The 56,878-nt window shown below is 49.7% G+C and carries 61 protein-coding genes, 1 pseudogene and 1 CRISPR repeat array (1 of these 63 only partly in view); of the genes and pseudogenes, 55 read left to right on the top strand and 7 right to left on the bottom strand.

Translation table 11 applies throughout. The annotated features are described in order from the left end of the window. The 7 genes from traC to traN form a co-directional block, all read left to right on the top strand. Positions 1-835: the end of a type IV secretion system protein TraC gene (gene traC / locus L2744_RS03920; protein ID WP_248990712.1), read on the top strand. The gene continues 1,613 nt to the left of window position 1, outside the view; 835 of the gene's 2,448 nt are visible here — the last part of the coding sequence; its start codon lies off the left edge, out of view; its stop codon occupies positions 833-835. 14 nt (positions 836-849) lie between these two features. Continuing rightward, entirely contained in the window at positions 850-1,167 is a 318-nt protein-coding gene (locus L2744_RS03915) for a hypothetical protein (RefSeq protein ID WP_011872858.1), read from the top strand. Continuing rightward, on the top strand, positions 1,164-1,694 hold the full coding sequence (locus L2744_RS03910) for a S26 family signal peptidase (protein ID WP_021293639.1): 531 nt from the start codon (positions 1,164-1,166) through the stop codon (positions 1,692-1,694). Before L2744_RS03915 ends, L2744_RS03910 begins: the two co-directional genes overlap by 4 nt. A 19-nt stretch (positions 1,695-1,713) precedes the next feature. Next, a complete protein-coding gene (locus L2744_RS03905) occupies positions 1,714-2,922 on the top strand; it encodes a TrbC family F-type conjugative pilus assembly protein (RefSeq protein WP_243843171.1) in 1,209 nt (402 codons plus the stop codon). After that, entirely contained in the window at positions 2,919-3,590 is a 672-nt protein-coding gene (locus L2744_RS03900; protein WP_121926691.1) for an EAL domain-containing protein, read from the top strand. The genes L2744_RS03905 and L2744_RS03900 overlap by 4 nt, the downstream gene beginning before the upstream one ends. Next, positions 3,515-4,594 carry a TraU family protein gene (locus tag L2744_RS03895; protein ID WP_435890693.1) on the top strand — a complete coding sequence of 360 codons (1,080 nt, stop codon included), beginning with the start codon at positions 3,515-3,517 and terminating at the stop codon, positions 4,592-4,594. Before L2744_RS03900 ends, L2744_RS03895 begins: the two co-directional genes overlap by 76 nt. Positions 4,595-4,707: 113 nt before the next feature. Then, a complete protein-coding gene (traN, locus tag L2744_RS03890) occupies positions 4,708-7,449 on the top strand; it encodes a conjugal transfer mating pair stabilization protein TraN (protein WP_248990711.1) in 2,742 nt (913 codons plus the stop codon). 40 nt (positions 7,450-7,489) lie between these two features. Here traN and L2744_RS03885 read toward each other — a convergent pair whose 3' ends face one another. Continuing rightward, on the bottom strand, positions 7,490-8,350 hold the full coding sequence (locus tag L2744_RS03885) for a hypothetical protein (protein WP_248990710.1): 861 nt from the start codon (positions 8,348-8,350) through the stop codon (positions 7,490-7,492). 122 nt (positions 8,351-8,472) lie between these two features. Further along, positions 8,473-9,123, bottom strand: a complete 651-nt coding sequence (locus tag L2744_RS03880; RefSeq protein WP_025887084.1) for a hypothetical protein — start codon at positions 9,121-9,123, stop codon at positions 8,473-8,475. 291 nt (positions 9,124-9,414) lie between these two features. Between L2744_RS03880 and L2744_RS03875 the strand changes: the two genes are divergently transcribed. The 16 genes and pseudogenes from L2744_RS03875 to L2744_RS03800 all read left to right on the top strand — a co-directional run bounded on the left by L2744_RS03875 (position 9,415) and on the right by L2744_RS03800 (position 22,349). Then, on the top strand, positions 9,415-9,735 hold the full coding sequence (locus L2744_RS03875) for a hypothetical protein (protein ID WP_121926688.1): 321 nt from the start codon (positions 9,415-9,417) through the stop codon (positions 9,733-9,735). A gap of 303 nt (positions 9,736-10,038) precedes the next feature. Continuing rightward, on the top strand, positions 10,039-10,224 hold the full coding sequence (locus L2744_RS03870; protein WP_001186916.1) for a hypothetical protein: 186 nt from the start codon (positions 10,039-10,041) through the stop codon (positions 10,222-10,224). A 218-nt stretch (positions 10,225-10,442) separates the two neighbouring features. Next, on the top strand, positions 10,443-11,411 hold the full coding sequence (locus tag L2744_RS03865) for an AAA family ATPase (protein ID WP_000085162.1): 969 nt from the start codon (positions 10,443-10,445) through the stop codon (positions 11,409-11,411). A 10-nt stretch (positions 11,412-11,421) separates the two neighbouring features. Then, positions 11,422-12,327, top strand: a complete 906-nt coding sequence (locus tag L2744_RS03860) for a hypothetical protein (RefSeq protein ID WP_021293644.1) — start codon at positions 11,422-11,424, stop codon at positions 12,325-12,327. Positions 12,328-12,456: 129 nt separating this feature from the next. Further along, positions 12,457-12,936, top strand: coding sequence for a single-stranded DNA-binding protein (ssb, locus tag L2744_RS03855; RefSeq protein WP_446539693.1), 480 nt, complete (start codon positions 12,457-12,459; stop codon positions 12,934-12,936). A gap of 74 nt (positions 12,937-13,010) precedes the next feature. Further along, a pseudogene (gene bet / locus L2744_RS21765) lies at positions 13,011-13,599 on the top strand (phage recombination protein Bet); the annotation flags it as partial. A 464-nt stretch (positions 13,600-14,063) separates the two neighbouring features. After that, entirely contained in the window at positions 14,064-15,074 is a 1,011-nt protein-coding gene (locus L2744_RS03845; RefSeq protein WP_248990707.1) for a YqaJ viral recombinase family nuclease, read from the top strand. A gap of 199 nt (positions 15,075-15,273) precedes the next feature. After that, positions 15,274-16,551: a DUF3150 domain-containing protein gene (locus tag L2744_RS03840; protein WP_121926686.1), complete on the top strand. Its 1,278-nt coding sequence runs from the start codon at positions 15,274-15,276 to the stop codon at positions 16,549-16,551. Between the two features lie 84 nt (positions 16,552-16,635). Then, positions 16,636-18,432 (top strand): VWA domain-containing protein, encoded by a 1,797-nt coding sequence (locus L2744_RS03835; protein WP_121926685.1) that lies wholly within the window; start codon positions 16,636-16,638, stop codon positions 18,430-18,432. Between the two features lie 61 nt (positions 18,433-18,493). Beyond that, positions 18,494-18,829 (top strand): hypothetical protein, encoded by a 336-nt coding sequence (locus L2744_RS03830; protein WP_001071288.1) that lies wholly within the window; start codon positions 18,494-18,496, stop codon positions 18,827-18,829. 264 nt (positions 18,830-19,093) lie between these two features. Next, on the top strand, positions 19,094-19,633 hold the full coding sequence (locus L2744_RS03825) for a hypothetical protein (protein WP_248990706.1): 540 nt from the start codon (positions 19,094-19,096) through the stop codon (positions 19,631-19,633). A gap of 80 nt (positions 19,634-19,713) precedes the next feature. Continuing rightward, positions 19,714-20,214: a hypothetical protein gene (locus L2744_RS03820; protein WP_000793769.1), complete on the top strand. Its 501-nt coding sequence runs from the start codon at positions 19,714-19,716 to the stop codon at positions 20,212-20,214. Positions 20,215-20,287: 73 nt separating this feature from the next. After that, a complete protein-coding gene (locus tag L2744_RS03815) occupies positions 20,288-21,172 on the top strand; it encodes a hypothetical protein (protein WP_000477209.1) in 885 nt (294 codons plus the stop codon). 65 nt (positions 21,173-21,237) lie between these two features. Continuing rightward, on the top strand, positions 21,238-21,462 hold the full coding sequence (gene yfaE, locus L2744_RS03810) for a class I ribonucleotide reductase maintenance protein YfaE (protein WP_021293651.1): 225 nt from the start codon (positions 21,238-21,240) through the stop codon (positions 21,460-21,462). A 61-nt stretch (positions 21,463-21,523) separates the two neighbouring features. Next, positions 21,524-21,913, top strand: a complete 390-nt coding sequence (locus L2744_RS03805; RefSeq protein WP_021293652.1) for a hypothetical protein — start codon at positions 21,524-21,526, stop codon at positions 21,911-21,913. Continuing rightward, entirely contained in the window at positions 21,903-22,349 is a 447-nt protein-coding gene (locus tag L2744_RS03800) for a hypothetical protein (protein WP_021293653.1), read from the top strand. The genes L2744_RS03805 and L2744_RS03800 overlap by 11 nt, the downstream gene beginning before the upstream one ends. A 77-nt stretch (positions 22,350-22,426) precedes the next feature. Here L2744_RS03800 and L2744_RS03795 read toward each other — a convergent pair whose 3' ends face one another. After that, positions 22,427-22,669 carry a hypothetical protein gene (locus L2744_RS03795; protein WP_002210529.1) on the bottom strand — a complete coding sequence of 81 codons (243 nt, stop codon included), beginning with the start codon at positions 22,667-22,669 and terminating at the stop codon, positions 22,427-22,429. 17 nt (positions 22,670-22,686) lie between these two features. Between L2744_RS03795 and L2744_RS03790 the strand changes: the two genes are divergently transcribed. From L2744_RS03790 to L2744_RS03660, 26 genes are all read left to right on the top strand, one after another. Next, the gene (locus L2744_RS03790) at positions 22,687-22,878 is read left to right on the top strand and encodes a hypothetical protein (protein WP_000651508.1); all 192 of its coding nucleotides are present in this window, start codon (positions 22,687-22,689) and stop codon (positions 22,876-22,878) included. Positions 22,879-22,946: 68 nt separating this feature from the next. Beyond that, positions 22,947-23,300 (top strand): topoisomerase II, encoded by a 354-nt coding sequence (locus L2744_RS03785; protein ID WP_248990705.1) that lies wholly within the window; start codon positions 22,947-22,949, stop codon positions 23,298-23,300. A 192-nt stretch (positions 23,301-23,492) separates the two neighbouring features. Then, positions 23,493-23,837, top strand: a complete 345-nt coding sequence (locus L2744_RS03780; RefSeq protein WP_021293655.1) for a hypothetical protein — start codon at positions 23,493-23,495, stop codon at positions 23,835-23,837. 77 nt (positions 23,838-23,914) lie between these two features. Next, a complete protein-coding gene (locus tag L2744_RS03775) occupies positions 23,915-24,217 on the top strand; it encodes a hypothetical protein (protein WP_000410925.1) in 303 nt (100 codons plus the stop codon). A gap of 77 nt (positions 24,218-24,294) precedes the next feature. Further along, the gene (locus tag L2744_RS03770; RefSeq protein WP_000201432.1) at positions 24,295-25,920 is read left to right on the top strand and encodes a DNA cytosine methyltransferase; all 1,626 of its coding nucleotides are present in this window, start codon (positions 24,295-24,297) and stop codon (positions 25,918-25,920) included. A 60-nt stretch (positions 25,921-25,980) separates the two neighbouring features. Next, positions 25,981-26,412, top strand: coding sequence for a hypothetical protein (locus L2744_RS03765; RefSeq protein WP_000687894.1), 432 nt, complete (start codon positions 25,981-25,983; stop codon positions 26,410-26,412). Positions 26,413-26,485: 73 nt separating this feature from the next. Next, a complete protein-coding gene (locus L2744_RS03760; RefSeq protein ID WP_021293657.1) occupies positions 26,486-27,040 on the top strand; it encodes a hypothetical protein in 555 nt (184 codons plus the stop codon). A 234-nt stretch (positions 27,041-27,274) separates the two neighbouring features. Beyond that, complete coding sequence (locus L2744_RS03755; RefSeq protein ID WP_021293658.1) at positions 27,275-27,568, top strand: hypothetical protein; 294 nt, start codon at positions 27,275-27,277, stop codon at positions 27,566-27,568. A gap of 103 nt (positions 27,569-27,671) precedes the next feature. After that, positions 27,672-28,058, top strand: a complete 387-nt coding sequence (locus tag L2744_RS03750) for a hypothetical protein (protein ID WP_024126935.1) — start codon at positions 27,672-27,674, stop codon at positions 28,056-28,058. 87 nt (positions 28,059-28,145) lie between these two features. Continuing rightward, on the top strand, positions 28,146-30,596 hold the full coding sequence (locus L2744_RS03745) for an adenine nucleotide alpha hydrolase family protein (protein WP_248990704.1): 2,451 nt from the start codon (positions 28,146-28,148) through the stop codon (positions 30,594-30,596). A 197-nt stretch (positions 30,597-30,793) separates the two neighbouring features. Continuing rightward, positions 30,794-30,997, top strand: a complete 204-nt coding sequence (locus L2744_RS03740) for a hypothetical protein (protein ID WP_000050848.1) — start codon at positions 30,794-30,796, stop codon at positions 30,995-30,997. A gap of 71 nt (positions 30,998-31,068) precedes the next feature. After that, entirely contained in the window at positions 31,069-31,674 is a 606-nt protein-coding gene (yfbR, locus tag L2744_RS03735; RefSeq protein ID WP_000071869.1) for a 5'-deoxynucleotidase, read from the top strand. Then, positions 31,667-31,936 (top strand): hypothetical protein, encoded by a 270-nt coding sequence (locus L2744_RS03730; protein WP_000184110.1) that lies wholly within the window; start codon positions 31,667-31,669, stop codon positions 31,934-31,936. Before yfbR ends, L2744_RS03730 begins: the two co-directional genes overlap by 8 nt. A gap of 13 nt (positions 31,937-31,949) precedes the next feature. Further along, the gene (locus L2744_RS03725; protein WP_000260293.1) at positions 31,950-32,168 is read left to right on the top strand and encodes a hypothetical protein; all 219 of its coding nucleotides are present in this window, start codon (positions 31,950-31,952) and stop codon (positions 32,166-32,168) included. Between the two features lie 73 nt (positions 32,169-32,241). Next, positions 32,242-32,799, top strand: coding sequence for a pyruvate dehydrogenase (locus L2744_RS03720; protein WP_248990703.1), 558 nt, complete (start codon positions 32,242-32,244; stop codon positions 32,797-32,799). Between the two features lie 74 nt (positions 32,800-32,873). Further along, entirely contained in the window at positions 32,874-33,725 is an 852-nt protein-coding gene (locus L2744_RS03715; RefSeq protein WP_164457069.1) for an NgrC, read from the top strand. A gap of 204 nt (positions 33,726-33,929) precedes the next feature. Next, the gene (locus L2744_RS03710) at positions 33,930-34,076 is read left to right on the top strand and encodes a hypothetical protein (RefSeq protein ID WP_001032043.1); all 147 of its coding nucleotides are present in this window, start codon (positions 33,930-33,932) and stop codon (positions 34,074-34,076) included. 106 nt (positions 34,077-34,182) lie between these two features. Then, positions 34,183-34,569: a hypothetical protein gene (locus L2744_RS03705; RefSeq protein WP_001077337.1), complete on the top strand. Its 387-nt coding sequence runs from the start codon at positions 34,183-34,185 to the stop codon at positions 34,567-34,569. A gap of 177 nt (positions 34,570-34,746) precedes the next feature. Further along, positions 34,747-36,474, top strand: a complete 1,728-nt coding sequence (locus tag L2744_RS03700; protein ID WP_161647193.1) for a DUF7146 domain-containing protein — start codon at positions 34,747-34,749, stop codon at positions 36,472-36,474. Continuing rightward, positions 36,461-36,739 (top strand): hypothetical protein, encoded by a 279-nt coding sequence (locus L2744_RS03695; RefSeq protein WP_000268338.1) that lies wholly within the window; start codon positions 36,461-36,463, stop codon positions 36,737-36,739. The genes L2744_RS03700 and L2744_RS03695 overlap by 14 nt, the downstream gene beginning before the upstream one ends. Positions 36,740-36,811: 72 nt before the next feature. Next, positions 36,812-37,051 carry a permease gene (locus L2744_RS03690; RefSeq protein ID WP_000714162.1) on the top strand — a complete coding sequence of 80 codons (240 nt, stop codon included), beginning with the start codon at positions 36,812-36,814 and terminating at the stop codon, positions 37,049-37,051. A 246-nt stretch (positions 37,052-37,297) separates the two neighbouring features. Next, complete coding sequence (locus L2744_RS03680) at positions 37,298-37,672, top strand: hypothetical protein (protein WP_248990702.1); 375 nt, start codon at positions 37,298-37,300, stop codon at positions 37,670-37,672. Positions 37,673-37,737: 65 nt separating this feature from the next. Beyond that, positions 37,738-38,511: a hypothetical protein gene (locus tag L2744_RS03675; protein ID WP_345876113.1), complete on the top strand. Its 774-nt coding sequence runs from the start codon at positions 37,738-37,740 to the stop codon at positions 38,509-38,511. A 303-nt stretch (positions 38,512-38,814) separates the two neighbouring features. Beyond that, positions 38,815-39,408 (top strand): tyrosine-type recombinase/integrase, encoded by a 594-nt coding sequence (locus L2744_RS03670; protein WP_011637411.1) that lies wholly within the window; start codon positions 38,815-38,817, stop codon positions 39,406-39,408. Between the two features lie 162 nt (positions 39,409-39,570). Next, positions 39,571-40,674 (top strand): helix-turn-helix domain-containing protein, encoded by a 1,104-nt coding sequence (locus L2744_RS03665; protein WP_188925717.1) that lies wholly within the window; start codon positions 39,571-39,573, stop codon positions 40,672-40,674. Then, a complete protein-coding gene (locus L2744_RS03660; RefSeq protein ID WP_011637413.1) occupies positions 40,655-41,149 on the top strand; it encodes a PIN domain-containing protein in 495 nt (164 codons plus the stop codon). Before L2744_RS03665 ends, L2744_RS03660 begins: the two co-directional genes overlap by 20 nt. 58 nt (positions 41,150-41,207) lie before the next feature. Here the strand turns inward: L2744_RS03660 and L2744_RS03655 are convergent, their stop codons facing one another. After that, positions 41,208-42,485 carry an ISL3 family transposase gene (locus L2744_RS03655; RefSeq protein ID WP_248990701.1) on the bottom strand — a complete coding sequence of 426 codons (1,278 nt, stop codon included), beginning with the start codon at positions 42,483-42,485 and terminating at the stop codon, positions 41,208-41,210. Positions 42,486-42,497: 12 nt separating this feature from the next. Further along, a complete protein-coding gene (locus L2744_RS03650; RefSeq protein WP_000098298.1) occupies positions 42,498-43,532 on the bottom strand; it encodes a permease in 1,035 nt (344 codons plus the stop codon). A gap of 111 nt (positions 43,533-43,643) precedes the next feature. Between L2744_RS03650 and L2744_RS03645 the strand changes: the two genes are divergently transcribed. The 5 genes from L2744_RS03645 to L2744_RS03625 all read left to right on the top strand — a co-directional run bounded on the left by L2744_RS03645 (position 43,644) and on the right by L2744_RS03625 (position 50,546). After that, positions 43,644-43,958: an ArsR/SmtB family transcription factor gene (locus L2744_RS03645; RefSeq protein ID WP_000349485.1), complete on the top strand. Its 315-nt coding sequence runs from the start codon at positions 43,644-43,646 to the stop codon at positions 43,956-43,958. Between the two features lie 239 nt (positions 43,959-44,197). Beyond that, complete coding sequence (locus L2744_RS03640; protein ID WP_248990700.1) at positions 44,198-45,757, top strand: type I restriction-modification system subunit M; 1,560 nt, start codon at positions 44,198-44,200, stop codon at positions 45,755-45,757. Continuing rightward, on the top strand, positions 45,754-46,998 hold the full coding sequence (locus tag L2744_RS03635) for a restriction endonuclease subunit S (RefSeq protein ID WP_248990699.1): 1,245 nt from the start codon (positions 45,754-45,756) through the stop codon (positions 46,996-46,998). The genes L2744_RS03640 and L2744_RS03635 overlap by 4 nt, the downstream gene beginning before the upstream one ends. Continuing rightward, the gene (locus L2744_RS03630) at positions 46,998-47,999 is read left to right on the top strand and encodes a Fic family protein (protein WP_248990698.1); all 1,002 of its coding nucleotides are present in this window, start codon (positions 46,998-47,000) and stop codon (positions 47,997-47,999) included. Before L2744_RS03635 ends, L2744_RS03630 begins: the two co-directional genes overlap by 1 nt. Before the next feature lie 63 nt (positions 48,000-48,062). Beyond that, entirely contained in the window at positions 48,063-50,546 is a 2,484-nt protein-coding gene (locus L2744_RS03625) for an HsdR family type I site-specific deoxyribonuclease (RefSeq protein ID WP_248990697.1), read from the top strand. Positions 50,547-50,571: 25 nt separating this feature from the next. Here L2744_RS03625 and L2744_RS03620 read toward each other — a convergent pair whose 3' ends face one another. After that, on the bottom strand, positions 50,572-51,495 hold the full coding sequence (locus L2744_RS03620; RefSeq protein WP_001118619.1) for an IS5-like element IS903B family transposase: 924 nt from the start codon (positions 51,493-51,495) through the stop codon (positions 50,572-50,574). Here L2744_RS03620 and L2744_RS03615 point away from each other — a divergent pair. Continuing rightward, positions 51,484-52,242, top strand: a complete 759-nt coding sequence (locus L2744_RS03615) for a type I restriction endonuclease subunit R, EcoR124 family (protein WP_283103875.1) — start codon at positions 51,484-51,486, stop codon at positions 52,240-52,242. The two genes, L2744_RS03620 and L2744_RS03615, sit on opposite strands and share 12 nt — an antisense overlap. Positions 52,243-54,078: 1,836 nt before the next feature. Here L2744_RS03615 and L2744_RS03610 read toward each other — a convergent pair. Then, on the bottom strand, positions 54,079-55,026 hold the full coding sequence (locus L2744_RS03610) for an IS30 family transposase (RefSeq protein ID WP_021024261.1): 948 nt from the start codon (positions 55,024-55,026) through the stop codon (positions 54,079-54,081). Positions 55,027-56,063: 1,037 nt separating this feature from the next. Further along, a CRISPR array of direct repeats spans positions 56,064-56,763; the repeat unit is 28 nt; unit sequence CTTTAACCCCCGTAGGTACGGGACAGAC. Between the last annotated feature and the right edge of the window lie 115 nt (positions 56,764-56,878).

Raw genomic sequence — 56,878 nt, 5'->3', positions numbered from 1 at the left:
GGCTAAGGGCTTGCTGGATGAATGGCAAATCTCTGCGTTGAAACAGGTCCTTTCTCGCCTGTGGGAAGAGAAAGGTAAAGAGATGAAGGTTGACGACATCGCTGAGCGCTGCCTGGAAGAAGAAAATGACCAGCGCCTCAAGGATATTGGTCAGCAGCTCTACGCCTTTACGTCGCAGGGCAGCTACGGGAAATACTTCTCTCGCAAGAACAACGTCAGCTTCCAGAACCAGTTCACTGTACTGGAGCTCGATGAACTGCAAGGGCGTAAGCACTTGCGTCAGGTTGTACTACTCCAGCTTATTTACCAGATCCAACAAGAAGTATTCCTGGGTGAACGTAACCGCAAGAAAGTCGTCATCGTGGATGAGGCCTGGGACCTGCTCAAAGAAGGCGAGGTCTCGGTCTTCATGGAACATGCCTACCGCAAATTCCGTAAGTACGGTGGCTCCGTTGTCATTGCAACGCAGTCCATCAACGACCTCTATGAGAACGCAGTGGGCCGCGCCATCGCGGAGAACTCGGCCAGCATGTACTTGCTCGGCCAAACCGAAGAAACCGTGGAATCTGTTAAACGTAGCGGTCGTCTGACCCTTTCAGAGGGCGGGTTCCACACCCTCAAGACGGTACACACCATCCAAGGCGTGTACTCAGAAATCTTTATCAAATCGAAGAGCGGTATGGGCGTCGGTCGCTTGATAGTGGGCGACTTCCAGAAGCTACTTTATTCGACCGATCCGGTGGACGTTAACGCCATCGACCAGTTTGTGAAACAAGGCATGAGCATCCCTGAGGCAATCAAGGCCGTGATGCGAAGCCGTCAGCAGGCTGCATAACCAGGGAGACAGTAATGGACATTAAATCAATCGCAATCGCCGCCATTCTCGGTGCCGCTGGTGGCTTCGGCGGTAGCTACTACGTGATGAGCGAACAAACGGCAAGCATCCATCAGCGTTTGAATCAAACCCCGCCAGTGGTCGTGGTTGACTTCGCTAAAGTGGCGTCGGCGTATCCCGCTGGTGCCTCTCAGGCGGAAGTCGAAAGGCTGATGGTCAAGACCAATGACGCAATTTTGAAGTTGAAAGACGCAGGTTATTTGGTCCTTGACGCAAGTGCTGTCGTCGGGGCTCCAAGTGACGTGTACCTCCCTGATGAGGTGCTGAAATGAAATTTCCACTCAAGAAGTATTTCGTCAAAAAGGAATCCTGGAAGCGCTTCGGGGTTAAAGCCGGTGTGACACTACTGGTTCTTTGGGCTGCTGGTGCGGCCTTTGCCAGCCGCTACCGTATTGGCATTGATCCACAACAGGAGAAGTGCCTGCCGGGTTACACCTTCTTCCTCATTGATCTGAACGACCAGACTCTGGAGAGGGGAGCTGTTTACGCCTTTCACGCCAAGAACATGCAGCCTTTCTACAAGGACGGGACTCGCATGGTCAAAATCCTCACCGGTATGCCGGGGGATAAAGTCGAGATCAACGATAAGTGGAAGATCACCGTCAATGGTGATGTCGTCGGAGAGGGGCTCCAGCTCGCAGGGAAACTACATCTGCCAGAGAGCCACTTTTACGGCAAGGCCACGCTGAAAGAGAACAACTACTGGTTTATGGGCAAAAGCCCATTCAGCTTCGACTCACGTTACTGGGGGACTGTGAAAAATGATCAGATCATTGGCCGCGCATATCCCCTGTTCTAAGAGCGTTCTGGTGGCGTTGATGTTCTCTGTGGCTGGCGGGGCATACGCTCAAGAGTCTCCGCTCACAGAGCAGGATAAGGCGCTTATTGAGCAAGGAAAGCAAATTGCCCAAAAGGCCCAGAAGATGGAAATGCCATCTCTGTTGCAAAACCAACACATGGACGAGGCTCAGGCCGAAGCCAAGGCATTTTTCAAGCAGCTCCAGTCAACTAACCCGACGCTAAAGGAAATGCACCGCAAGCAGGCCGAAAAGGGTATTTATACCGACCATCGGATACTGGTTTTCGCCTCGCTGTCTCTTGGCGATCAGGGGTTGGATGATGTCCTCACAGCGGTGTCAGGCCAGCCTGATGCTGTAATTGTGTTCCGTGGAATCCCGGAAGGAATGAACCTGGGGCAGGGGGTTAAAGCTATTCAGGCGCTCGCGGCCAAAAAAGACCCAGTGCCGAACATCATCATCAACCCTACGTTGTTCAAAACGTACAACATCACAGCCGTTCCCACGATTGTGATGCTGGAGGATGAGCCGTTGCCTGGCGAACAACCAAACGTCGTCGCCCAGGTCTCCGGGTTGTCCGACCCGGTATGGTTGGCTCGGGAAGTGGATAACGGAGAAAAAGGCGATCTCGGCGTTAAGGGGCCGGTGGAGAAAATCAGCGAGCCAGACCTTATTGATGTTGCCAAGAAACGCCTTGCCAATATCGACTGGGAAGAGAAGAAGAAACAGGCTGTAGAGCGCTTCTGGACCAAGCAAAACTTCAATGAGCTACCCAGAGCGCCCAAATCTCGAACCCGAGAGATTGACCCCAGCGTCATGATCACCAGTGACATAAGCACTCCGGATGGCACTGTGTTCGCTCACGCTGGTGACGTGATTAACCCGTTGTGCGATCCGAAGGAAGTTTGCAAGCCTGGAACGCGGCCATTTACCCAAGCAGTTGTGGTTTTCGACCCACTGGACAAAAAGCAAATGGAGCTGCTCGCCAAGAAGCTGCCTGAAATCAAGCAGGAACCTGGCGTACAACGGATCACCTATATCGCTACAGAGTTCGATAAAGACAAAGGCTGGGATTCCTACAAGAGTGTCACCGACAACTTTGACGCGCCGGTATATCTGCTGACGCCAGATCTGATTACCCGGTTCGAGCTGGAGCACACTCCGAGCATCATTACAGCCAGAGGCAAGAAGTTTGTCGTCCGCGAACTTGCTGAGGAGGGCGGTGAATGATTTTTGCCCCGGCTTTCCAACCAATTAAAGACGTCGGCACTGGTTCGTTTGTCGCTGCTGAGGTACTGGCTCGTTGGTACGACGAAGGCCGGGTTCTTACGCCATCCTCTCTTTCATCACCTCCTCACTGGGGGCTGGTGGACATGGAGGTGGCGCGGTTCATTCACGACAATCTTCACCTTTGCCAGGATCGGTATCCGACTCTCTTCCTGAACGTCTCCGAACAAACTTTGTACTCAGGCGTCATTTTCAAAGCCTGGGCGCGAGTTATCCAATCCATTGCTGAGAATCACTCATCACGGCTTGTCATCGAGATTACAGAGGGCATTCAGGACGCCTCACTCGCATCGAGATGGGCCGCTCTGACCGAAATAGGGGTTGAGCTGGCGCTGGATGACTATGGAGACAAAAACTCTTCTCTGGAGCGCCTGAGCCGTTATGACTGGCACTATTGCAAGTTTGACGCGAGAAGACTGCGGTCGCTTGAAGACTACCCGGCCATCCTCCACTGCCGCCGAAAAGGCATACAGCTCATTGCTGAGCAGGTGGAGAGCTTCCCATTGGGGGAGAGTGCCAAATTACTTGGACTGTCATGGCAACAAGGTTTCTATCACGGGAAGCCTGCTGTCATGGAGAAACATTTGAATTACGTAAAGGCCTTACCATGATACAAAAAATCCTACGGATCATGGCCGTTAGCGCGGTCTTTTGGGTTAGCTCTGTATCGGCTGACCCTGGGTGCCAGAATGCGGAAGTGATCGGCGGAAAACTGATTACTGACATCTGCTGGAGCTGTATTTTCCCTATCAAAGTCGCAGGGGTTCCGATAAGTGGAGGTGGCGGTTCTTATCCAAGTGATGCAGTCACTTCACCGTTATGTGCCTGCGATGACAACCTTGGGGTGCCTCGACCCGGTGTTACTACTTCCATGTGGGAGCCAGCAAGGTTAGTCGAGTTTCAGAGAGTGCCAGGATGCTCCTCTGTGTTGAATGGGACTCGCTTCCCCTTTGATAGAACGAATCAAGGCCATCATGGAATGGGAGATATGGATGGGGGTGATGGCTCATTCATGCACTATCACTATTACGCATTTCCATTACTTATAATGCTTGACCTTTTTATCAAACAAACGTGCAACGCTGATGGATATATGGATCTCGACATCATGTACATGTCGGAGCTTGATCCCACTTGGAACAATGATGAGCTGGCCTTTTTCACCAACCCAGAAGCGGCGGCAGTGGCAAACCCGATTGCGGCGGCTGCATGTACTGCTGATGCGGTCTCTTCGACAGCAGGAAAGCCACTCAAGCAACTTTTCTGGTGTGCAGGTTCTTGGGGAACTCTATATCCATTTAGCGGCAACCAAAATGGTGGGAAGGGCGTGATTCGTGATAGCAGCCTCTTGAGCGCCAGAGTTCTGGCTGCGCTCCATCGTCGAGGTCTCGCGTGGAAAACAATGGGGTCCGAAGCGATGTGCCGTGGGGTTATCAGCCCGACACTACCGAAAACGCAGTACAAATTCACACTGCTGCATCCTGTTCCGGAAACCAACTCATCCCATGTGATGGGGGAATCCACTTTGACGTGGGGATTGGCTCGCACAATACCCGCTATTGGTCAGGACCCAATCTACACAATTTGGCGTTGGAATGATTGCTGCAACAACTAACCAATTTGCTCGTTTTTAATGGGTGTTTTACGTGATGCCCAAAAAGGGCCACAGGACGTACATGTGGCCTTTCTCTTCTCAGATAGCATGGGGAGATTGAAGTGGAGAACACAATGCGAAGTCATAATCATTTTATGAGAGCCGTGGCCTCGCTGTTGACAGTTACCATGTCTGTGCTGCCGATACATTCCTATGCAAACGGTAGCCAAGACCCGGACATCACAGCGGTGGGCAAAGAGGCCCAGGCATTCGGGCAAAACCTCTCAAACTCATTCAAGTCGAGCTCAGGAACCGTGCAAAATGGCACTATCTCGATGCCAACGTTGAAGGATGGGCAGTTCCAGATGAATGGAGGGAGTCAGATCAATGTCAATGATTTATTCCCTGGTACGAGTGGAAGCAATAATAAGCCTGATAGCTATTATTTCCCTGACGCTAACAAGCCTGATGTTGGAGGCCTACAGGGAATTTATGATTCTGGCGACAACATGGATAGTGTTGGTAATAACGCCAAAGGGTCTCTTTGGAGTGATGCCAATAGTGCAAACCCATCTATTTCTGGCGCAGCATACAAGGTTCTTCTTGATGCCTCCAATCGCTCTCGCCCTGATTTTAGTAATGACCCGGTTCTTAATTTGAGTAAAAAAACCTATGAAGATATGGATCTTATTGCTGAGGGGTTTGGAGATTGCTCCGCTGAGACAACAATTAGTAAGGGGACTATAAATGCTCACGTACCTGAGTATGAACGATGCCAGCGAGTAATTAAGCCGACAGGTGATTGCGATATAATTCACTCTCTTGGGATCAGTAGCACTGTAGAAAATGTTTACGTCGCATCAAAAGGTAGAACATGGTACACAGTGCAATTTGACCTAAAAAATGGGTCATGGAACGCAATATCTCCATCAGACGGAGAACAAAAAGTTGCTCAAATCCCTACTGTTGATTACAACGCAATGTGTAGTGGGGCTGTAAACTTCAAAACGGATCTCATTGGTTCATGGGACTGGCCTGAACACGGCATCCCAGGGAAGATAGATTCCACCGTTATTTATAGGGTAAAGCAATATCCCTCTTGCGAAAACGGGTTAGTAGGTATTGTCCAAATACAAGATACAACGGCCTCTGATGACCTTGATTGGGTTCTTGGGGGAAGGTTTTCATTTAGATTCACAAAGCAAGAAGAAGATAAATGGATACCGCAGTCTTGTATTGATGATGCTCAAAAACTACAAGACGGCTTTTGCACCGGCTCAATGAATGTGGTTGAAGGCGCTCAGAATGACGTTGATTGCATTGTTGTTAATGGCGCAACGATATGTCCTGGCGACTCCTTTTACAACACGTTAAAACCCTCGCCACTTCCTGGTGTACCGAGGTTAGCCCAAAAAGTTCGTCTATCTAAATTGCAGTGCGATTTTAACGTCGGCCAAATGGAATGTTGGACTGATCCTCAAGGTGTTGAGCATTGTCCAAGTAATGACGGCTCTAACTTAAACTCTTGTGCTGCACTGGAAAGCAACCCTCAGTGTGGTTTCATTAGCTCTGAATGTGTTGATGGTGCAGCAGGATCTTCGGGGCAATGTTACGTATTCAAAGATACCTATGATTGCGGTACTGATGTTGATGTTCCTACATTAGAGAAAAACACTGAATTTCAATGTGGCGGCCCTATACGCTGCATGGGGGATGATTGTCTTGACGTAACGAAATCTCAAAGCACAGATTTTGCAAGGGCTACTGCATTATTGAATGCTGCACAGTTCTTAACTCAAGATATGAGTTGTACAGACAGTGCAACCGAGGAAGGCGGTGACGGTAACGTTGACCAAGGATGTACAGTATTTGGTGGAGAACCTGGTGAATGTAAAATTGCTGTAGGCGGGGTATCTGATTGCTGTGAAAAGCCCACCAACATCTCTCTTGCTGATTATCTAAACTTGATTATGGCCGTACCAAAGCTCGATGGCGCAGTTATCGGATTGAGTGATGGAAATGCGCTTAAAGGTGCATATCAGGTTTTGAGAGAGCCAGCCTTAGAAGGATGGACAGAAGTTACAAAACCGTTCACGAGCTACATCGAAAATGTTTCTGGTTCAGTGGATTCATTCTTTCAGCCTGTTGAGCAATTTGTAGACCAGCTTATTGACGAGCTCAAAGAGCAAGTTAAAAAAGTAATGATGGATGTTATGAAAACAGCCGGTGAAGATGCAGCTACTGAACAAGCCGCTGCCGCAGCATCGGAGCAGGCTGCCGAAGCGATGATGGAATCAGCGGCAACATGGCTTAGTACCGCTATGACGATATACACCGTGTATGTCGTCGCAATGGTAATGATCCAGATGATTTATGCGTGTGAGGAAGAAGAGTTTACGATGAATGCCAAGAGGGCGTTAAAGAACTGCACCTATGTTGGTTCGTATTGTAAATCTAAGGTTCTTGGTGCTTGTATTGAAGAGCGAGAATCATATTGTTGTTTCAACTCACCGCTATCTCGCATCATTCAAGAACAGATCCGTCCTCAGTTGGGTGAATCATTCGGAAGCCCCAAAGAGCCTCAATGCGGAGGAATCCCTTTGGAAAAAGTAGCAGAAATTGATTGGAGTAAGATAAATCTTGATGAGTGGTTAGGCATATTGCAACAAAATGGGAAATTCCCAGATCCAAGTTCGATAAACCTTGATTCACTCACAGGCTCTGGCAACGACTTTAATATTGATGGCACACGAAAAAATGCACAAGAGAGAGCGCTTGAGCGGCTACAAGGTATAGATGTTGACGCAAAACGTAGAGAGGCAACAAGTAGTATAGATCCTCACACTGGAGCCCCGACCAATGGTGGTGGTGGGTAAAAAAAGGGGGCCGAAAGGCCCCTTTTTTAATGCCTGCTGGTTAGGCCTGTGGGTAAACAAAGAGCTCAGGCTTGCCTTGCTCCAGAAGGTAAGGGAATGCAACTTTGTCGCCATTCTCCAGTTCCACTGATTTCGGAGCAAGGTAAAGGTATGCCCAACCTGGTAGCTGCTTGCTAATGGCTGCGTAGATCGCTTGCTGAGGAGCGTGACTGGCTGTTCCATTGCCAACATTCACAAAGTTGTATGCGGTCTCATGACCTGATGTAAAGGCATACGCGCCACCTTGAACACCTGTGACAAAATCAGGCGCTGTCCCTATGAGAGGCTCTACGATTTTCACTTTGATAGAGCACATGTCCGCTACTTTGCTTTGTCCATTCACCCACGTTGGGCAATCCCATTCGTTCTTGTAGAACTGGTAGGTGAGGCGACCGTCTTTGTCATACAGAAGCGTGAAACTTGCACCCAAGTCTGTCAGAGCTGACTCGATGGAAACTTTCACATGTGAAAGTAGTTTGCTCTGGGCATCTGCCGGTGAGGTTGCCTCTTTAGCAGGCATCCAAGCGAACAAACTATTGCGAGCTCCGTGCTGTTTGGGGCCTATAGCCCAGTTCGCAAGGTTTACTAAGCCACCTTGCCAGTCGGTCATTCCGAGCCGAGGTGACATGTATCCAGACAGCACATAGGCTGCGCCAAATGTTTTGGTGTCGGTAAGGCGTTCCAGTTTGTCACGCGGAACAGAAGCGTCTTGAATGCCTGTTACTAGGCCACCGGCCTCCGCGATGTTGTAAGCGCGACTGTGATTGGTTTTGTACGCTGTAGGTTCGTAACTGCTGGTGGATGCACAGCCAGACAGAGCTGCTACTGCCATAGACAAGGTGGTGATTAAAACCTTTTTCATGTTGTTCTCCGTTCTTACCTGAGTTGAATCTGATTTACTTCGATAATATCACGGCATCATAAAATGCAACCATAAAAGACAAAAAAAAGCCCCTCGGGCGAGGGGCAAAGGGTTGGGTTGGGTTATGCTGCTTTCTCTTCACCAGTTTTCTCGGCTTCGTCTGCGATTTCCTTGTCGCCGGTTTCAGATTCAGGAGCAGCCTCGGCCACTTCACCCTCTTTGCCTTTGCTGTGGGCGGAAATGCGAGCTCGTTTCTCGATGCCGATGATTCGACCGGCCAGCTTAATGAGGCGTTGCTGCCATTGGTAAGTGGCGTCGGTACGCTGCTTGCTGGTCAGTACGGTGTTCAGCCAGAGGGTGTCAACGATCCCCATAAGTGTATCCAGTTTACGGATCAGATGTGCAAACTGGGCGACCTGAGGAGAGTTGATCTCAATGGTGTATTCGTTCGGGTTGGTGTAGCCGGGCATCATGTCGATGCCGTTGTCTTCCATCAGCTTGTTTAGCTGAGCGGTAGCTTTGTCTAAGTCTTCGGATACTTTGGATATGTGTTCCAAGATGACGGTTTCAACCTGGTCGATTTCGTCCTGTTCACCGATGATACGAAGAATAACGTCAATGGAAAACAGGGAGTTGGACACTCGCTCAAAGCTGCGTTCCATAACGCGCTGAGCTTGGAGGCTGTTTACTTTCAGAACTTGCTTGAAAACAGGGCGAGAGTAGTGGTTGCTGCGGTCGCTGTTTGTGCCCACTGCTGCTTGTGCTTCTGCCATTAGAGATACTCCTAAGTTGAGGTACAGATAAACGCACTGGAAAGGATAAATGCGGTCAATCTGTAACCTGACATCTCTAAGTGCCCAAAATGGACAGTTACAGCGTTTTCTGTTGAGCGAAGGTGAGCTATATTTAATCCATCTTAGTCGCTCTGCGGCTATATGTGCGATAGCTGGTCGCCAAAAACAAACAGCATCTAGTCTTATGCCGTATGGCATTACTTAACCCCAAGCCGGGGGCTTCTCCCGGTATTCGGGTGTTGCCCCTGATTTTTCTATAGGAGCAACATCATGCACATCATCACTTTCATTGTAGTTCTGCTTGCATCTCTGGGCGCACTGTATGTAGGCGCGAAGGCTTTTGCTTTTTCCTTCATCGCTCTCGCTAAAGTGTTCCAGCGTATCGGTTTGTTCCTTTGGAACAAATTCGCAGTTCCTGCAATGCGGTCTGTACAGGCCGTCATCAAAGAACGTACTGCTAAGATTGAACAAGCCAAAGCAGTCGTTGAACCTGAGGTCACTCAAGTTCAAAACGTCGCTAAACAAGAACCTGATTGGGATTATCTCGAAATCCCGACTTACCTTCGTAAGGGCAAGGAGCTTGTTTGGTAATAACTGTCGTTGAGCAATCTTCGACACTTTCAAACCCATCGGGGCAAGCATACCCCGACGGGGATGTTGCCCCTTTTTTGCTTAGGAGCAACATCATGGAAATCGCTATCATCGCTTTGTGTATCCCTACTGGTTGGGCAATCTCTCGTCCTTTCGTGAGAATCGCTGAATCGTTCGGCTACTGCTGATAGTCAACGCAAAGAGAGGGGTTCCCCCTCTCTTTCTGGTCAAGCCTCTGTGGCTTGTCCTCAAAGCCTTCTGGTGTCAGTTGGCTTTGAGGACAAGCTACAGGGGGAATGTCTAATGCAACAGAATCTTCATGTTTACGACGATCACGCAGGCATCATCTATTTGGCTGATGGACGCGAGGTGAAATTTGATCCGAAACTGTATTCCAGCTCCTACCAGGCGCACAGTGAAGCAGTGAAGTGGGCCAAAGAAACCGGGGTCATTGGTCAAGACGACGATGTGGTGATGTTCGTCCATTGAGAGAGTAGTCTCCAGGAGAGGCTACTCTCCTCACTCCTTAAAAGTCTTCTTACTCATGGTAAAGCCATCAGTAAGCAGATTTTGTCCTCCCTGAGGGCGAAAACGTGCGATAGCTGGTCGCCAAAAACAAACAGCAAATTAACGTTAATTTACTAGCCCAACCGGGCGCATCCGCCCGGTTGGGGACGTGGTGCGCCTTTCACAATAGGAGCTCCACTATGTCTCAATACTCTCAATTCTCAGTAAGCAAGGTTTTCGGTATGCCCAGCATTCCGGAGAAGGTAACGGCCATCGGCTACGCTGACGGTTCAAACCCTTTTATCCCTGCCACTGATACCAACTACGTTTTCCGCAAAGAGTTTCTGCGAGAGGTCTTGGCCTATCTCAAAGAGCCTGGCGGTGACGCATTGTTCGTAACCGGCCCTACCGGGTCTGGCAAAACCTCAGGTATCACCGAGATCGCTGGTCGTCTCAACTGGCCTGTTCAGCAAATCACTGCCCACGGGCGGATGGAGCTGACAGATCTGATTGGACATCACGCTCTGGTCGCGGAAAAGCCTGGTCAACCGCCTGTCATGAAGTTCATGTATGGACCTCTGGCAGTCGCTATGCGTGAAGGTCATCTGCTCCTCATCAACGAGGTGGATTTGGCCGACCCTGCCGAGCTGGCTGGTCTCAATGATGTCCTTGAAGGGCGTCCTCTTGTGATCGCTCAGAATGGCGGGGAAATCATCAAGCCGCACCCGATGTTTCGTGTGGTCGTTACTGGTAACTCTACGGGGTCCGGTGATGCTTCTGGTTTGTACCAGGGGGTGATGATGCAGAACCTCGCAGCTATGGATCGCTATCGTTTCACCAAAGTAGGGTATGCGGATGAAGAAGCTGAACTCAGCATTCTTGGCCGTGTTACTCCGAAACTTCCGGAAAATGTGCGGAAGGGAATGGTTCGGATTGCTAATCAAGTCCGCAAACTGTTTCTTGGTGAAAACGGTGAAGATGGTCAGATCAGCGTCACCATGTCCACCCGGACGTTGGTGCGTTGGGCAAAACTGTCTCTGGCGTTCCGTGGTGCCCCAAATGCTCTTGAATACGCCCTGGATCAAGCTCTGCTTATCCGTGCGGCCAAAGAGGAGCGTGAAGCCATCCTGCGTGTTGCGAAGGATGTGTTCGGGGACCAATGGCGCTAAGGGGTGACGCATGAAGAAAAATGACTGTTTGTGCCGTCGTTACACATTCAAGGATGCGTTAACGTCGGAAACATTCGAGGTATTTATTGGCTACAAGTTGCTCCGGGAGCCCAGCTCCTCGGGGCCAGGCCAATTCACGATGGTGAAGTTAAACCGAACCGTCACTGATGGGAAAGCTGAAAATTGGTCTGAGACAAAGCTCGAAGGACCTTTTGAAGCTAACGGCCCGGACACGATCCCAATGTCCTACAAGGACAAAGAAAGCCAGTATGTGTCACAGTTTCTCAGCCAGGGATACACCTTTCTGGATGAGGTGCTGGTAAACGCAGAGACACAGACGGTGCTGGAAGGGGGGAGCGTTTCAGCCGGACAAACAGCCAGCTTGGGATCTCTCAACTGGCTGTTATCTCCGCCCTCTGAGTTACCTCCAGGTGACATAAACCTCTTCAAAGGTTTTGTTGCTGGGGTTTTTGCCAAAGGAGCCGGTTTAATCGGCTTTGAGGTTGCTCGGAGCGAAGGCTCAAATGACTTGCTACCCAGTGTGCTGATGCGTACTGACAGCGGTTATGAGCTTGGGGTTAGCACTGGACTAGGCGAGAACACTATCCATCCAGCTACGCTGGAAGGCGCTGGTGAACTCCGCCCGGAACATGGTCACAAACCCCTGCTGATGTTGGTTTACCTGCAACAGCGTTTCGCGGATGACTTTTCAAACGTAGAGAAGCCGCTGGTGGCATTCTGTGATGAACAGGGTGATACCTTCGACTACGAGCGTTTTGATTCACTAAAACCCCTCATTGAACGGTTTGGTTTCAGCTACGACGAAGTAAGAGCAGATGCAGAAAGGCTTGGCCTTGTATCTGAGCTGATTCGCCTGGCAGAGATCGATGCCGAACAAGAGGATCACTTTTTTTAACCCTTACGGGGGCTTGCTCCCCGAAAGGGGCGTTGGCCCTCTCCAAATAACTTGGAGGTCATGATGTCTAAAGGCGTCAACAAAGTAATTCTGGTCGGTAATCTCGGTTCTGACCCGGAAATTCGCTACATGCCAAGCGGCACTGCCGTTGCCAACTTTAACGTTGCAACAACGGATACGTGGCGCGATAAGCAGTCTGGCGAGCAAAGAGAGCATACTGAGTGGCACCGTGTTGTGCTTAAAGGTCGTTTGGCGGAAGTCGCTGGTGAGTACCTGAAAAAGGGCTCCCAAGTCTATCTCGAAGGGAGCAACCGCACCCGGAAGTGGACTGACAACCAACAAATCGAGCGCTACACCACCGAAGTACACTGCTTTGAAATGCAGATGCTTGGTGGTCGTGGAAATGCACCTCAGGACAACTCTCAACGTGCAGCGCCCCAACAAGGGCAACGTACAGGAGCCGGTACGCAATCAGCTCCTGTGCAGCAATCAGCACCGCAAGGTGGTATGGGTGGAGGCTACGGTCCCGCTCCTGATGGCTGGGATGATGACTGCCGTTCATGCGTCTGCACCACTTGGCTGGCGGGTAACACCGCCAACTCTTACTGAACCCCACGGGGCACCAATGCCCCGTGGGGGTCATGGTGTCCCCAAACCGTTCATTCGTGAATTGGAGAAACACCATGTCTGATAACAAATCTCTTGTAACCCGTATCGCAAGCCGGTTTGGCGTGGACACCCGAAAGTTCTATGAAACTTTGAAGGCGACCGCATTCAAGCAGCGAGATGGAAGTGCCCCGACCGATGAGCAGATGATGACGCTCCTGATCGTGGCCGAACAGTACGGTTTGAACCCTTTCACTCGGGAAATCTATGCGTTTCCTGACAAGCAAAATGGGATCATTCCGGTAGTAGGTGTTGACGGTTGGAGCCGCATCATCAACGAGCATCCCCAGTATGATGGCGTCGAGTTCGTGTATTCGGACAAGATGGTCAGAATGCAGGGGGCGAAAGTTGAATGCCCTGAGTGGATTGAATGCGTGATTTACCGTAAGGACAGATCTCGCCCTATCCGCATCAAGGAGTTCATTGATGAGGTGTACCGTGAACCGTTTCAGGGTCAAGGCCGCAATGGTGCTTACACTGTTGATGGCCCCTGGCAAACGCACACCAAGCGTCAACTCCGGCACAAGTCACTGATCCAGTGTTCTCGTGTCGCATTTGGTTTCTCTGGTATTTACGACCAGGATGAAGCTGAACGCATCCGTGAAATGGAGCAGGCATCGGCCATTAACCCGGCTATTGCCAATCTCCCTTCACCGTCTCAAGTTCATAGCCAAGAGCCTTTGGCTATTGAGCACAAAGAGCTTGACCCGATCCTGACCAAACTCGCAAATCGCGCTATTGCTGAAAAAGCATGGTCTGCGGCTCATGAGTATGTGAAGGGCCGGTATGAGGGTTCGGAACTGCAATATGCGACTCAATTCCTTCGTGAGAAGGAGATGGATCAAATGGAGCCTCCGAAACCTGACTATCAGGAAGCGCACGAGCAAGAGTCCGCCGCTGGTGGTTCTGCAAATGCCGAATCTGGTGCCGAAGAAATGCCGCCTTTGAGTGACGAGGACATGATCCCTGTTACAGAAGAGGAGGGCGCGGAAGGCAGTTACTACTAACCCCAACGGGGGGAAACTCCCCCGCTGGGGGAGATCTCCCTCCTAACCACTGGAGAGAGGTCCATGAAAATAGTCAACCTATCGCAACGAGAGGAAGATTGGCTTGATTGGCGGCGTCAAGGTGTAACAGCCACTGACGCCGCTATCCTGCTCAATCGGTCTCCGTACAAAACACGATGGAGACTGTGGGCCGAGAAGACAGGGTATGCGCGTGAAGTCGATCTGAGTCTTAATCCGCTGGTTCGCCGGGGGATAGAAAACGAAGATGCTGCAAGACGCGCTTTCGAGGAGAAGTATGATGATATGCTGCTCCCTGCCTGTGTCCAATCGGTTCAATACCCGCTCATGAGGGCCTCCCTGGATGGCCTGAGAGATAACGGGGAGCCCGTCGAGCTGAAAAGCCCGAGTGCGACTGTCTGGGAAGATGTTTGTGCTGAGAAAGCAAACAGCAAGGCATACCAGCTTTATTACCCGCAGGTGCAACACCAGCTCCTGGTAACGGGGGCCAAGCAAGGCTGGTTAGTCTTCTACTTTGAAGGCCAGATTCAGGAGTTCCCAATACTTCGAGACGAAGCCATGATTCAAGAAATATTGGCTGAGGCTAAAAAATTCTGGCAACAGGTAGTAGACAAGAAGGAGCCCGACAAAGATCCAGAGAGAGACCTTTACATTCCGCAAGGTGAAGAGGTTAATCGTTGGATTGCTGCCGCTGAGGAATACCGCCTCTATGATACTGAGATTCAGGAGCTGAAACAGCGACTGACTGAGCTTCAAGAAAGGCAAAAACCTCATCTCGACACCATGAAGTCCCTTATGGGGGAATACTTCCATGCCGACTACTGCGGTGTGATGGTAACGAGATACAAAGCGGCTGGCCGGGTAGACTACAAAAAGCTGTTGGCTGATAAGGCGTCAGGCGTGAAGCCTGAGGATGTTGACCAGTACAGAGAGAAGTCATCAGAGCGGTGCCGTGTAACGGTTACTGGCTCTGTGAAGCCACGGTACATTGTTGATGAGGACGTGCTTGCTCCTCTTGATGATTTGCCGGAAGAAGTAGAGACGTTCTACTGGTGAGTGGGGGATTTTCCCCCGCTTTCCCTTGGGGATTCTGGGAGTCTCCAACGGAAAGCAAGATTTTGTTCTCTTCGGAGAGCGAAAAGTGCGATAGCTGGTCGCCAAAAACAAACAGCAAATTAACGTTAATTTACTAGCCCAACCGGGCGCATCCGCCCGGTTCGGGACGTGGTGCGCCCCCAACTTTTTGGAGTGCATCATGACTAAAGTGAACCATCTACAAAGCCTCTGTGTTATCCACGTAGACTTTGACATCTGGAGTGGACAAACCCGTTTGTCTGCATCTGATCTCAAGCTGGGCGAGGGTGGTGAAATTCCACCTGAGAAAGTAGCTCAACTGGGAAGTAAGAAGATCTGTGATCCGGCTAAGCTGAAAGGCTTTCACCGCCTGAAAACAGAAACTCGTCGTCTCCTGCTGAAATTCGGTATGCCGTTCATGAACGGATTTGCCGTCCCCGTCAGCAAGACCGATGAAATCTGTAACAAGCTGAATGACATCAACTTTCAGTTCAACCAACTGAAACAGGATTTCATCAACGGTTACAACAAAGCCGTGGATGAATGGTGTCAGGAAAACCCTGAGTATGAACGAGCTATCCGTGCCGGAGCCCTTCCAAAGGAAACGGTCGAGGAGCGGATTGGCTTTGAGTACCAGGTGTTCATGATCCAGCCTGTGAACGAAGATGAGGCCAACGCCAAACGCCTTAACCGCAAGGTTGAGCGCCTGGGTGACGATCTCATCTCCGAAGTGGTTCAGGAAGCGAATAAGTTCTATATGGAACGTTTGGCCGGTCGAGACCAATGTGCGGTCACTACTCGGCAGACACTCCGTAACATCCGCGACAAGGTGGATGGACTTAGCTTCCTGAACAGCGCTTTTAACCCTCTGGTCAAGCTGCTCGACCAAACCCTCCGGGGATACGAGCAACATGCCGATGGCAGAAACATCGTTGCGCCTTTCTTTTATCAGGTCGTGGCCGCAGTGCTGATCATGAGCGAGAGGGACCGCATCGAGCAGTATGCCAATGGCTCGATTACTGTAGAGGGCATGGCTAATGACATTGGCGGTTCGGAAGCCCAGATGGGGGACCGTTCTAAAGATGAAAAGGCCGAACAGAAAAGCGATAAAGCCGGTGAGCTTCCCCTTGCAACAGAGGGGGGCGAAACCAAGCAGCAACAGGTAGGTGGTACTGACTCTGTTCAATCCGAACAGACTAACAGCGGTGGTAACGCTGTTGACGTGGATGAAGACATCGACAACTTCTTCAAGAATTTTGCAGAACGAGGCGAGGGTGAATCGGAAGATGAATCCAATGCCGGTGATGTGGTTCAAGAAGAGCGCGTTGATGTTGAGGATGAGTCTGTTTTGCCTGAGGAAACTCCGGTAGAGCAAGAGCCTGTCCAAGAGGAGCCCAAAGAGGAGCCTCTCAACCAGGAGCCGCCTAAAACTGACGATGATGATGACTTGTTCTTTTAATAGTCACTTCAACTAAACCGACCCGGAGGGGATAGCCATTCCCTCCAGGGGTGGACTATCTCCTTCCCTACCAGGAGAAAAGATATGTCCAAAAAACGCACCATTTACAGCGCTCTACCAATCGTGGCCGCAGCCTATGGTGAAAAACTCGGTGTCAAAGTCGCCATCGGTAACGATGACGCATACACCGATGGTAAGACCATCGTGGTTCCGAATATCCCCGACGACTATCCTCACATGGATGCTGTCTGGGGGTATTTGGCCCATGAAGCAGCCCATGTCCGGTTTACGGACTTTGGTGTTGAGCGCCGCAGAGGTCTTCATGCTGAGTTGTCCAACGTTTTGGAGGACTGCCGCATAGAACGGGCCATGATGGAACTCTTCCCCGGTACGTCGCAGACCCTGAATGAGGTTGCTCGCTATATGGCTCAAGCTGGTCATTACGAGCACGTCACAGACAAAGAGGCCCCTGCCTCCATTCTGACAGGGTTTTGTTTGTACTGGTTGCAAACCAAGGCTGTAGGGCAATCCGTCCTTCAACCCTATCTCGATTCGGCTACCCCCGTATTCGAGCGCGTGTTCCCTCGGGGTGTTGTTGTTCGGCTGAACGCTTTACTGCGTAAGGCTGTGAACACGAAGTCAACAGCAGAGGTGACATCCTTGGCCGACCAAATCATCAAGATGATCGAGGAGGAAAAGGAGAAAGAAGAGCAAAGGCCCCAGAATGGTCAGGATGGTAACAATCAGCAGAATGCTGGTGGCAACCAGCCTCAGAACAGTCAGGGCGGAAGTGGTAACGATCAAAACCAAGGGCCTGATGCCAATGGTGGTGATCAGCAAGGTAAAGACCAGAAGCAAGACGATGCTAACGGGAAATCTGATCCGAAAGGACAGGGCGACCAAGGCAAGTCGGATACTGATGGTGGCAGCAAGGCAGGACAAAGCCAGGCTGGTGGCAATTCTGACGCGGCGAAACAAGACGCGGCCAAAATGCTCCAGCAGGTTCTGAATGCCGGTGCCGGTGACTTGCGTGGTGACGCGCATGATGCACTTAAAGCCGAGCTCAACCGGGTGGCTCAAGATAAGGGGGACAGTAGCTATATGACTGTTCGCTCTGCTGTGAACACCCAGGACAACCCTGCTGTTGGCAAAAGCCTGGTAGGGGATGTGAAGAGCACCACTTCAAAGATAAGAACGCAGCTCTACGGATTGGTCCAGGCCAGCCAGCGAGTTGCTCACCGTAACCAACGATCAGGGAAGCGTGTGGATGCTCGGAAACTACATCGTGTAGTGACGGGTGATACCCGCGTATTCCTCAAGCCGGAAGCCAAGAAACGCCCTAATACGGCGGTTCACATCCTGGTTGATATGAGCTCCTCGATGGCCTACAAGGCCGCCAATGGAAAGGAGCGTCAAGATATTGCGCGGGAAGCGTCCTTGGCTATTTCGATGGCTCTGGAAGCAATACCCGGCGTAAACCCGGCAGTCACCTTTTTTGGGGGCAACCGGAACCAACCAGTGTTCAGTGTCGTGAAGCATGGAGATACGGTTCAGAATCGGGCCGGTCGGTTTGGGTTCAAAGCAACTGGCGGTACGCCTATGGCGGAAGCTATGTGGTATGCAGCTTTTGAACTCACCAAGACCCGTGAAGAGCGAAAAATGTTGATCGTAGTGACTGACGGGCAGCCTCAAAGCGCCCCGGCATGTCGCTCAGTGATTGACCTCTGTGAACGAAGCGATGTTGAGGTGATCGGCATAGGGGTAGAGACTACCGCAGTGTCAGGACTGTTCCAAAAGAACATTGTCATTGATGATGCGGCAGCTCTGCAACGCACACTGTTTAAGTTGATGGAGCGGTCATTGACTGCTTTTGCAGCTTAACAGGAAGTGAAACGACAAACGGCTATCCCTTCGGGGGTGGCCGTTTTTATTTGGAGAGTCTATGAACCAATTCCATTCATCTTTGGATTTGTATCATCGGAACAAAGGTAGAAGGGCTACAGTGCCGGAGACGCCTTTTTTACTGCTTGCTAAGCGCATTCCTCCGATGTACTGGAGACTGTTCCAGGGTGTTACTTTGGATAGTCGTATGGGATACACAGGCAGGCGGCAGTTCCACAGTCTTGGGCAAGCAATCGACTGGGCAAAGTCATCAGTTGGCGATTCCTGGTCAAATAAGCGCTTTCACAAGCCGGTAGGCCTCGATGTATTGCTGGCCTGTACGGCGAGTAAGGTGCCTGAACATCTGGTCGAAGAACTGAAAAGACGGGGCAGTTGATGCGTCTTTGAGCTTTGCACCCGAAAAGGGCAGTTTGAGCGTTCCTGTTCACACAGCTCTCGTGGAACAATCAAAGTGAGGAGGGAATACCCTCCCACTTTCTCAGAGGCCTTCATTGAGGGTTGCTGAGAAAGTGAATTTTGTCCTCTCTGAGGGCGAAAAGTGCGATAGCTGGTCGCCAAAAACAAACAGCATTCAACCTCAGCCTAAGGGCGCACTGCGCCTGACAGGCTCTGTGTGCCCAAGTTACTTTAAGGAGCACACATGTCTCATCTGAACAATCTCAAATCCGTAATGATCTCTCTCGCCGCCGAACATAAGCTGCCTGAAATCTACCAGGATGACATCTCTACCGATGTGGAGTCTCTGGATCGATTCGATGGTTTACGTCTGGTCTGGCTGTTGCGGTCTTGCGGCAGCGTATTGGTGCCAGCGGAAGTTGGCGTTAATCCGATCTATATCACCCATTGGTTGTGGTCTAACCACGGTCAACAGGTGGTTCCATTCTCTGTGGATACCCGAACGGGGTTGATTGAAAAAATCGACTTCGAGCAAGCTGAAAAGCTGATCATGCAGATGCCTTGCAACCTCTCTTCATTGCAGAACAAGGAATACTTGGTTGACCAGGTAAACCGAGTTTTGCAACGAGGTTGTGAAATGCGTATCTGGGGTATCTTCGAGTCTCCAAGCTCGGTGGAATCTGTTGGTGGTTGGAAAGAGTGGCAGAGCTATTTCAGCTCTACTGGGAATCGACTGATGGCCGATTTCGTTGGTAAAGCCATTCGATTCACCAACCCTCGATAAATCGCCGTTTAACCATTAACCCTATGGGGCTCCGATAGCCCTGAGGGGCCGGGGCTCCGCAATCGCAATAAGGAGTCCCTATGAAAAACCTATCAGCTTTGGAAGCAGTTCTTGACTACGACAAACCTTCTCGACGTTTTCTTGATGAGCTCAACGAAAACCAGATGAAGGATTTGTCCGGGGAAATCTTCGCCAAGCTCTACTGGAGCAAGCGTAATCCCCAGTGGTACGAGAAAGACACCAATCGGCTGTTTGCACGACTTCGTTGGGTTCAGCGCATCATCAAGAAGCGCTTGAAAACCGGCAAGGTTAAACCTGAACTGACAGAAAATGGTTCAGTGATGGAGCGCTTCAACTTCCCTTATGGTGACACTCTCGATTTCTTCCATCGGTACTTGCGACATCCCAAATGGGAGGTTGTGTATCAAGAATCGGGGTGCAGTGCCTTTTGGAAAAATGAAGCAACGCTTGAGCTATGCACCTACTGCGAAGGTGATGTGGTCATGATGAAGGCTCCTGATGAAGCAACCTTCTTTCGTGATTGCAATCGCCTTAGCTGGTGGTATGCAGATAACGCTTGATCTTAATCCCTAACCAGGGGCGAACCGGCCCCTGATGGGAGCATGGTGCGCCCCATCTATGATGGAGGACGCCATGTTCAAATCATCAGTATGCTCCTACGAAAACAGGGGGCCTTACGGAAACAACAAGTACCGAGGCAACTGCTCGGGCTTTATCGTTAAAGACTTCATTGAGTCTTACATGAGAAAGCCGAACGGGCTGGTGGCAGACCCAAGTGTTGGGGGTGGCTCTAGCATCGACGTTGCCAATGAACTTGGTGTCCGTTTCAAAGGGACAGACTTGCATCAGGGGTTCAACCTGTTGCGGGATGACTTCCTTTCGTTCCTCGGAGAACCTGCACACCTGATCTGGTGGCACCCTCCTTACTGGGACATGATCCAGTATTCAGGTAAGCAGTGGGGCGAGCCCAACAAATGGGATATGAGCCGCATGAATTTGCCTGAGTTCGTTGAAGCCCTTGAGCTGGCCGTTATGAATATTCATGACGCCTGTGAGCGAGGAGGGCATTACGGAATCCTCATGGGAAACCTGAGGCGCGATGGGGATTATTTCAACCTGTCCAGCCTTGTGGAACGTATCGCACCTGGGAAGCTGGTGGATGAGATCATCAAAACACAGCACAACTGTGTGAGTGACCGAACTCAGTATTCCGGGAAGCTGGTGCGTATCGCCCATGAAAAGCTGTTGGTGTTTCGTCGTAACGACGTTGCCTCATCGCTCTGTCTTCTTGCTGCCGTACACCGTCGAGCAACCAATATGGTTTCGACTACGTGGAAAGCTGCAATACGCCGAACCCTACAGGGGAAAACGTTGAAGCTGGAGCAGATTTACAAAGAGATTGAACCCTACGCAAAGCATCGAGAGAACAACCACTGGCAAGCAAAGGTCAGGCAAGTTCTTCAAGATGCCAGGTTCTTTATTCGCATCGAGGTAGGTGTCTATGCACTTGCTGAGTAGCCCAACCGGGGCGTGACATCCCGGAGGGGATTGGTCGCGCTCATCAACAACAAAGGAGCGTGACCATGAACGTACAACTTCAAGCCAGCAACAATGTTCTGCTGGAACAAATCGAAAATAAAGGCCTCACTGTTGAAACGCATTGTCGCAGTGGCTTTTGTGGCATGTGCCGGGTTCGTCTTCTCAAAGGTCAAGTGGCCTATGACGAGATCCCCGTCGCATTTGTCAAAGAAGGGGAAGTGTTGGTTTGCTGCGCTAAAGCAAAAACTGATGTGACCTTGGAAATTTAACCCATCCGGAGGGGCCTTTCCTGCGGGTGGGGCTCCTCTATCCATCACGAGGAGAAACACTATGTCTATCAAAACCAAAGTTGAACAAATCGCATACGGTCATGCTACTGCTCAAGTGCTCAGTGAACTGGGTCAACAAGAGAATTGGTACAAGGCTTATGAGTATTTGTCTGAGTGCGTAGAGCGGGGAGATGAGCCTGATGATCTGATCGTTTGGCAACCGTTTGAGCACTGGGAGTGGAAAGACATTCTGGAACAAATCGAAAGCGAAGCCGAGTCTCTGCTTTCGACAATTAAGTCGGTTTTGGCATTGGCCCACAAAGGCATCATACAGTCAGCGATTGATTGTTCTCTGGATTCGGACATGACCCAGCTAGACCTGATTGGAATGGTCGAACTTGGCAATGACATCGAAGAAAGCGAGAGGGCTGGAGGTGGCTATGCAGCTTAACCGATACACGGCCAGAGAATCTGATAAAGGTCGGATTCTCCGGACTATAGGTTGGTGCAAACGCAACCACCTTACACTTGCCGGTCTTCCATACGACGACAACCTTGCTGGGAGCGAGGGGATCAGCCTGGAGATAATCACTCCACCAGGTATGTCGAGGGAAATGCTGGAGCAAGCTGTCAGAGAAGGGTATTCGGAACGAGATGTTGTCAGACATCGCATTCTGGAGTGCCCCGTCGGCTGGTTCATGGAAGCTGATGGCAAGGCATTTGACCATGAATTATTCCACGATTACGTGGTTGCTCATGGTTATGGCGAGCCTTCCAGTGAAGCCTATGAGCTGGCGGAACGATGGTTCTGGCAAGGTAACGATTATGCGTTGATAGCAGCGGAGATAGTTGCTCGTGATCTTTGTGTTCGTGATGACGAGGATTGAGCCTATGACCGCTGTAGCGCATATAGCAGCAGATAACCTTGTACCGGCATGTGGAGGTGCAGAGAAGCCGTTTACCGTTAGTGGTAGACAGTGGCTTTACTGCTATCACCCAGCCAGTGGGAGGCACTGCTACTTAGACCTCGATAATGACCGTCCAGTCTGGCATCGAGGATTTCATCCTGCTTTTCATCCTGAGCTTGAGTTCGCTGATGAAGCTGAGTTGCTTCGACCAGTTGAGCGAAAGCCTGACCATGAAGAGCTGGAGGATTTTTACTTTTAACCCACGGGGCCGCTCTTCCTGATGGGAGACGGTCCTCCATTCTCAAAGGAGAAGACCATGAAAGATCACAGTCAAACGATTGTGTTCCCTGGGAACAATGTTGAATCACTTGCTGAGGCTAACGCCATGTTGAGCGCTGTGTCGGAAGATGCACGTAAAGCCAGCAATACGGAAGACAAGCGTGACCTTGAATCGCTTCAAGGCTGGCTGGAAGAGAACATCAATTCTCAACTGGCAGGCGTGAAGTAACTATGACTGCAACCCCACTGGGGGCTTCATGCCCCTGTGGGGGCATGGTGCCCGTAAAAGGAGTCACCATGAACGCAGTGAAGATGATCCAGAAGGAAAACCAGCTTGAGCTGCCGCTTTTCTTCTTGGACGAAGAGCCGAAAACCGCAGAAGTTATTCCATTTGAGCCAAGGCTTGAATGGTCTGATGATGAGGTGAAGCAGTTAAGATATGGGCTTCTATGGCACAGCCTTAGGGTCCTGGCAGATGGTCGAGCAGGAACTGAAATCAAGCAGGAAACGATGGCTTGGGTGATGTCCGATGAGGTTCATCCATTCTCATTTGTGGTCTGCTGCGATGAAGCAGGTTACGATCCATCTGGAGTAAGGGAAGGCGTGAAGTCTATCCTAAACCGCTTAGCGCGGGTTAAAGCGGGGGATTAACCCCCTGCTTTCCCAGTGGCATCGACTTTCACATGTGAAAGTTTTGTGCCCCTCGGAAAGCAAGATTTTGCTCTCTGACGAGGGTGAATAGTGAGGTAGCTGGCCTCCCCAAACAAACAGCATTCTACATAACCCTTGGGGGATCACTGCCCCTCGGGCTGGTGGTTCCCTAACAAACATGGAGCCACAACTATGACTACTCTTGCCAGCTTTGCGAATCCGATTTCTGTTATTCAACGCTCACCAACCAGTGGGGTGTTTGGCACAAATCAGTACGTAGGAGACAAAGAGGGATTTGTACAAAAGGTGCTCGGAAAGTGGTACTGCAATCCAGGGAATACTATTCCCGTTGAGAGCATGTCCCACCTTGAGCAGGCGGAGAAACTGTATGACTTCTATGTCAAGTATCTCCAAGTGAAAGAAAAGACCTCTGTGAACCTTGGCCGGGTGCTGCATAAGCTGTACAGCACTGGTTCTATCAAGGAAGCAGAGATCGTGCTTGAAGCAATAAAGGCTCAGGCTGGCGTAACAGCTTGAGCAATCTACTAACCCTAAACCGGGTGCATCCGCCCGGTTCGGGACGTGGTGCGCCCCCAAACTATTTGGAGTGCATCATGGAAAAACATAACCTCAAATCCGGATTCAGCATCTATTTCGCTGACGTCCATTTCGAGAAACAAGTCTACGCATTCGGCTCAGGACTTGGCTTCACCTCTGTGATTTACGCCTACTCGCTGGGCCGAGATCCGGAAGAAGCTGAGAAGCTGGCGCTTGAGAAGTACGACTCTGACGAAACGAAGGTGAAGAAGGTGCATGTCAATCTGGCTCGCAGCCAGGACATCAACCGCTACACCTTCCCTGAACAAATGGCTGGCTTTGCTAATGCCATTCAGTCTCACGGCATCGCTGTGAACTGAGAACCACTTTAAACCCATCGGGGCCATTACTTCCCGATTGGGACGGTAGTGGCCTCTCAACCGAAAGGAGAGAGCTCATGGCTACTATCGTAAACACCAAGTTAGGAGAACATCGAGGCAAGAAGCGCGTCTGGCTGGAAGGCCAAAAGCTACTGCGTGAAGGTTACTATCCTGGCATGAAGTACGATCTGGAGTTGAAAGATTCCCAGGTTGTGCTTCGCGTCAAAGAGGAGGGTAAGTTCACCATCAGTAAGCGTGAGCGCAATGGCCGGGTGTCTCCAATCATCGATCTGACCGTGCAGGAGCTTGCTACCGTTTTTGACGGTGTAGAGATGCTCCGCGTGTTCATCCGTAACGGCGCAATTGTGATCTCCGCTCACCATCAACAAGAGCGAGTGATCGAGCGCGTCAACCGGCTTATCAGTAAGCTGGAGAATGGAGAATCGCTTTCGGTATGCAGCCTCTTTCATGGGGGTGGTGTGCTTGATAAAGCGATTCACGCCGGTTTTCACAAGGCGGGAATTGCCAGTGCCATATCTGTGGCCGTGGAGATGGAAGGGAAATATCTCGATTCGTCTTTGGCAAATAACCCGGAGCTTTGGAACGAAGATTCTATTGTTATCGAATCGCCAATCCAGGCTGTGAATCTCAGCAAACGCCCACCGCAGGTGGATGTTTTGATGGGGGGCATACCGTGTACCGGCGCGTCAAAGTCAGGTCGCAGTAAGAACAAGTTGGAGTTTGCCGAATCGCATGAGGCGGCAGGTGCCATGTTCTTCAACTTCCTGCAATTCGTAGAAGCGCTAAACCCAGCCGTTGTGCTGATTGAGAACGTGCCTGAGTACCAGAACACCGCTTCGATGGAAGTGATTCGTTCGGTGCTCTCTTCGTTGGGTTACTCCCTACAAGAGCGCATTCTCGACGGCAATGAGTTTGGGGTTATTGAGCGCCGCAAGCGTCTTTGTGTTGTTGCGCTTTCCCACGGGATCGACGGGTTTGAACTTGAGAAGGTTCAGCCTGTTCGCACCAAGGAAAGTCGCATACAGGACATCCTGGAGCCAGTTCCGCTCGATTCTGAACGTTGGAAGTCATTTGACTATCTGGCTGAGAAGGAGTTGAGAGACAAAGCTGCTGGCAAGGGGTTCTCTCGCCAGCTTCTGACTGGCGACGATGAGTTTTGCGGCACCATAGGTAAGGACTATGCAAAATGCAGAAGTACCGAACCTTTCATTGTTCATCCAGAACAGCCGGAGTTGTCTCGCATCTTTACACCGACAGAACATTGTCGAGTGAAAGGGATACCAGAGGAACTCATCCAAGGTCTGTCGGACACTATTGCCCACCAGATTCTCGGGCAATCGGTAGTCTTTCCCGCGTTCGAGGCTTTAGCCCTCGCATTAGGGAACAGCCTGTGGAGCTGGGTTGGAATGATGCCAATCATGGTCGAAGTCGTGGATGAATCACAGCCGGTGATCGGTGGTGAAGACTTCCATTGGGCAACGGCATTGGTTGACGCAAAGGGCACTCTCAAGCTGTCACCGGCAGCGAAAAAACAGGGGATGCCCTTCAACATTATGGACGGTCAATTGGCTGTCTATTCACCTAACGGAACTAAAAAGAGCTGCGGCCATGAGCCTTGCGAATATCTCCCGGTAATGATGTCCGGAGACGCAATCATGGTCACTTCATCTTTGGTTCATTAGTAACTCACCGGGGCAATGCCGAAAGGCCTTTGCTCCGGCCTATCCGAAAGGAGAGTAATCATGAAAATCGAAACTGTTGTGCCTTTACCTCCCGAGGATTCAGGCCTTCAACACTGCATTGCCAGGTTCCATAACCGCAACATGGATTCCAAGCGAAAAGACAAGACCCGTTTTTTCAGGAGGGAGCCGGTTATGATCGTAAACCCAGAGACCAAAGCAAAGGTTCTCCGGTATGCGATGGGCAACCCTGGGAATTTATCCATCACAAAGCTGGCGGTCGCGCTGGATTACGATGCGGTAGATGCTCTGGGTGTTCGTTTTAAAGACACTGTAAATCTTGAGGTTCGCAGAGCCAGGCGCTGGGAAGTCTGGCAGTGGTTCTGGAACCATCCGGATCAAAGTGTCCAACTGTCAATCAAATTGGGCGTGGTTGGCGCTGTGTTGGGAGTCATGGGCTTCCTGACTGGCGTAGCTCCGTACCTCTTGGGATAAACCAATAAAGCCGTTAACGGGCAATGTAAGTCCGGAGACGGCTTGCATTGCTCTCTCGAAAGTGGAGAGTCAAATGAACACATTAGAACAACTTGTAAATCAGAGAGTGCTTGAGGAAGGTCTGAAAAAGGCGAAGCCATTGGCCGCGCAAATGGGGCTTGAATCTGTACCTGATGAGATGCTTGAAATGATCTGCCCAAACTTGAACTACTCTGGGCAGTTTACGCCAGCTCTGTACGCGAGATTTCAAAGCGTAAAGCGGTTGCTGAAAGAGTTGTCGGAACAAACCTCACCGAAGCACGGGCATATTGTGAAGTTTACCTACCAATATGGGAGCTACGACGAGTCTGCTTTGCTGTTCAAAGAAGGAGACGTCAGAAACGAGAACCTGATTGCTTGTGTTGGTGGGAAAACGCTAAACCTCGGAGAGTTAGAGCTTCGAGATTATGGGCTCAATATGCACATCGGTTGCGGTGGACCATTTGAGCCGATCTCAGAAGCGCAGATTCAGTCCTTGTCTGAGTTTGACTTCTATGAGACGACCTACAGATTCTGGGGCCAGAATCCATGTGGAAACGGGATGATAGACATCACCGTCCCCATGAAACGTTGGTTCTTGACTGTGTAGCTTCAACCTGAGTGCGCCGAGAAATCGGCGTACCGGCCCCTTAAAAGGGGAATCAGCGCAGGGGGAAACCCCGCGCTTTCCCAAGCATCTCGGTCTCCCAGGATGCTTCGGAAAGTGCCTTAGGCGCTCAAGTGCGGTAGCTGGCTGCCAAAAACAAACAGCAAATTATTAACCCTGCTGGGGGATAGCTCTCCGGTAGGGGGCTATCTCCAACTAATTTATGGAGATATAGATATGTTAAATTTCGATAAAGTAGCAACCGTTCACAAACTTTCGGTTGTTAAAAAAGCTGATGAGCATGACTCAGAATTCGATGTCTACCTATGTGAAGACCAGTTCGGTAACGAATGGGCCTTATCAAAAGAAGGGGAACCTGAGTATGCAGAGTGGGGAGTTTACAATTACATCGTTCGTGACGGTGTTTGTCTGATCACCACCTTGGTATCAACACCTTGTATGACGTGGGAACTTGCAGATCTTCCCAAGGAGTATAAAGGTGAATTACAAGTCGGCATGTCAATCAATTAGAACCTTAGTCGCTCAAGCGCGATGACGGGCTACCAAAATATCAACCCTGACGGGAGCACCTCCTGTTAGGGGGTCTCCGTCATAAACTGAATGGAGATATAGCATGTCTAAAAACGTCAACGATGTTTTTTCAAACCGAACTTCTTTGGAATGTACTGTGAATGCAGCGCTGGACCGTCGTATCGGTCTTCGTGTCGGGTTCCCTCATTACCGAGAAGGAGCAAACGGTGTGGTTTGTGAAATCGAAGCAGAGTACCCATTGCTGAATACTCATTCGAGTGTTGCATGGCCCCTGCTCGATGAACTCAACAGTTACGCCATCCAAAAAAACCAATCGCTCATTGATCACATTGATAATGCGGTCGCTGAACTGTTGAAACACAAGGCTCGTCTACAGCTTGATATTCAAAAGCTGCAAGACGGTGACATTGATCTGGTGAAACAGGCCAAGCAGCAATACGAAGACAACCAGATGTCGAGTAGCAGCTAGTTCAGGTCTGATAGCCAGGATTCAATTTTAACCCTACCGGGGTGCTTTCCCGGAAGGGATGGGCACCCTGCTAATCCAGGAGGCCCTATGCAACAAGCATTAAACTTTGATCTATCAGAACAACCCCTCCCTGTGCTTTTGCGCGGGGATAAGTGGGATTCTGTTTGGTCAGAACTGACTGATAACGAGGATTTGAACTTCGTTGATGCCAGTAGAGGAACCAGTCTGTCATCGTTGATCACGTCATCGGTTGAGGCCATTCACACGGCCTTAATTGATGGATGGACCATGATGATCGGCTATTCCAGTGGTAAAGATTCTGAAACGGTCTTGCATCTGTTCCTGATGGCCCTGATCCGGGCTGTCAGGAGTGGGGCGACCATCAGCCAACACCACTTCATCTTGCACACTGACACACTGATCGAAAGCCCAGAAGTAAGATGGCTGGCGGATCAGAAACTGGCCGAGCTGGAGCGTTTCATTGCGAAGGAAAATCTTCCTCTGACCATCGTTTTGGCAAAGCCGGGGATCACGCAGAGTTGGACGGGCCGAATCCTTACGGGGAGGGGGTTGCCTACGTTTAGCAATAGTGCGAGACAATGCTCGAATGAGCTGAAGATCACTTCTGCTAAGAGAGCGAAGGCCGCTTATATGCGGGACCTTCCCAGGGAGGTTCGGCAGAAAGTCTGCCTTTTGTTGGGTAGTCGTGATGCTGAAAGCACAATTCGTGCAGCCAACATTGCAAAACAGCGAGGAAGCTCAGATCGCGTCATTAAGACGAAGGATGGGGGTGAGCTGTATGTAGTGAAAAAATGGTTGGCGAGTGATGTATGGGAGTTCTTGTTATCCGCTGGCATGGGCTCAAAATATCCTCTGCCAAGTTACTTGGAGAGCAATGTCACTACGGCAGAGCTCTACAAGGCGGCAACAGGAGAGTGCGTGTGGTCGGCAACAGAGAAAAAGGCCAGTGACGCCTGTGGCGCTCGCTTCGGTTGCTGGGCTTGCCAGGCTGTTGGGTTGGATAAGTCAATGGAGACATTGCTTGCCACGGACCCTGAAAGGCATGGCTATATGTCTGGGCTGAACCGCATCCAGCGCTACTTGGCAAAACGCCGGTACGCATGGGAAGACCGCCATCCCGTAGGTCGAACGATTTACGAGGGCGGATACATCAAAATACAGCCGGACGTTTACAGTCCTGTTTTCCTCGAACGATTACTTCATGTCTGTTGCAGCATGGACTACATGGAGCAAAAGAGAGCTGATGAGCTGGCATACAAGCTGGCTACTGGGCAAGCAGAGGATAACGACTGGAACCGTCGAATGGCAGAGCCACAATTCCGGATAATATCGGAAGAGGCTTTAGTCCATATCGACTTCATGTGGGCCTTCCATCATTTCAATGATAAGCCTTTCCATGCCCTGGAGATTTACCACAGGGTTTGGTCGATGGGTGATCTGGACTTGCTGGAAGACGAGCCGCAGTGTGAAACCGTTCCTCAGTCACCAATTCCGAAGCCATTGTGGTTGAAGGTTGGTCGCTGGGGCGATGGTTCGCTTTCTGATGGCTTGGCCGACCCGTTAGCGGAAATGGCTTACTTTGACGGCGGGGATGACCCGTTGGCAGCGAAAGTGATCAATACCGCAGACGGAAAGAGAAGGGTGGTTTGCTTCGCAGAAGATGATGAGGTGAAAGTCGATCCAGACTCCGCTGCGTTCATCATCTGGAACGAATACCCACGACTAAGGGAGTCTGTGCTAAAGGGACATTATACGCCCGGCAGTGCAGCACAGTTCTACCTTCGGTTCGGAGCTATCCAGCTTGCGAAAGGAAAAGGCGCTTTGTATCACCGTATGATGCAAAGAGGTCAAACCTACCACCAGATGGGTCTCACAGGGCTACAGACGATGGAAGGAATCCAACAGCGCAAGGATGTCAAAGTGCTTAGCGATGCTAAGTACAAAGATCTGGTGAAGCGAAAAATCAAGGGAAGACTGGCAACGGTACGCTGGTGGGTCAACTTGCACTTAACGTTCAAGTACCATCTGCACCACCGGACTCCGACGGGGTTGTTCATCGAGAAGCAACTTAACCAGGAAGCAATGGAAGAACAGAAACGGCATCAGGAGCGATGGTTTAACTACGTGACTGACGCGATGCTTTGTTACTCCAGCGCATTCTGTATGAGCGTCATGGAAGGGCGAGAGGGGAGCGGAAACGCCAACATTCGTCGTTACATGGCCGCGACCAGAAGGAAGGCTTATACGGCCCTCTGCGAGCTCTTGGACAATACTGACGCCCAGTGGGTGAATAATGTGGTCCAGGGTGCCGTAGGGCAGTATGAGGCGATACAGGCAGCCCTAACCGAAGGTTCCGCGCTTGCTATCTATCTTGACTGGATCAACCTACTGTCAAAACGTCATCCAGCCTCTTTGGAACGACATGTCAGAACGATGATCAAGGCGGTTCAACGCTTACATTGCCGCGACTACACAAAGTTGCAAAGAGGACAGCAAGGCTTGTCCTTGGCCGCATAAAAGGCCCGAAGGAGGGCTTTTTCTTTTGCACCCCAAAAGGGCAATTACAGCGTTTTACCCTTTTAGGTGGCTGTCATACTCTTTGCTCATTGTCAGCGCTTGCTGGCTATAACGGTAGCTGGCCCAAAACAGCAATAACCTAACCCCTCGGGAGGCAACCCCTCCTGGGTTCTCTCCCATAAACAAAGGAGAGAAGCATGAGCCTAGACAAGTTAAGTCGGCTGGTGGACCAACAGCGAAAGACTCAGGATGAAATCGACAATGAAATCATTCTGGCCGTCAAAGAGGTGTTGGCTACAAACTCAGTCGGTTTAGCCCGTGAGCTTGTTGGGGGTGTCCCGCAAGATCATCCATTCCATCCGTTTTTACTCGCTATAGCTAAGCAGCTTGACCCGAGATAACTAAGTAACCCAACCGGGTACACCAAGGCCCGGTCGGCTTTGGTGTACCTCCAACCAATTTTGGAGGCACTATGTCTAATTCAAATTTCGGCTTTCTAGCTCTGGCCTTGCGCCAACGCCTGATCAAACGCTGGTCACTGATGCACTCTGTTCAACCGGAGTCTGTGTTGGAACACAGCGCTGTTGTTACCCTGCTTTCCTACCTGGCTGGCAATATTGCCATTCAGCAAGGGAAGTCGGTGGATCTGGCAGTCATGCTTGCTCATGCTTCGTTGCATGATGCAGCCGAGGTTCTCTGTTCGGATGTTGTAACACCGGTCAAGAAAGCAAACGCTGTTTTGCAGCGTGAGTTTGAACGACTGGAAAAGGCCGCAGAGGACAAACTCATCCAGACTCTTCCCGAAGAACTCCAGGATGCAGTCGCCATAGCCTTCGCTCCCGGTGGCTATGAACAATCACTGGTTAAGGCCTGTGATACCTACTCCGCTTACATCAAGTGCAAACTTGAGGTGGCCGCAGGTAATGGCCTTGAGTTCCAGGATGCTCTCAGCAAAATGGAACGTGTTGTTGCTCAGGTGAAATCGGACTTCCCGGAAATCGACGCTCTGGACAAATGGTTTGGTGACGGACTCGGCCATTCAGTAGATAAACTGCTGGCAGGGGGTAACGATGACTAATCCAATCCCTGGCGACATCAAGATTAAGGACTTTGGCCGCGACCGGAAATTCCGTTCGGTTGATGAGCTTCAAAGCACTTTGTCAGAACAGTACAAAGGTCAGCATGTCAGCATCGTTTACCCTGCAAAGCCCAGCGGTTTACTCCGCACGGTTTTTGTCAGTGTCGATGATGCTGGTGGCGTGAATCGAACCTATGGGGACCAGTCTCCTGTCGATTTTTCTGCCATCAAAGATGACCTGTATGTACCAAGTGACCTGTAGGAGAGCACTAGCTATGGTGGTGATCATCGTAAACACAGGACACTATGAGTTTATCGGCCTTGGTGAGACCCACGGACAAGCCACAGAAGGGCTTTTGAAACGCTGGGACGAACACTGCGAACGTAATCCGGATGCTGAGTCTGGTTACATGCAGGAGCTGATAGAAGAAGGAAGCGCACAAGTTGTCGAGATGGAGCCCGGCTCCGCCGTGATTTACGGACTTGACGGCTAAGCCTTCTCAATTAACCCACTCGGGCGCATCATCCCGAGAGGGTGTGGTGCGTCCTAACCAAAAGGAATGCACTATGTCTAATTTTGAACAAGCTCTGGAGCGTACTGACGGTAAAACACTGATTCTCAGCAATGGGAGTAAGTGGGCAGGCCAAGACCCGGACAGCATTCAGACTTTACTGGATGTCCTGGGTGACAACGTTCTTGACCCGATGTTTGAGCAGTATCACTGTTATCGCCCATACCCGTTTGAACCAATGGTGAGGACGGGGCGAAATGGCGAAATGTTCCAGCCTTGGCTTGGGGCAGCCAGTTTCTTTGGGAACTTCCTGACTGTCTCTCATGTTTTCAACATCATCACGAAAGATGACGGTGTTGTTGATGCCTTAACAGAGGCGATCTGGAAGAACATGGCGACTGAACAGTACCAGCAGAATGCCTATGAGCGTTATGCCGGTTGGTTCTACGCTGAAACCAGCGAAGGGTTAAGGCTAGTCTCTCCAAGTGAGGCTGCCGACATCCGAGCTGGCGCAGTTTCAAAGCTGCGTTACCCAAGAAACTTCGAGGTTATGAAAACTGCGGTTCTCAAAGGTCCTCGATTTGATACTGAATTAAGCCGCAAGGCTTCTTAACCCAAACATTAACCCCACGGGGGACATCGGTCCCTGAGGGGATGGTGTCTCCCTCTGAAATTAAGGAGATACCAATGATTAAACAGCATTTTCAAAACGAACTGGTTAAGTGTGGATACCCGGATGATCTGACGATTGAGTACAGTCTCGGATACTGTCAGGGGGATGGCGTAGCCTTCTACGGGGATTTGAGCGTTGATGACGTCAAAGCTCTCATGAATCGCCTATTCAGCACTGAGCCCGGCCAAGTGGATGCTGTCAGCCGCGTGAAGAACCTGATGGCACAGAAAGACATTGAGAATATGCTTTCTGTCCTCCGCGAATATGGTTCCTGTGACCTGTCCATTACTCGGAATAGTCACGGGCATCACTACAGCCATTGGAACTGCATGAACATCGACGACAACGTGGACTTCACAGGGATCTTCCCTGATGATGATTCCATGATTGGCACCGGCATTGAAGGGATTAACCTGGATATGGTCGAGCGCTGGCAAGACCTCTGGGAACGCTTTGTGCTGGAGCTGGCGGATGATGTGAAAAGTCTTTCCAAGAAGCTCGAAGCGGACGGGTACTCGCTGATCGAGGCCTCTCCATGCGAAGATGAAGTGGTTTGGGAACGCGCCACTGAAAACTACCTGGTGCGTGTTACTGAACTCCCTGAGCGGGATTTCGATATGGGCCACTGGGATGACGAAGTAAGAGACCAAACAATTTGTTCTATCCTGGAAGGGAAAGAGCGAGTGCTTGGCCTACGTGTTGAGGTACTCTCTCGTGAAAACGAGATTGTCCTGGGTGAAGAGAGTCTGTACGGCTTGACCGTTGCCAGTGATGACAAGAGCTACGCTGGCTACAGACGAGAACTTCTCCGGGGAGCTATCCAGCAAACCAGGGACTTTTTCTCTCGCCACCTCAAAGCGGCATAACAAGGCAGGGGGAAACCCCTGCTTTACTTCCCGAGTCTTCTTACTCATGGTAAAGCCATCAGTAAGCAGATTTTGTCCTCCCTGAGGGCGAAAACGTGCGATAGCTGGTCGCCAAAAACAAACAGCAAATTAACGTTAATTTATTAATCCCTGCGGGAGTCTATCTCCTGCTGGAGATACCTCCCGTTATTTCTGGAGGTATCCATGAACAAATTCCAAGACTTTAAGTTGGTTTATCGTCAAGGTGGTCGTCGCTTAGAGCGTGTCTTTACGGACACTCTTTACGCGAATGTGAAGCGTGTCGCTGACTCGTTTCCTCCGACCGTTCTTTGGCGCATTCAGCCAGCGTAAAACTCGGAACCTTAAAGCTCGGCTTTGGCCGTGACCTTTCAATAACCCATGCGGGTACACTTCCCCGCACGGGGTAGGTGTACCCATTAACTTTGGAGTACACCTTATGAACCAAGTAGCTAAATTGGACCTCGCCCAAATCCGTCAACAAGCCATCAATGATGGTCTGCTGGTGGACCAATCTTCCATCGGTAAACAAGCTGGTTTCCTGACCAATGTGGCAGTGACCCCGGCAATTGTCGATGGAGTATTTGGTGCAGATGGTAAGCACTCGGTAGAAGACTTCCTTTTCATGTTTTTGCAGCTTTGTGTTGCTCAAACAAAGGTCGCTTTTACCGACAACAAGAATTGGGGAAAGATTCGTCTTTATTACCCCATGCCCACTGTAGATGGCTTTTTCAAACCCACTGAGGTTGTGATTAAGTCAGATCCTGTAACCGCAGATGTCACAATCATGATGGCCTCGGAAGAGGGCACTCATTTGTGCTTGTGATATTCACAAAATTCGCCTCCGTTTCGGGGGCGACCTTTTTAAACCCCTCGCCGGGGAGTTCTCCCCGGCTGGGGAGCCTCCTTGGCACATTCTCCCGGTGTCGGGGTTTCCTTAAAACCCTGGCGACGGGGGTTTAAGGAAGCCTCGATGCTGGGGTTCACGCTAAGGAGAAAACCTATGTCTTACTACAAAGCTGACACCGTTCGTGAAGCTGCAAACGGAAACTGGCTATTCATCCTGGCGGCCCTAGCGCCCCATCTTGAACCAGCTCTCCGTAAACCTGGTCGTCATGTTTCTTGTCCTATCCACGGCGGGAAAGATGGCTTCCGACTGTTCAAGGATGCCCACCTGACTGGTGGCGGCGTATGCAATACATGCGGTGCCAATCATGATGGTTTTGAGCTGCTGATGTGGCTCAATAACTGGGACTTTAAACAGTGCCTGAGCGAGGTTGGTGATTATCTGGGGGTTGAGAAAGAGCAACCCCAGTATCAACAAGCCGCTGCACCTACACGAGCTCCTGCCCAGACCAAAGCGCCTGTTCAGCAAGAGCCTATGAAGGTGAATAACAAGGTTCTCGATTCCAAGAATCGTAAAAAATCCATTGCCGGTACTCTGATTGCCCACGGTAAAGCTCCTTATGAGCATAACGAAGACAACGAGCTCAGCTACTTTGCCTTCATCCGTGACAAGAGCGGTTTGGAACGCACCATCTGGGGCGTGGATCTTGAAAGAGCCATTGGTGAAAGTGAAGCCAAGTATGGGGATGAGATCGTCATGACAAACCTCGGGCGCGAGCCTGTAACTGTCGTCGTTGAAGTTAAGGACGAGCAGGGGAATGTTGTGAGAGAACAACCTATGCAAACGCATCGCAACACCTGGCTGGTGGAACGTCGCGGCGCTACGGTAACGCAGTTCCGCGCTCGCTCGAACGGTGGTGTTGAGCCGGTGAGTCACCATGTTGAGTCGGCCCCTGTGGTCAACCGCACGGTAGAAGCTCCGGCACCGCAAGTACAACCTGCGGCCACACAACCGGAAGAGCAAAGCAGCGAAAACAAGCCGAAAGTTGTTCCGATGTTTCGTGAACAACCTAAGCCTTGGCTGCTTGAGCTCCAAGAAGAAATGGAGAAGAGAATGGAGCGCGAACGCGCTTACAGTGCTCGTCTCCGTGAGAAAATCGAGAAGGTATGGAACGAGTGTTTGCCGTTCTCCAGTCATGTGACTGAGCCAATGCGTCTGTACTTCAAAAACCGCGAGCTTCTGTTCAAGGTTGATGAAGTAGAAAAAACAGACTGTCTGCGGTTCAATCCGGCTATGGCCTACTACGACGAAGATGGCAATGAAGTTGGGAAATTCCCGGCTATCGTCTGCGCTATCCGAGATGTGGAAGGCAACCTGGTAACGCTCCACCGCACCTATCTCACCCAAAACGGTAAAAAAGCCAAGGTCGGCAACGCCAAAAAGATGATGCCCATTCCTGACGGTTTGGATGTCAATGGCGCGGCCATCCGCCTCGGTGAACCGACTGAGGGTATCCTGGGTGTTGCAGAAGGGCTGGAAACAGCCCTGTCAGCTTATCGAGTCACTCAAATCCCGGTTTGGTCAACGGTCAATGCGACCCTGATGGAGTCCTTCGAGGTTCCAGAAGGTGTTCACACCGTACTGATCTGGGCTGACAAAGATAAGTCTGTGACTGGTGAGAAGTCAGCGAACGTGCTGAAAGCCAAGCTGGAGAAGCGCGGCATTCGTGTGTACGTCCTGCTGCCTAAGCTCCCGATCCCGCCCAGAGCGAAAGGGATTGACTGGAACGATGTCCTGATGAGTCAGGGAAGCCTCGGTTTCCCGAATGCTCGCTACCTGCGCGATTTCATTGCGAGAAGGAGAGCTGAGTATGGCCGTCATTGATGTCTCGAAGGTTGATACAACGCCTGGTAATGACGCGGTGTGCCCCTTCTCTCCCCCTGAGGGGTGGGAGGGGGACTCTGCGGCCTACGTTGAGCTTATGCGGTCTCGGTATCGTCATTTGATGCACGGCCAGAGAATGATGGTGACAGCCTCCTTCGCAAGAAGGGAGCCGATCCAAGTTACTGGCCCGTTTGCTGATGAAGCGACGAAGATCATTAACTCAATGAAGATGAACAAGACGAAGCCAACAGCTTTGTCTGCCTAAAACTTTAACCCTGAGGGGGTGTTCATGCCCTCTCGGGCATGATTCGCCTCCTCTTTAACTATGGAGGTAATCATGAAAAAGTTTTTGCGTATTAAGACGTGGTTTGTGCGTCTTTTCTCTCCTGACAAGAAGACTCTGGGAGCTATCGGTGAAGACCTGCGTAAGGTCGCCGTAACAGCCATCGGTGTCGGTATTGTAGGATTGGCTGTATCTGGGGACACTATAACCGTCAAAGAAGCCGGTTTGGTGTTGGTAATTGGGGTTATCCTGTGGATCTATGGTATAATCTTAACCAAGGTCAGCAATTCCTAAGGGGGTCAAATGGACGCTTTCACATTAGGCATGTTGGGGTTGCTCATATTTTTCACTGTCGTCACTGGCGGCAGTCTGTATCTCTACCATGAGAGACAGAAAGAAAAAAAGCATCACAACGCCTAAGTAATAACCGCGAACATGAACCAAAGGGCCAGCAATAGCTGGCCTTTTTTTATGCCTAGCGTTTATTGGCGTTACATGTCACACTTGCTAAACGTGACATGTAACGATAATGGCGAAACCATGAGAATATCTGACGAGGACGCGACCGCAGCCAGCGTCTATCTTCTTCGATCTGTTTCCCGCCCCAAATTCTGGTTTGATACTCCTCGTGAACTCAAAGCGGAGGCCGTCGAGAAGTTAAACGAACTCAGCCAAGATGGGCAGTCTATTTCGTGGTGGGTAGGCAAGTACCTCAGCAGCGACCAGCAGGCCAAGTTAGCGACGTCTATCCGGCAGAGTCGCAGACGGGGAGCAGGGGCAGGAAAGAGCATTACCATCAGCGATAAAGCCCACCGTATCTTGAAGCGGTTATCAGAGGTTGATGATTGCAGCCTTTCAGACGTGATCGAGAAACGCCTGGCCCGAGCCTATAACCGATCATGGGATGATAAATAGACTGTCACCAGGGGTTGCATTTTAAAATCCCGTGATAGCATCTAAATGAACCCTAACGAATAGGGATGCTGGCGGCGATGCCGACCACTATCCCGGCAATGGAGAAATTCACCATGATGACATTGACTACTGTCTCGAAAAAAACCTCAAACAACTCAGCTCTGGTATTTTGGCGCGTTGGTACAAAACGGAAAGGCATCCTCGATGTCCGTATCGACTTTGATCACGAAGAGGCTGACTTATTGGCTGAGCTCGTCGCAATTCGCTACCTGGCTCTGGATAAGCAGGTGTTTTGCCGTGAACCTGGTGCCGGTTCGGGTTACAAGCTGGTGGTCTCTAAAGGCGCAATCAAGAAGCTGGCGCTGGGCAAATCCAGCAAGAAGTTTGCTTTCAAGTTTGCGGCTTGTCTCACTGGGCGTTTGAAAGGCGCAACCATTGAGGTGTCGCAGAGCATGGAGTTCATGGATGAGCCAGGGGAAGGGAATGTTGAGCTCCTCGATGTGGACAAACAGGCCTATACCCAGACCCATGACGAAATCTTTACACCAGCCATTGGCCCCGTCCTGGTGACTCAACATGCCATCGATCAGTATCAGGCCCGGATAACCTCTGGAGACCCCAAAAAACCGTGGGCCTCACTCGTTGGCCGCCTCCAGCATCCAGAGCTACAGGTCCAGCCTTTTGACGAGAAGGTGGCTCGCCATAAAGCCAGAAAGTATGGCCGCGTCGATAACGTGGAAGTCTGGGGCCACCGCGATTCCAAATTCAAGTACCTCATGGTGATCAACGATGACAACAAGAAGCGCGTTCTCGTGACCGTGTTTGAACGAAATGAATAATGTGTTGACCTAAAGCGGAATAAAAAAAGGAGCCTTAAGGTCTTTTTGTGGGATAGGAATAAAGTCTCATACTAAGTAATAAAGATTAATACTGAGTATTAAAGTTTCATACTGAAATGACAGCCATCACATAGGTAAGCTGCCATTTCAAAACCATTTATGCCCCATTATTAGCTAGACCAAATACTCTACCTTCAGTTTTTGCTGCAATTTTCAATTGCATATTCATGCACCTTTAATTTATCGCTCTTCAGCTAAAATTAATAAGGCCATTTCAGTAAGTAGTCATACAGGAGATAGCGTATGTGGACGAAGAAAGGTCATTTAACTGGGCAGAAAAAGCCCTTTAAGCTTGAGGATATCTGGCGTATCCGTACCAGGCTCGAAATCGAAGGTAATATTATGGAGTTGGCTCTGCTCAACCTCGCCATCGATTGTAAATTACGTTCATGTGATTTGCTCAGAATGAAAGTTCGAGATATTTCATCGGGTGGTGTTATTCAAAATAGAGTTCTTTATCAACAGAGTAAAACGGAACGTGAGGTTCAATTTGAAATAACTTCTCGTACAGCTCAATCATTAACACAGTATTTAATGCAAAGTGGCTTATCGTCATCAAGTTATATATTCCCTAGCCCTCGTAAGAACGGGAGACCTATGAGCTATAGCTGCTATGCAACTATAATTCGTCGCTGGGCGTCACAACTTGGTTATGACTATTACCTGTATGGTACTCACTCTATGCGAAGAACAAAGGCAACCTTGATCTATGCACGAACGAAAAACATCCGAGCCGTACAGCTATTGCTTGGTCACGCCAAGTTGGATAACACAATTCGTTATTTAGGGGTAGAGATGGAAGATGCCCTTAATATATCTGAGGATATAGAGTTGTAACATTATTGTGTTAAAGCCATGCGCATGAGCAGGTGGTAGATTGGATAATGAGCAAAATGGAGAGTTCGGGACTGCAAATTAGATAGCAAATTAAGGCAATTCGGTTTATATTAATCACAGTTTTGTCAATTTTATAAACCAAGCCATTGCTGAGAGGATACCATGTTTGCAGAGCGCCTAGAACGAGCCCGCAAGGCTGCCGGGCTATCAATGAATGCATTAGCCAGCGAAGTTGGCCTATCCGCTAACGCCATTAAAAAGTACGAACATGGCACGACTATGCCCTCTTCTTCAAATCTACTTAAGCTTGCAAAAGCGCTAGATGTGCGCAGCGAGTACTTCTTTCGGCCGACCAAGGTGAAGTTAGAGGGTGTTGAGTACCGCAAGCGTGCGAGCACACCAAAGAAAGTGTTAGACCGAATCAATGGTGACGTATTAGACCAAGCTGAACGCTGGCAGGAGCTCTTAGAGCTTTATCCGGACTCGGTAAAACCGATCCCTGAGTTTGCTCTACCTGATGAACTTCCAGAACAAATCTTTAGCTTAGAACAAGCGGAAGACTTGGCTATTCAGATGCGCCATGCTTGGGAGCTAGGGCTAAACCCTATTCACGATATGATCGATACCCTCGAAGCTAAGGGCGTGATGATTATTACCACGGATGTGGAAACAGATAAGAAGTTTGACGGTTTAGCGGGCAAGATTGGTAGCACTCCTGTAGTGGTGATCTCTACCGCCCAAAGTGGTGACCGTCAGCGCTTCACCTTGGCCCATGAACTTGGGCACTTAGTCGTGCATGGTCGTTTAGCTGAAGGGATTGATGAGGAGAAGGCTTGTAATGCCTTTGCTGGTGCATTTCTTTTACCTACCCAATCACTTATTGAACACTTGGGTGAAAAGCGCCGTCATATTGAACCGCGTGAATTACTGATGCTAAAGCACGAATACGGTATTAGCATGCTAGCGGCACTGTTTCGAGCTGGCCAATGTGGAATAATTACGCCTGCGACTCAGAAAAACCTATTTATGCTGTTTAGCAAAAATGGCTGGCGAACGGAGGAGCCAGGAAAAGCATACCCTCATGAATCGACTTATCTACATAAGCAGTTGGTATATCGTGCTTTAGGTGAAGAATACATAGGGGAGTCAAAAGCTGCAGAGTTACTTGGCATGTCTGTTTCTAGCTTTCGTAAAGAACGAAAGTTGGAGGTGCCGACTCAAGCACAGTTAGCTCAGGAGGCTAGCCGTGCAGCAGCTGCTAATTAGTGATGCCAATATCCTCATTGACATGGAAGAAGGTGGTTTACTGGAAGCAATGTTTCAGTTGCCCTATGACTTTGCAACGCCAGATATTCTTTTTGTTGAAGAACTTGAAGAAGATCATCCCCACCTTCTGGATTTAGGGTTAGCGCTAAAAGAGGTTTCTGCAGAATCAATGATGTATGCCATGCAGCTAACGGGGACCTATACCCAAGCGAGCCGAAACGATTGTTTTGCCCTTGCTTTAGCAAAGCAAGAACAGTGTCCTTTACTGACTGGTGATATGGCACTGAGAAAAGCAGCAGAAAAAGAAGCTGCCATTGTTAAAGGCACAGTTTGGCTAGTAAGCCAACTGGTGGTTCATCAGCAAATCAATACCGAACAAGCGCGAGCAGCCTATAAGCAGATGCAAGCCAATGGCAGGCGTCTACCTTGGCATATCGCAGAACAAGCTTTAGTAGAACTAGAGCAAGTAAATTAAGGGTATACGGATTTAATGGTTGATGGGGCACCTTTACCCCACCAACCTGATACCATTATCAGATGGTTGATAGATCGACTCCGTAGTTGAGTTCCTCTGCGAAGTCCGGCAGTCCGTAACCGATGGTTTTCTTGTAGAAAGGAGAGACCTTCGCAGTCGGTGCCTTCTTCTTGTGCTTCGTGGTGTAGAGCATTCGTGCCCGCATCACCTCGAAGGAGTAACCGCGCCCTTCACGGTTCTTGTCCTTGGCCAGTCGGTTGATGGACTCCGTGTAAGCGTTGGTGACGGGCATGTCCGTCTCGAAGTAGGTCATGGTCTCTTCGCGCCAGTTTCCCACTGCCCTGACCAGATCGCTCCAGACTTCCTTTTGGCCCTTCGGGATGGTGGCTATCCACTCGTCCAGGGCGGCTTCTGCCTGGAGCCGTGTGGTGGCGTCCCAGATGCCGTAGAAGCGCTCCTTGTGCTCGTAGGCGGCCAGCAGTTGCGGGAACGCGCCTGTCCAGGTCTCCATGATGAGGCGCTCCCGGTCTGAGACTTCGTGAGCGCGTTTCAGCAGGATTTTCCGGTCTACCTTGAGAGTCCGGCTCTGGGACGGTTTCAGCTCCTTTCTGAGGCCCTTGCGCACTCTCTCTAGGGCATCGTTGGCCATGCGCACCACATGGAACTTATCGACCACGATACGGGCCTGGGGCAGCACAGCCTTGACCGCTGCCCGGTAGGGGTTCCACATGTCCATGCTGACGATCTCGACCTTCTGCCGGTCTTTCAGCTTCATCAGGTAGTTGGTCACCACGTCCTGGCGGCGGGTGGCCAGCAGGTCGAGCAGGGTTCGCTCCTCAATGTTGGTCAGAATGCAGCGGTAGCGCTTGTTCAGGTATAGCTCGTCAATGCCCAGGATGCGGGGCGTCTCGAAGCGGTGCCAGCGCCCCAGGAACTCGGCGCGGGCGTTGAAGATGTCGCGCACCGTCTTCTCGTCCAGGCCGGTCTGTGCCGCCACAAAGGTGTAGGGGTGGTTGAAGGATTCCTTCTCCACGTACTCATGCAGCCGCAGTGTCATACGGAATCCGTCCACCATCTCCGGTAGCTGGGGCCTGAATGTTGTCTTGCAGGCCCGGCAGGTGTATCGGCGGCGGACCACCCAGAGAGTGACCCGCTTGCCGTGGATGGGCAGATCACGATAGGGAACGTCACGCTTGCCGAACCGCACGAACTCACCCTGCACGCCGCACCCCTCGCAGGCTACTGGTGTAGGTGCTTCAAGCCGAAAATGTATGTCTTCATTCTGCTCATCAGAATCCACCAACTGGTACCCAGGAAGGCTTAACGAATTAATCATCTCCCGCCTTGATCAGAAAAACAGGTAGGTGGCGTAACCGGCAATCATCGCCATAGCAAAAATGACTGCTAAAAACGCCGCTAAAAGCTTCAGCGTGAACAAAGAGCGCAACAGAATGAGCTCAGTCAGGCTGGCTCCGGCACTGCCGATGATCAACGCTAGCACCGTCCCGGCACCCACGCCTTTGGCCATCAGAGCCGCTGCCAGAGGTATGACGGCTTCAGCGCGAATATACAACGGCACGCCGATGACAGCGGCAACTGGAATGGCAAAGGGATTATCTGGGCCTGCATACTGCTCCAATAAGTCAGTGGGCATGAAACCATAGATCACGCTGCCAATCGCAATACCGATGAGCAGGTAAGGCAACACATCGATAAAGTCCGACCAAGCTTCCCGCCACACACCACTGTACTTCCCTTCTTTCTTAACCGTGACAGTGGGTTGACTGTCACAGCATTCGCTAGACGTAGAGACTGTTGTCTTCCTATCAGCCCCGCAAGAAGCCGTCTTCGGAGTGGTGTCGCAGCTGTTGGTGCCGCAACTCGATGCGGTCGATGTAGCACTGCACGGGCTTGCTGATGAACTACATCCACTGCTCTCTTGTGTCGCCGTCCGGCGCACATAACGCTCGAAGCCAAGCGTGTGAAGCAGCCATCCGGCACCTACCGCGACCACCAAAGCGGCGAGCACATAGATAGCAGTAAGTGTCCATCCAAACGTGGCAACCAGCAGGCCGACGACGATAGGATTCAGCAACGGAGATGAGAAAAGAAACACCATCATCGGCCCAAAACCGGCCCGTGCCCGAATCAACCCTTTCAACATGGGGATAGTCGAGCAACTACAGAAGGGCGTTATAGCTCCTAAACCAGCAGCAAGAAAATAGCCTCGCTTCCCACTGGAAGTCAGTAACGCTTCCACCTTGGATGGTGGGATGTGACGTTGAAGAACTCCGACCAGCAAGCTAATGCCAATGAATAAAACCGATAGCTCGATAGCGAGAAAGGCGAACATGCCTAGAGCGTCTTGGAGTTGAGATGACATTCAATATTACTCCTATATTTCTAGTATTGTCGAAATGATGTACGCAGCCTACTTGCGTTTATCCGACCTGTCAACTATAATTCTAGAAACATCGAATTATTGGGGCGTGCTATGGATCACGAAAAGGTTGCAGCCAGCTTAGCTGAGCTAGGGAATAGTCACCGACTGTCCGTGTTCCGCTTTCTGGTCAAAGCTGGCCATGATGGGGCTTCGGTCGGAGATATCCAGAAGGGGCTGGGTATTCCTGCTTCGACGCTATCACATCACCTTGCGCGCATGGCCAAGGTAGGGCTGATCCGGCAGGAGAAACATAGCCGCACGATTGTCTGTATACCCGAGTATGGGCACCTAGAGAATTTGATCGGTTTCTTACAAGAGGAATGTTGTGCAGGTGTCCGGATTGCGCATGAACCAGAACCGCTTTGACGCTTGCCCAGCTCTCGCTGTCCTCCCTAGTCAGCATCGCTATGAAGACTCAGGCGAAGGTGGAAACAGAAAATTGGCAGTAGAGTAGGCTGAAGAGGATCAATCAGATAATCCGCTGAGAAAGATTTTCTTCTTTACATCTTTGGCATTTTATCAACCAGAAATTCCGGATACCCTAAATTAATAATTAATAGGTTGCCCTCATAAAGTGCAATTTAGAACGATCAGGAATTCTAATAATGACAAGTTTACAACAACGTGCCGAACTTCAACGCCAAATATGGGCGATTGCCAACGATGTAAGAGGCTCAGTGGATGGTTGGGATTTTAAACAATATGTACTGGGTACGCTGTTCTACCGCTTTATCAGTGAAAACTTTGTCAACTACATCACAGGTGGTGATGAGAGCGTTAATTATGCGGCCATGCCTGACGATGACGAAAACATCAAGTTTGCGAAAGAAGATGCCATTAAAACCAAAGGTTATTTTCTTTATCCTAGCCAGTTGTTTAGTAATCTGGCGGCTAATGCACACAAAAACGAAAATTTAAATACGGATTTAGCAGCAATTTTTGCTGCAATCGAAAACTCAGCCAACGGCTATGAGTCAGAGAAAGACATCAAAGGCTTGTTTGCCGATTTTGATACCACCAGTAATCGCTTAGGTAATACGGTAGAAGCAAAAAACAAACGCCTAGCCACTGTGTTAAAAGGCGTGGCTGGTTTAAACATTAATCAGTTTGAAGATAACGAAAACGACTTGTTTGGTGATGCCTACGAATTCCTGATTTCAAACTATGCCGCCAATGCCGGTAAATCCGGTGGCGAGTTTTTCACGCCTCAGCACGTCTCAAAATTAATCGCGCAGCTGGCCATGCATGGCCAAACCAGTGTCAATAAAATCTATGACCCTGCGGCAGGTTCAGGCTCGTTGCTGTTACAAGCCAAAAAGCACTTCGATGCGCATATCATTGAAGATGGTTTTTTTGGCCAAGAGCTCAACCACACCACCTACAACTTAGCGCGTATGAACATGTTTTTGCACAACATTAACTACGACAAGTTTAATATTCAGTTGGGTGATACCTTAACCGAACCGCACTTTTTAGACGACAAGCCGTTTGATGCCATTGTCTCTAACCCGCCTTATTCGGTGAAATGGATTGGTAGCGATGACCCAACTCTAATCAACGATGACCGCTTTGCACCCGCAGGTGTGCTGGCGCCTAAATCAAAAGCCGACTTTGCCTTTGTGCTGCATGCACTGAGTTACCTATCAAGCAAAGGCCGCGCAGCCATTGTTTGCTTCCCCGGTATTTTTTACCGTGGTGGTGCTGAGCAAAAAATTCGTCAATACCTTGTAGATAATAACTACGTTGAAACCGTGATTTCATTGGCACCAAACCTGTTTTTTGGCACCACCATTGCGGTGAATATCTTAGTGCTGTCTAAACACAAAACCGACACCACCACCCAGTTTATTGATGCCAGTGGCCTGTTTAAAAAAGAAACCAATAACAACACCCTAAGCAATGAGCACATTGAGCAGATCATCAAGGTGTTTGCCAACAAAGAAAACGTAGATCACTTTGCTAAATCCGTTGATTTGGATGTTATCGCAGGCAACAGCTACAACCTTTCGGTGAGCAGTTATGTAGAAGCGAAAGATAATCGCGAGTTAGTGGATATTACAGAGCTTAATGCCGAGCTTAAAACCACCGTTGCTAAAATTGATGCGCTTCGCCGTGATATTGACGCCATTGTAGCGGAAATTGAGGCTGAGGAGATTGAGGCATGAGTCAGTTGAACTATTTAGAGAAACTGCTGGATGGGGTAGATGTTGAGTGGAAACCATTAGATGACATTTCTGTAAAGATTTCTTCTGGTGGTACACCAAAAACAGGTGTTGCCGAATTTTATGATGGTGATATTCCTTGGCTGCGTACTCAAGAAGTTAATTTTGATGAAATCTGGGATACTGGCGTAAAAATTACTGAAGCTGGAGTTGATAACTCAAGCGCAAAATGGATTCCTGCAAATTGCGTTATTGTAGCTATGTATGGAGCAACGGTTGGGAAAATTGGCATTAACAAAATTCCTATGACCACAAATCAAGCATGCGCGAACATACAACTAGATGGGAATATAGCTAATTACCGATATGTGTTTCATTTTTTATTAAGCCAATATGAATATATAAAGTCACTCGGGTCTGGCTCGCAGACCAATATTAATGCGGGAATAGTAAAAAAACTTGTAGTCCCCATCCCATGCCCAGATAACCCAGAAAAATCGCTGGCAATACAAGCTGAAATAGTGCGTATTCTGGACGCATTTACCGCCATGACCGCCGAGCTGACCGCCGAGCTTAACATGCGTAAAAAACAATACAACTACTACCGCGACAAGTTGCTAAGTTTTGAAGAGGGTGACGTTGAGTGGAGGGCTTTGAGTGAAATAGCCGAGTATTCAAAGGCTCGTATTAGTTACACAGAACTAGATGACAGCAATTACGTTGGTGTTGAAAGCTTACTTCAGAATCGAGCTGGTAAAATAGACTCCACTCGAACCCCTGATAGTGGAAATCTTACACAATACAATCCTGATGATATCTTAATTGGGAATATACGTCCTTATTTGAAGAAGATATGGCATGCAGATCGAGTTGGCGGCACGAATGGCGATGTTCTTGTTGTTCAGACGACTGATACAGCTATAAATCCACGATATTTGTATCAAGTTTTAGCTGATGACAAGTTTTTTGAATACAACATGCAACATGCAAAAGGCGCAAAAATGCCACGAGGAAATAAGCCAAAAATCATGGAGTATTTGGTTCCTATTCCATTTGCTAGCAATAGAGAAAAATCTCTTTCGGAACAAGAACGAATCGTTACTATTCTCGACAAATTTGACACTCTAACGAGCTCCATTACCGAAGGTCTGCCCCGCGAAATCGATCTGCGCCAGAAGCAATACGAATATTACCGAGATTTGCTGCTGAGCTTCCCTAAACCTCATTCAGATGAGGCAGCTTAATGGCCTATCAACCACCTTTTACCATCACCACCGATATTTTGAACTTGGTGGCGCAAATCAGCCAGCAGGTGGGTGAATTAAACGCCAGCCAGCTCAATGCCTCGCCGCAACTGCGCAAGCAAAACCGCATTAAAACCATTACCGGCACGCTGGCGATTGAAGGCAATACGTTAACCGAAGAGCAAATCACCGCCATTGTTGAAGGTAAGCCCGTGCTGGGTAGCGTACGCGAGCTGGCCGAGGTAAAAGGTGCAATTGCCGCTTATGATGCACTTCCTACCTTTACACCTAGCGCCATTGACGATTTACTCACAGCTCACGGTTTAATGCTGTCAGATATTCTTGTAAATGCCGGTGAGTTTCGCAGTAAAGGCGTGGGTATCGATAAAGGTGGTGTGGTGCACCATGTTGCGCCGCCTGCGCATCAGGTATCCGGTTTAATGGCTGATTTAATCCAATGGCTTAAGCAAACAAAAGATCACCCATTGATCGCCAGTTGTGTATTCCATTACGAATTTGAGTTTATTCACCCCTTTGCCGATGGTAACGGCCGAATGGGGCGGTTATGGCAAACGCTGATTTTGTCCAAGTGGCATCCGTTGTTTTTATCTTTGCCGCTAGAAAGTGTGATTAAAGACCATCAGCAAGCCTATTATCACGCCCTTGAGCAGGCTGATAACCAAGCAGACAGTACGCCGTTTATTCATTTTATGTTGTCGGTCATTCAGCAAACGCTAGCACAAAACGCCTCTGTAAACGCCCCTCTAAAGGAAGGTAAAAACGCCCCTGTAAATACCCTTATCAATGTAACGGGCCTTAAAACGCCTGAAGCTATTTTAGCATTGCTCAGTAACACGCCCGAGCTAACCCGACAACAACTCGCTGATACCTTGAATAAAGACGTTAGAACCATTGGTCGCGCCATTAGCAAACTACAAAAAGAAGGCAGGTTAACTCGGGTAGGTTCAGATAAAACCGGCCATTGGCAAGTCACTGAATAATGCGATGCAGTGGCTGGTTCCATTTTGGAAAACACCACGGCTAACAAAAAAGGATGTAAACGAATGACGACTTATAAAGCGGTGGCAGAATCCAATAACTTTATTGTGTTAGATAAATACACTAAAGAGTGGCAGGTTAACGAAAGCTTTCAAAGCGAAGGTGATTTAGAACGTGAGCTGATTCAGGACCTAAGCAACCAGGGCTATGAGTATTTATCGGCACTAACCACGCCCGATGCCATGCTGGCGAATGTGCGCAAGCAGCTACAAGCCCTTAATAAGGTCGAATTTACCGATGCCGAGTGGGCTCGCTTTTGCGAGCAATACCTGAACACACCAAGCGACAATATTCTTGATAAAACTCGCAAAGTGCACAGTGACTATATTTTCGATTTTGTCTTTGATGATGGCCATATAGAAAACATCTACCTGTTTGATAAGAAGACCATTGCTCGTAACAAAGTGCAGGTCATTAAGCAGTTTGAGCAAACGGGAAGCCATGCCAACCGTTACGATGTGACGATTTTGATCAATGGTTTGCCTTTGGTGCAAATCGAACTGAAAAAGCGTGGTGTGGCGATCCGTGAGGCGTTTAATCAAATACATCGCTACAGCAAAGAAAGCTTTAATAGCGATCACTCCTTGTACAAGTTCTTGCAGCTTTTTGTGATCTCTAATGGCACCGACACGCGCTATTTTGCCAATACCACCAAGCGCGACAAAAACAGCTTCGATTTTACGATGAACTGGGCGAAGTCAGACAATACGCTGATCAAGGATTTAAAAGATTTTACCGCCACTTTTTTCCAGAAAGAGACCTTGCTTGAAGTGATCTTGCGTTACTCGGTGTTTGACGTCAGCAATACCTTACTTGTAATGCGCCCTTACCAAATTGCGGCTACTGAGCGCATTTTATGGAAGATAAAGAGCGCGTTTAACGCTAAGAACTGGAGCAGCACCGAGAGCGGTGGGTACATTTGGCACACTACGGGTTCAGGCAAAACACTCACCAGCTTTAAAGCGGCACGTTTGGCCACCGATTTAGACTGTATCGATAAAGTCTTCTTTGTGGTGGACCGAAAAGACCTCGACTATCAGACGATGAAAGAGTATCAGCGGTTCTCGCCTGATAGTGTGAACGGTTCAGACAGTACCGCAGGGCTTAAGAGTAACCTGGATAAAGACGATAACAAGATTGTCGTCACCACAATCCAAAAGCTCAACAACTTAATCAAAAGCGAAAGCGATTTAGCTATATACAACAAGCAAGTCGTTTTTATTTTTGATGAGTGTCATCGAAGCCAGTTCGGTGAGGCGCAGAAAAACCTGAAGAAGAAATTCAAAAAGTACTACCAGTTTGGCTTCACAGGTACGCCCATTTTCCCAGAAAATGCACTGGGCGCAGAAACCACGGGTAGCGTGTTTGGCCAGCAGTTGCACACGTATGTGATCACCGATGCCATTCGTGATGAAAAAGTACTCAAGTTCAAAGTGGACTATAACGATGTTCGTCCGCAATTTAAGAGCATTGAGACTGAGCAGGATGATAAGAAGCTTAGTGCGGCGGAGAATAAGAAAGCCTTCTTACATCCAATGCGCATTGGTGAAATCTCGCAGTATATTCTGAGCCATTTTAACCAGAAAACACATCGAGCCTATTCTGGCGCCAAAGGGTTTAACGCCATGTTTGCGGTCAGTAGTGTTGATGCGGCGAAAGCCTACTATGAAACCTTCAAAACATTGCAGGCCGAGGCTGAGAATGGACCTACAAGTAAACCTCTGCGCATTGCAACTATCTTCTCATTTGCTGCCAATGAAGAGCAGGACGCCATTGGTGATATTTTAGATGAGAGTTTTGAAGTCAGTGCCATGAACAGCAGCGCAAAAGAGTTTTTGAGCGCCGCGATTAAAGATTACAACGCCATGTTTAAATCTAACTATGGCGTGGACAGTAATGGCTTTCAGAACTACTACCGTGACCTTGCTCAGCGCGTGAAGAATCAAGAAATAGATCTGCTCATAGTGGTGGGGATGTTTTTAACGGGCTTTGATGCGCCTACGCTTAACACCTTGTTTGTTGATAAGAATTTGCGCTATCACGGCTTGATGCAGGCATTTTCTCGCACTAACCGCATTTATGATGCGACGAAGACCTTTGGCAATATTGTTACCTTCCGTGATTTGGAACAGGCAACCATTGATGCCATCACCTTGTTTGGAGACAAAAACACCAAAAATGTGGTGTTGGAGAAGAGCTACAAAGAATACATGGAAGGCTTTAACGATATTGCTACTGGTCAAGCGCGTCGAGGTTTTGTTGATATCGTGAAAGAGCTGCAAGAACGTTTTCCAAACCCAGAACATATTGAAAAAGAACAAGATAAAAAAGAATTTGCCAAGCTGTTTGGTGAATACCTAAAAGCAGAAAATATTTTACAAAACTACGATGAGTTTGCTGGATTAAAAGCGCTGCAAAGCTTAGATACCAGTGATGAACAAGCCGTTGAAGAGTTTAAGGCTTTGTTGAATAAATCAGATTTCGGGTAAGTCTCCCCCGTAGCGGGTTGTGTTTTCAGGCAATACGCACGCTTTCAGGCATACCTGCTTTCGTCATTTTGTTCAGCGCTCGTACCAGGGCCATAGCCTCTGCAACCTGACCATCGTAGTCACGCAGTGTCAGTGAACCCCCGAACAGCTGTTTTACCCGGTACATCGCCGTTTCCGCTATCGAGCGACGGTTGTAATCTGTTGTCCATTTCCACCGCGCATTACTCCCGGTCATTCGCTGATTAGCCACTGCACGGTTACGGTCTGCATATTCACCGGGCCAGTAACCCGCACCTTTTCGGGGAGGGATAAGCGCGCTGATTTTCTTACGCCGCAGTTCATCGTGACATAGCCGGGTATCGTAAGCGCCATCGGCGGCGGCTGACCTGATTTTCCGGTGGGTTTGCCGGATTAACCCGGGGAAGGCCTCTGAGTCCGTAACGTTGTTCAGCGACAGGTCAGCGCAGATGATTTCATGTGTTTTACTGTCAACGGCGAGATGCAGCTTACGCCAGATACGGCGGCGTTCCTGGCCATGCTTTTTGACTTTCCACTCGCCTTCACCGAAGACCTTCAGCCCGGTGGAATCAATTACCAGGTGTGCGATTTCACCCCGGGTGGGCGTTTTGAAACTGACATTAACCGACTTTGCCCGCCTGCTGACACAGCTGTAATCCGGGCAGCGTAGCGGAACGTTCATCAGAGAAAAAATGGAATCAATAAAGCCCTGCGCAGCGCGCAGGGTCAGCCTGAATACGCGTTTAATGACCAGCACAGTCGTGATGGCAAGGTCAGAATAGCGCTGAGGTCTGCCTCGTGAAGAAGGTGTTGCTGACTCATACCAGGCCTGAATAGCTTCATCATCCAGCCAGAAAGTTATGGAGCCACGGTTGATGAGGGCTTTATTGTAGGTGGGCCAGTTGGTGATTTTGAACTTTTGCTTTGCCACGGAACGGTCTGCGTTGTCGGGAAGATACGTGATCTGATCCTTCAACTCAGCAAAAGTTCGATTTATTCAACAAAGCCAGAGTTTAAGTCAAAGTACTATTTGGACGATGCTGACATCGAGGCTATGCAAGCTATCGATATGCCTAGCGAGCGTGCTATTCAAGATTATCGCTCTACTTACAACGATACCCGCGACTGGTTACGTCGTCAGAAGCAGGGGGAAGAAAAGGATAAGTCCACTGTTGATTGGGACGATGTGATCTTTGAGGTGGATTTGCTTAAATCTCAAGAAATTAACCTCGATTACATTCTTGAACTTATTTTTGAGCACAATAAGAAGAACAAGAGCAAAGAAGGCTTGATTGAAGAAGTCCGCCGTATGATCCGCGGTAGCCTTGGCAATAGAGCGAAAGAGAGCTTGGTGGTTGATTTTATTAACCAGACAAACCTAGATGAGATCAATGACAAAGCCAGCATTATCGACGCTTTCTTCAAGTTCGCCCAGGCGGAGCAGAAGCGCGAAGCCGATGCCATCATTGCCTCTGAAAAGCTCAATATCGATGCTGCCAAACGCTATATTGCGTCATCACTCAAACGTGAGTACGCCTCTGAAAATGGCACTGCACTTAATGAGGCGCTGCCCAAACTTAGCCCATTGAACCCACAGTACCGAACCCAGAAGCAAACGGTTTTTCAGAAAATTGCCGCTTTTGTTGAAAAGTTTAAAGGTGTGGGTGGTCAGTTGTAGTGATATGAAGAGCTCTTTTCACGTAGTTAATGCTTGATGAAAAGAGCTCGATATTTTTAAATTAGTGCTGTTTTTTTTCGAGATAGCAGATATGAATATTCAAATTAGTTTAATTATTATGCATTTTCTGGATAGGTCATTGGCCCACAAATGGAGCTAATAAGTAAAGCTACTAAATGATTTCTGTCCAGAAGTGAGTTACAACGAGTATGATACTTTAATGCTCACTTGTAGTGTGGTTCGGACATAGTCGTAGCAATTGGTATGAATCTTTATTTTTGGTCATGTTTAATCTTAAACGGTTCGATCAGGGTTGCTTGACTGTTTAGTATGAAACTTTATTCCTCTTTTACACTTTTTGCTAACCCTTATAATTGGGAATACCAACTATCCGGAAATTCCGGATAGTTCGATTTAAACCCCCGCTCATACGGGGCAGAAAAAGCTGCATGACTTTCCGCAATTGGGCAGTTCCTTCAACCCCCGTACAAGCGGGGCGGACTAATATGCTGTTTTTATATAGCGGCCAGCTACCCTTTAACCCCCGCTGGTGCGGGGCGGACGAGCAATATCTACACTACACCCATAAATCAACCCTTTAACCCCCGCTCACGCGGGGCGGACGCACCAGCCGTTTCAGCTCATAAAGCTCTTTCACTTTAACCCCCGCTGGTGCGGGGCTGACTCACAAAAAACAGATACAAGAGAGAGCTCTCCCCTTTAACCCCCGCTAACACGGGGCTGACAATCGTCCAAGGTCCCCCATTAGATAATTATCTCTTTAACCCCCGCTGGTACGGGGCAGACAACTGGTTTATAACGGATAGGCTGATGACTGTACTTTAACCCCCGCTGTAGCGGGGCGGACAGCTCTGTGTTAATAAAATTGGAGATTGGTCATCTTTAACCCCCGCTAACACGGGGCTGACGGTCATCCCGTAGCTCAAGTGTCCAATTAACTTCTTTAACCCCCACGCAGGCGGGGCGGACTCAGCCATTACCTCCCCCGTGAAGGCAATTATCCTTTAACCCCCGCAGGTGCGGGGCGGACCACCGTTTCAGCCACCAATTCGCCTTATTTCCCCTTTAACCCCCACTCACGCAGGGCAGACCTGATGCAGGTTCCTGTTATCGACAAAATATTTCTTCAACCCCCGTTCATACGGGGCAGAAAAAGCTGCATGACTTTCCGCAATTGGGCAGTTCCTTTAACCCCCGCTAACACGGGGCTGACGGTATTACAATTACTAACCTGTCAAACCCTACTCTTTAACCCCCGCAGGCGCGGGGCGGACTTCACGCGCAAAAAGGGAACTGAGGGCTATAACCTTTAACCCCCGCAGGTGCGGGGTGGACGCATCAGAACTCCGACGTGGAGAAGCTATGATTCTTTAACCCCCGTATAAACGGGGTAGACTCTTTTAGCATTCATGGTGAATTCCTTTTCCTCCTTTAACCCCCGCTCACGCGGGGCATACTCGACCACTGATGCTTTGAATGCTACATCTGACCTTTAACCCCCGCACAAGCGGGGCGGAAGTTTATGTTGCTTTAAAAAATACCGGGACGTTTCTTTAACCCCCGCTAACACGGGGCTGACAATCGTCCAAGGTCCCCCATTAGATAATTATCTCTTTAACCCCCGCTGACGCGGGGCTGACTACGAACAGGGAATTAAGAACATGCGGGATATACTTCAACCCCCGTACAAGCGGGGCAGACCTTCACCACACAAGCAAAGCCGGAGCACTCAATCTTTAACCCCCGCTGTAGCGGGGCGGACAAAGTAACGTGTTTGGTCCCGAATTCAACTGCGAAGTGCGACACTCTCCAATATCAAGCAGCCAATGTCATTTCTTTAAAGACAATCGCTGGTTGCTTGAAGTCTAAACACTTTTTCGGTCGATAATTTATCCGTGATACAGCGAATTCAATATCGCTGTCTGTTACCGTTGTTAAGTCGGTTCCTTTCTTCACATATTGCCTTAAAAGCCCGTTAGCATTCTCATTGGCTCCACGCTCCCAAGAGCTATAAGGATGGGCAAAGTACACATCAGCCTCCAACGCCTTTGCGATGGTTTCGTGGCCTGCAAACTCTCTCCCGTTATCTGCCGTGATGGTATGGACATGTTCCTTATAAGGCATGAGTAGCTCTATGGTGGCTTGGGTGACATCATCTGCTGACTTCGATGGCACTTTCTTGACCACGTAAAATCGTGTTTTACGCTCTAAAATTGTCACCATAGCACCAGTGCCATGTTTGCCTAATACGGTGTCGATTTCCCAATCACCCAATCGCTCCTTGCTGTCAACGATGCTTGGCCTATCATCGATAGAAACAGCATTCTTGATCGCTGGCGCTTTCTCTTTTCTACCGCGACGATACCGCTTGTGACCTTGCCTCAAGTGGCGATATAACTTGCCTCCCAAGCGTTTATCCTGCGCAACAAATCGGTAGATCCACTCATGGCTGACGGAGGCACCGACTCGAGTTAATACACTGGAAATCTGCTCTGGGCTCCAATCTGCTTCTAAAAGGAGGCGGATAAAATCAACACGCTCCTTTGGTATTCTGTATTTCCGCGCTGATGTGCGTTTTTTGATTGAGAATACCTGAGCTTCGCTTGGGCAATAATGACTGCCTTTGCTGCCGCGTTTAAGCTCCCGATATACCGTAGAGCGATGGCACTGAACGGTTTTAGCTATTTCAGAAACCGAAATTCCCCGTTCCAAAAGAGCAGAAATCTGGTATCTTCTGCCCTCGGTCAACTGCTGATAATTCATGGTAGTACTGCTTGTTTCTTTGGCGAGAAGAGCGTACCACTTTCAGCAGTCGGCTTCCTCTTCTACACCTTTCCATGAATGTCGCACTTATTATCTGAAATCGGGGTTATGCCTGCTCTCATACTTTAACCCCCGCTAACACGGGGCTGACGGCGCTTAATCCTTTGCTGACCTCCGCCATTATCTTTAACCCCCGCCAACACAGGGCTGACAAAAATACCAGGTGATCAACCATTACCTCCCCCCTTTAACCCCCGCTAACACGGGGCTGACTAACACCGGCAGAGGGTCCTCGGCAGGCAGGTACTTTAACCCCCGTTCATACGGGGCAGAAAAAGCTGCATGACTTTCCGCAATTGGGCAGTTCCTTTAACCCCCAACCATAAGGGGCAGGCATGAAAACTGTGTTTATGCTGCTGGCCCAGTACCTTTAACCCCCGCTGTAGCGGGGCGGACTCAAAGTCTTTTTCACTTCTTAACCACTCAGATCTTTAACCCCCGCCGGGGCGGGGCAGACGGTATGAGCGCTCATGACAAATCAAGATGTTATCTTTAACCCCCGCTGGCGCGGGGCGGACCATAGTATTCGTGTGGAGCCTGTATAGCTACAACTTTAACCCCCGCTGGTGCGGGGCGGACTAAGAGAACCGACTTGTCGAGATCCCCGTTTTTCTTTAACCCCCGCTGGTGCGGGGCGGACTCAAAGGCAGCTCTTTTACTCTGGGGTGATAAACTTTAACCCCCGCTGGTGCGGGGCGGACGTTGGCTTTTGGGATGCTATGATTATGACTTCCCTTTAACCCCCGCTGGTGAGGGGCGGACTTCGACCGGAATAATCAAAGGGCCAGCTTGTCTCTTTAACCCCCACTGGTGCGGGGTGGACTCAAAGGCAGCTCTTTTACTCTGCGGTGATAAACTTTAACCCCCACGCAGGCGGGGCGGACCCACCGTCTGATAAAGAGTATCTTACAGTTGATCTTCAACCCCCGCACAAGCGGGGAAGACTGCTTGGACGGATCTAATGGTTGCCACGGATGCTTTTAACCCCCGCAAGCACGGGGCAGACGTAATCCGTTTCCCGGTTTTCCCACATTTCCTACTTTAACCCCCGTAGGTACGGGACAGACTCAAATCGAGGAGATCTGATGGTACATGGGACTCTTTAACCCCCGTAGGTACGGGACAGACGACTCAGCCGCGCCACAATTACTCTCCTCTACCCTTTAACCCCCGTAGGTACGGGACAGACAACTTCCGGCTCATCTTCCTGGCAAACACCATCCTTTAACCCCCGTAGGTACGGGACAGACAAACGATGAACAGGTAAGACCCCATGCCTTCCTCTTTAACCCCCGTAGGTACGGGACAGACAAAATGGTTTTTCCTGATTGGGCTGGATTCACTCTTTAACCCCCGTAGGTACGGGACAGACTTTGGTCGTTGTGCGCCGTTTTCATTGTCTTGACTTTAACCCCCGTAGGTACGGGACAGACGAAAAAACGCGCGACTCTCACAAAGGACGCTGTCTTTAACCCCCGTAGGTACGGGACAGACATAAACGAGTGCGCACAATACACCGGGCTTTCCCTTTAACCCCCGTAGGTACGGGACAGACGGTAAGGAGCTTGGCGGGTATCAAGCCGCCCTACTTTAACCCCCGTAGGTACGGGACAGACATCAAGTGGTGCCAGCCAGATCCAGAAGATTTCCTTTAACCCCCGTAGGTACGGGACAGACGAAATGCAAGGCGATTGGATCACAACATCGTTCCTTCAACCCCCGTACAAGCGGGGCAGACTGAATCGTTTCTTTGGTTGACCACGCACCATCTCTTCAACCCCCGTACAAGCGG

Source organism: Shewanella profunda, assembly GCF_023283765.1.
In the GTDB taxonomy this organism is placed as follows: Bacteria; Pseudomonadota; Gammaproteobacteria; order Enterobacterales; family Shewanellaceae; genus Shewanella; species Shewanella profunda.
This window is presented reverse-complemented; position numbering and strand designations above follow the sequence as displayed.

Excerpts from the sequence above, each read along its gene's own strand:
- L2744_RS03790 (WP_000651508.1), top strand. The coding sequence starts at position 22,687 with ATGAAAGATCACAGTCAAACGATTGTGTTCCCTGGGAACAATGTTGAA.
- traN (WP_248990711.1), top strand. The coding sequence starts at position 4,708 with ATGCGAAGTCATAATCATTTTATGAGAGCCGTGGCCTCGCTGTTGACA.
- L2744_RS03690 (WP_000714162.1), top strand. The coding sequence starts at position 36,812 with ATGAAAAAGTTTTTGCGTATTAAGACGTGGTTTGTGCGTCTTTTCTCT.
- L2744_RS03710 (WP_001032043.1), top strand. The coding sequence starts at position 33,930 with ATGAACAAATTCCAAGACTTTAAGTTGGTTTATCGTCAAGGTGGTCGT.
- L2744_RS03795 (WP_002210529.1), bottom strand. The coding sequence starts at position 22,669 with ATGGAGGACCGTCTCCCATCAGGAAGAGCGGCCCCGTGGGTTAAAAGT.
- L2744_RS03820 (WP_000793769.1), top strand. The coding sequence starts at position 19,714 with ATGAAAAACCTATCAGCTTTGGAAGCAGTTCTTGACTACGACAAACCT.
- L2744_RS03765 (WP_000687894.1), top strand. The coding sequence starts at position 25,981 with ATGAAAATCGAAACTGTTGTGCCTTTACCTCCCGAGGATTCAGGCCTT.
- L2744_RS03625 (WP_248990697.1), top strand. The coding sequence starts at position 48,063 with ATGACGACTTATAAAGCGGTGGCAGAATCCAATAACTTTATTGTGTTA.
- L2744_RS03825 (WP_248990706.1), top strand. The coding sequence starts at position 19,094 with ATGTCTCATCTGAACAATCTCAAATCCGTAATGATCTCTCTCGCCGCC.
- L2744_RS03830 (WP_001071288.1), top strand. The coding sequence starts at position 18,494 with ATGAACCAATTCCATTCATCTTTGGATTTGTATCATCGGAACAAAGGT.
- L2744_RS03725 (WP_000260293.1), top strand. The coding sequence starts at position 31,950 with ATGGTGGTGATCATCGTAAACACAGGACACTATGAGTTTATCGGCCTT.
- L2744_RS03860 (WP_021293644.1), top strand. The coding sequence starts at position 11,422 with ATGAAGAAAAATGACTGTTTGTGCCGTCGTTACACATTCAAGGATGCG.
- ssb (WP_446539693.1), top strand. The coding sequence starts at position 12,457 with ATGCCAAGCGGCACTGCCGTTGCCAACTTTAACGTTGCAACAACGGAT.
- L2744_RS03915 (WP_011872858.1), top strand. The coding sequence starts at position 850 with ATGGACATTAAATCAATCGCAATCGCCGCCATTCTCGGTGCCGCTGGT.
- L2744_RS03695 (WP_000268338.1), top strand. The coding sequence starts at position 36,461 with ATGGCCGTCATTGATGTCTCGAAGGTTGATACAACGCCTGGTAATGAC.
- L2744_RS03705 (WP_001077337.1), top strand. The coding sequence starts at position 34,183 with ATGAACCAAGTAGCTAAATTGGACCTCGCCCAAATCCGTCAACAAGCC.
- L2744_RS03815 (WP_000477209.1), top strand. The coding sequence starts at position 20,288 with ATGTTCAAATCATCAGTATGCTCCTACGAAAACAGGGGGCCTTACGGA.
- L2744_RS03895 (WP_435890693.1), top strand. The coding sequence starts at position 3,515 with ATGGCAACAAGGTTTCTATCACGGGAAGCCTGCTGTCATGGAGAAACA.
- L2744_RS03750 (WP_024126935.1), top strand. The coding sequence starts at position 27,672 with ATGTCTAAAAACGTCAACGATGTTTTTTCAAACCGAACTTCTTTGGAA.
- L2744_RS03650 (WP_000098298.1), bottom strand. The coding sequence starts at position 43,532 with ATGTCATCTCAACTCCAAGACGCTCTAGGCATGTTCGCCTTTCTCGCT.
- L2744_RS03835 (WP_121926685.1), top strand. The coding sequence starts at position 16,636 with ATGTCCAAAAAACGCACCATTTACAGCGCTCTACCAATCGTGGCCGCA.
- L2744_RS03885 (WP_248990710.1), bottom strand. The coding sequence starts at position 8,350 with ATGAAAAAGGTTTTAATCACCACCTTGTCTATGGCAGTAGCAGCTCTG.
- L2744_RS03905 (WP_243843171.1), top strand. The coding sequence starts at position 1,714 with ATGTTCTCTGTGGCTGGCGGGGCATACGCTCAAGAGTCTCCGCTCACA.
- L2744_RS03670 (WP_011637411.1), top strand. The coding sequence starts at position 38,815 with ATGTGGACGAAGAAAGGTCATTTAACTGGGCAGAAAAAGCCCTTTAAG.
- L2744_RS03730 (WP_000184110.1), top strand. The coding sequence starts at position 31,667 with ATGACTAATCCAATCCCTGGCGACATCAAGATTAAGGACTTTGGCCGC.
- L2744_RS03770 (WP_000201432.1), top strand. The coding sequence starts at position 24,295 with ATGGCTACTATCGTAAACACCAAGTTAGGAGAACATCGAGGCAAGAAG.
- L2744_RS03665 (WP_188925717.1), top strand. The coding sequence starts at position 39,571 with ATGTTTGCAGAGCGCCTAGAACGAGCCCGCAAGGCTGCCGGGCTATCA.
- L2744_RS03720 (WP_248990703.1), top strand. The coding sequence starts at position 32,242 with ATGTCTAATTTTGAACAAGCTCTGGAGCGTACTGACGGTAAAACACTG.
- L2744_RS03640 (WP_248990700.1), top strand. The coding sequence starts at position 44,198 with ATGACAAGTTTACAACAACGTGCCGAACTTCAACGCCAAATATGGGCG.
- L2744_RS03785 (WP_248990705.1), top strand. The coding sequence starts at position 22,947 with ATGAACGCAGTGAAGATGATCCAGAAGGAAAACCAGCTTGAGCTGCCG.
- L2744_RS03800 (WP_021293653.1), top strand. The coding sequence starts at position 21,903 with ATGCAGCTTAACCGATACACGGCCAGAGAATCTGATAAAGGTCGGATT.
- L2744_RS03840 (WP_121926686.1), top strand. The coding sequence starts at position 15,274 with ATGACTAAAGTGAACCATCTACAAAGCCTCTGTGTTATCCACGTAGAC.
- L2744_RS03630 (WP_248990698.1), top strand. The coding sequence starts at position 46,998 with ATGGCCTATCAACCACCTTTTACCATCACCACCGATATTTTGAACTTG.
- L2744_RS03610 (WP_021024261.1), bottom strand. The coding sequence starts at position 55,026 with ATGAATTATCAGCAGTTGACCGAGGGCAGAAGATACCAGATTTCTGCT.
- L2744_RS03805 (WP_021293652.1), top strand. The coding sequence starts at position 21,524 with ATGTCTATCAAAACCAAAGTTGAACAAATCGCATACGGTCATGCTACT.
- L2744_RS03680 (WP_248990702.1), top strand. The coding sequence starts at position 37,298 with ATGAGAATATCTGACGAGGACGCGACCGCAGCCAGCGTCTATCTTCTT.
- yfbR (WP_000071869.1), top strand. The coding sequence starts at position 31,069 with ATGTCTAATTCAAATTTCGGCTTTCTAGCTCTGGCCTTGCGCCAACGC.
- L2744_RS03645 (WP_000349485.1), top strand. The coding sequence starts at position 43,644 with ATGGATCACGAAAAGGTTGCAGCCAGCTTAGCTGAGCTAGGGAATAGT.
- L2744_RS03910 (WP_021293639.1), top strand. The coding sequence starts at position 1,164 with ATGAAATTTCCACTCAAGAAGTATTTCGTCAAAAAGGAATCCTGGAAG.
- L2744_RS03675 (WP_345876113.1), top strand. The coding sequence starts at position 37,738 with ATGCTGGCGGCGATGCCGACCACTATCCCGGCAATGGAGAAATTCACC.
- L2744_RS03880 (WP_025887084.1), bottom strand. The coding sequence starts at position 9,123 with ATGGCAGAAGCACAAGCAGCAGTGGGCACAAACAGCGACCGCAGCAAC.
- L2744_RS03900 (WP_121926691.1), top strand. The coding sequence starts at position 2,919 with ATGATTTTTGCCCCGGCTTTCCAACCAATTAAAGACGTCGGCACTGGT.
- L2744_RS03870 (WP_001186916.1), top strand. The coding sequence starts at position 10,039 with ATGCAACAGAATCTTCATGTTTACGACGATCACGCAGGCATCATCTAT.
- L2744_RS03845 (WP_248990707.1), top strand. The coding sequence starts at position 14,064 with ATGAAAATAGTCAACCTATCGCAACGAGAGGAAGATTGGCTTGATTGG.
- L2744_RS03715 (WP_164457069.1), top strand. The coding sequence starts at position 32,874 with ATGATTAAACAGCATTTTCAAAACGAACTGGTTAAGTGTGGATACCCG.
- L2744_RS03745 (WP_248990704.1), top strand. The coding sequence starts at position 28,146 with ATGCAACAAGCATTAAACTTTGATCTATCAGAACAACCCCTCCCTGTG.
- L2744_RS03700 (WP_161647193.1), top strand. The coding sequence starts at position 34,747 with ATGTCTTACTACAAAGCTGACACCGTTCGTGAAGCTGCAAACGGAAAC.
- yfaE (WP_021293651.1), top strand. The coding sequence starts at position 21,238 with ATGAACGTACAACTTCAAGCCAGCAACAATGTTCTGCTGGAACAAATC.
- L2744_RS03775 (WP_000410925.1), top strand. The coding sequence starts at position 23,915 with ATGGAAAAACATAACCTCAAATCCGGATTCAGCATCTATTTCGCTGAC.
- L2744_RS03755 (WP_021293658.1), top strand. The coding sequence starts at position 27,275 with ATGTTAAATTTCGATAAAGTAGCAACCGTTCACAAACTTTCGGTTGTT.
- L2744_RS03760 (WP_021293657.1), top strand. The coding sequence starts at position 26,486 with ATGAACACATTAGAACAACTTGTAAATCAGAGAGTGCTTGAGGAAGGT.
- L2744_RS03865 (WP_000085162.1), top strand. The coding sequence starts at position 10,443 with ATGTCTCAATACTCTCAATTCTCAGTAAGCAAGGTTTTCGGTATGCCC.
- L2744_RS03655 (WP_248990701.1), bottom strand. The coding sequence starts at position 42,485 with ATGATTAATTCGTTAAGCCTTCCTGGGTACCAGTTGGTGGATTCTGAT.
- L2744_RS03875 (WP_121926688.1), top strand. The coding sequence starts at position 9,415 with ATGCACATCATCACTTTCATTGTAGTTCTGCTTGCATCTCTGGGCGCA.
- L2744_RS03780 (WP_021293655.1), top strand. The coding sequence starts at position 23,493 with ATGACTACTCTTGCCAGCTTTGCGAATCCGATTTCTGTTATTCAACGC.
- L2744_RS03635 (WP_248990699.1), top strand. The coding sequence starts at position 45,754 with ATGAGTCAGTTGAACTATTTAGAGAAACTGCTGGATGGGGTAGATGTT.
- L2744_RS03740 (WP_000050848.1), top strand. The coding sequence starts at position 30,794 with ATGAGCCTAGACAAGTTAAGTCGGCTGGTGGACCAACAGCGAAAGACT.